Origin of the sequence: Streptomyces sp. NPDC102259 (assembly GCF_044766465.1) — a bacterium.
Classification (GTDB): domain Bacteria; phylum Actinomycetota; class Actinomycetes; order Streptomycetales; family Streptomycetaceae; genus Streptomyces.
The window spans coordinates 606,131-662,564 of record NZ_JBIWMA010000002.1 but is presented as its reverse complement, the minus strand read 5'-3'; the positions used below and the strand labels follow the sequence as shown (position 1 = coordinate 662,564).

Here is a 56,434-nt window from a genome sequence, read left to right as displayed (position 1 = left end):
GGCTGTCTGACAGGTTCACGGGAGTGATACTCCGGGTGTGCTGCCGCCGCTGTCAAGACGTGCCCTGAAACAAAAGATTCAGGGGGCGGGGAGCCTGAAAGGCATCTTCCGCCCCCTGAGGGGATCGCACGGGGCTTCCCCCACCGCCTGCCGACCGGCTGCCAGCCGGCTCCCCGACCGGCTGCCGACCGGCTCCCGGGCCGCGGTCAGCTGTCGAGGACTCCGGCGGCCAGCAGCCCGAACAGCGCCACGCCGACGACGAGCCGGTAGATGACGAACGCGTTGAAGGAGTGCTTGGCGACGAACTTCAGCAGCCAGGCGATCGAGGCGTAGGCGACCACGAAGGACACCGCCGTGCCGACGGCCAGGGGCGCCGCGCCGGCGCCCGTGCCCAGGGCGTCCTTCAGCTCGTAGATGCCGGCGCCGGTCAGGGCGGGGATGCCGAGGAAGAACGACAGCCGGGTGGCGGCCACCCGGTCCAGGTCGAGCATGAGCGCGGTGGACATGGTGGCGCCGGAGCGGGAGAAGCCGGGGAAGAGCAGCGCGAGGATCTGGGAGCTGCCGACCAGCATCGCGTCCTTGAACGAGGTGTCGTCCTCGCCGCGCTTGTGGCGGCCCATCTGGTCGGCCGCCCACATCACACCGCTGCCGGCGATCAGCGAGCCCGCGACCACCCACAGCGAGGCCAGCGGCCCCTCGATGAGCGGCTTGGCGGCGAGGCCCACGACGACGATCGGGATCGTCGCGTAGATCACCCACCAGGCGAACTTGTAGTCGTGGTGGTGACGCTCCTCACGGCTGCGCAGCCCGCGGAACCAGGCCGAGACGATCCGCACGATGTCCTTGCGGAAGTACACGAGCACGGCGGCGATCGCCCCGACCTGGATGACGGCCGAGAACCCGACGACGGCGTCGTCGTCGACCGGGATGTTCATCAGCCCCTCGGTGATCTTCAGATGGCCGGTGGAGGAGACGGGGAGGAACTCGGTCACTCCCTCGACGGCTCCGAGGACGACGGCTTGGCCGACGGAGATGGCGCTCATGGAATCCAGTTCTGAGGAGACGATTCGGTCGACAGCGTTGTAGACGCTCCGGTGTCGTACATAGTCCTACCAGGCGCGGAACCGGCCGGACCGCCTACGACCACGCCCACTGACCCATCGCGACACCGGCGAACGCGGCCCCGAGGCCCACCACCACGCTTCCGACGGCGTTGGCGGCGGCGTAGAGGCCCGCGCCGGTCTCGGTCAGCCGCAGTGTCTCGTACGAGAACGTCGAGTACGTCGTCAGCGCTCCGCAGAAACCCGTCCCCAGGAACAACCGCAGGTCGGGGCCGAGGGCGGCGGCGCCGGTCAGGGTGCCGAGGATCAGACAGCCGCTGATGTTGACGACGAAGGTGCCCCAGGGGAAGAGCGAGTCGTGCCGGGCCTGCACCGCGCGGTCGGTCAGGTAGCGGAGCGGGGCGCCGATCATGCCGCCGGCGACGACCACCAGCCAGTTCACAACGACTTCTTACCCTTCGTGCCCGAATCGCCCTGTTGGTCCGCCCGGTTCCCGCCCCGGCCGACATACCGGATGACCTCGCAGGGTTCGAGGGTCACCATGCCCTCCGTGACCAGCTCGTCGAGCTCGGGCAGGAAGGCCCGCACCCGCTCCTCGGTGTCCACGACGACGATCGCGACCGGCAGGTCCTCGCTGAGCGAGAGCAGCCGGGAGGTGTGGATCCGCGAGGAGGCGCCGAAGCCCTCGATGCCGTGGAAGACGCTGGCGCCCGCGAGACCGGCCGTGTGGGCGCGGTGCACGATCTCCGTGTAGAGGGGCTTGCGGTGCCAGGTGTCGTTCTCGCCGACGAACACGGTCAGTCGCAGGGCCCTGCCGGTCAGTCTCGTCATCGCCGCCTCCACCGGAGAACGTGGCGGGTCGCCGTGGCCGCGAGCCCGACCACGAGAAGCGCCGCGCACGGGGTCGCGGCGAGATAGACCAGGGCCGTGCCGGGACGGTCCTCGCCGAACAGCGTCCGGATGTCGACGGCGTACGTCGAGAAGGTGGTGAACCCGCCCAGCACACCGGTGCCGAAGAACGGCCGCACCAGCCGGTGGGTGGTCACCGCCTCGGTGACCACCACCAGGAAGACACCGATCACCGCGCAGCCGACGACGTTCACCCAGAAGGTGGTCCAGGGGAATCCGCCGGCTCGCGTGGGCCACCAGAGGGACGCCGTGTAGCGGGCGGCGGCACCGACACCGCCACCGACGGCCACCACGGCGACCACCGGGAGCCGGCCCGTCCCGGTGGTCCTCCGTGTTGCGCCGGTACGGAGGCTCTGGGCCTGCGGAGCTGTCATGTCGTACGTCTCCTGCCGTGGCCCGGACCACCCCGCCTCGTCGAGGTGATCACGACCGGGCATCAGCGTAACGCCGTCTCACTTGGTCAGGGGCGCCTCACAGACCGCGATGCCCCGCTCCCAGAGGCTGCCCAGGACCAGTCGGCCGCCGGTCTCGCAGACGCTGGTGACCATGCGGAACCCGGAGCGGCGGTGGGTGAGGTGGTGGACGATCCGGCCGTCGTCGTCCACCGCCAGCACCCCCGTCGTGCCCGACGGGCGGTACGGCGCGTTCACGGCGAGGCGGGCGGCACGTCGGCGTACGGCGGGACCGGCGCGGTGCAGGAGGTCGAGCGGGGGGACGCGCGGGCCGGCCAGCGCCACCCAGACGGGGCCGTCGGGCGCGCCGCGCCACAGGTTGTCCGGGAACCCCGGCAGGTGCTCGACGAGGGGCTCGGCCCGGCCGGCCCGGGGGCCGGTGAGCTGGTAGCGGGTGAGGCGGCGGGCGCCGGTCTCGGCGACGATCAGGAAGGAGTCGTCGGCGGCGCGCGCGAGGCCGTTGGCGAACTGGAGCCCCTCCAGGACCACTTCGGCTTCGCGGGCGCCGGGTTCCAGGCGCAACAGGCGGCCGGTGCCGGTGTGTTCGACGAGGTCGCCCATCCAGTCCTTCAAGGGGTGGACCCGGCTGGACACGGTGAAGTAGACGGTTCCGTCGGGCAGCGCGACGACGTTGCTGCAGAAGCGCAGCCGCTCCCCCGCCGCCGACTCGGTCAGGACGCGGACGTTTCCGGTGCCGCCCTCGGGGTCGACGCGCAGCAGCGCGCCGTCGGCGCAGCACACCAACAGGTCGCCGTCCGGGAGGAGTTCGAGGCCGAGCGGTCGGCCGCCGATCTCGGCGATGTGCTCGACCCGAGCCGCGGGCGGGTCGTCGAGACCGTCGACACGCAGGATCCGCCCGTCCGACACCCCGGTCAGTACCCGCCCTCTGGCGTCGGCGACGACGTCTTCGGGGCCGTGCCCGGGGAGAGTGATGTACCTGAGGGGGACGAGAGGCGTCCGACGGTCCATATGGGCCGCCTTCCTTGAGGAGGCGGCCATCCTCGCAGGCGGGCAGGGCGCGGACAGGTCGTGACCGTGGTCCTTTGCCGGGCCTTTTCGGAGGGTGGACCCTCCGTCCTCTACCGCCCCTTCCCGAAGTCCTCTACCACCCCTTCTCGAACATCCGCGCCACTTCGGCGATGCGCATCTCGTCGCGCCGGTAGTAGGTGCGACGCCTGATCCGCTTGGCGCGCAGCAGACCGATGCCGGCGAGCAGGCCGAGGTGGGTGCCGGCCACCTGCCGGCGCACACCCAGTTTCGCCGCGACGACGTCCGCCGTGACGCCGTCCTCGACGAGGTCGCCGTGCCGTTGCGGCGGGAAGTGCCGGGCCGGCTCCTTCAGCCACTCCAGGATTTCCAGTCGCCTCTCGCTCACAGGAGTCCTCAGCATCGTCGTCCCCTTCGTCCCTGCGGTCTGCGCTCCCTCGGTACCGCGTCTCCCCACTGTTCCGCAGCCGGGGCCGCCGTGTCCCGCACTCCGCAAGCCTTGGCCGGGATCGAACACCCTTGCCCCACAAGGGTGTTCGGGTGAACCGCCGGAGACGGGCAGGGGCCCGGCCGCGCGGCGCGGCCGGGCCCCTGCTTCCGGAGAGGGAGGGCGGATCAGCGGTGGCTGAACCACGACATGGAGGACAGGGCCTTGTCGTCGTAGCCGAACAGGGCCTGGTTCTCCCAGCCGTTGCCGGAGCCGGCGTCGGTCGGGTCCCAGCCGTTGCCGGTGACGGCGGTCCAGGTGGACTCCCAGTAGAAGACGCCGAGTCCACGGCCGTTCGGAACGGCCTCCACGATGCTCGCCACGTCGTTCATCCACCGGGTCTGGCCGGTGACGGTCGCCGGATAGCCGGACACCAGCTCGCCGGCGAGGTCGATGATGTTCTCGGTCGAGTCCTCGCTGTCCAGCCGGAAGGGGTACGCCGTCTCGGCGACGTAGACCGGCCGGGCGTAGCGGGAGGCGGCGTCGTCGAGGGTGGTCTGGAAGTCGGCGAGCGTGCCGTGCCAGTACCCGTAGTACGACAGGCCGATGACGTCGAACTTCACCCCGTTGGAGACGGCGCTGTCGAACCACCAGCGGGTGCCGGCCAGGTCACCGCCCTTGGCGAGGTGCAGCGCCACGGGCGTACCGGAGTTGACCGCCTTGACGGCGTCGTAGCCGGAGTTGAGCAGTCCGGCGAGCTGCGACCAGTTGTCGGTGGAGCCCGTGGACCACAGCATGCCGCCGTTGATCTCGTTGCCGACCTGCACCATGTCCGCGCTGGTGCCCTGTGCCTTGAGGGCGTTGAGGACGTCGTAGGTGTGGTTGTAGACGTCCGTCTTCAGCTGGCTGTAGGAGTGCCCGGCCCATGCGGCGGGCACGGTCTGCGCCCCCGGGTCGGCCCAGGTGTCCGAGTAGTGGAAGTCCACCAGGAGCTTCGTGCCCTGCGCCTTGACGCGCTTGGCCGCCGCCAGGACCCGCGCCTTGTTGTTGTAGCCGTCGGCGGGGTTCACCCAGACCTTCAGGCGCGCGTAGTTCTGTCCGGCGTTCTTCAGGACGGCGAGCGCGTCCTGGGTGGTGCCGGAGCTGTTCTTGTAGACGCCGCCGAGGGCTTCGCTCTTGATGAGCGACGACACGTCCGAGCCCTTGATGGACAGGCCGGTGGAGCCCGACGCGAAGGTCAGGTCGTCGACGTTGATCCAGTTTCCGGCGTTGGCGTCGGAGTTGACGCTGATGGTGCACTGGTTGTTCGTCACCGCGATGGAGGTGACGATGCGGATCCAGCCGCTGGAGGAGACCGGGATGGCGGTGCGCTGCTCGGCGCTGCCGCAGTTCTTCAGCGCGATGTACGCGGAGTTCTGGCCGCCGCCGGAGCGCACCCAGGCGGTGAGCTTGTAGGTGCCGTTGGTGAGCCCGGACAGGTACTGGTACGTCTCGACCTTGTAGGCGGAGGCCGAGTAGTGCGAGAGGCGGTAACTGCCCGCGTGGCCCCCGGACTCGGTGAAGGAGGCGGCGTTCTGCCCGGCCGCCGAGTACGTGGACCAGCCGGCCGGCGTCGCGGTGCCGGCGCCGTCGGTCTCGAAGCCGCCGTTGGTGAGGGTGGTGGCCGCCTGCGCGGTCTGCGCGGGCAGGACGGTGAGGGCGAGCCCCGCGGCGAGCGGCAGCAGCAGGGTTCTGAGCGTGCGTCTGGGATGGAACATCGTCGTCCGTCGTCCCTTCGACGTGATGGATGGAGGTTCCCTCGTGGGGTGAGGGACCCCCTCCGCCCGCGGCTCGCGGCTCCACGGGCGGAGGGGGAGTCGGCTCAGCCGTCGAGTCGTACGACCCGGACGGCTCCCGCCGGGACCGCGACGCGGCCGGCGGCGCGTTCGCCCGTCAGCAGTTCGGTGCCGGAGCTCTCCAGCGGCACCTTGGCGTCGGTGGCGGTGTGGTTGATCGCGAAGAGGTAGCTGCCCGTCTCGCCGGAGCGGCGCACGACCTCCACGTCGTGCGGCAGATCGGCGCGCGGGGCGATCGCCGCGTCCTCGGCGGCCCGGCCGAGCAGCGCGTCCAGGCCCACGCCGCCGAGGCGGGTGGAGACGTACCAGGCGGTGCCCTCGCCGAGCCGGTGCCGGGTGACGGCGGGGTGGCCCGCGGTGAGGCCGTCGGCGTAGGTCCAGACGGTCTCGGCGCCGCGCGGCACCACGAACTCCGTCCACACGTCGCCGGCGATCTCACTGCCGTCGGGACCGGTGACGCGCACGCTCTCGCCCCGAAGCAGCGGCGAGAACTCCTCGATCGTCAGACCCAGCACGTCCCGGAGCGCGCCGGGGTAGGCGCCCTCGTGGACGGCGTCGTGCTCGTCGACGATGCCGGAGAAGTACGACACGACCAGGGTGCCGCCGTTCGCGACGTACTCCCGGAGGTTGTTCCCGGCCGCTTCCGTCATCAGGTACAGGGCGGGCACCACGACCAGCGGGTACGCCGAGAGGTCGGCCTCGGGGTGGGCGAAGTCGACGGTGAGGTGGCGGTCGTAGAGGGCCTCGTAGAAGGCGTCGGCGCGCTCGCGCGGGTCGGCGTCCTCGCTGGGCCGCCAGTCGAGGTTCTGCGCCCACCAGGAGTGCCAGTCCCACAGGACCGCCACGTCGGCCTCGGTGCGGGTGCCGCGGATCGCGCCGAGCGAGTCGAGGGAGGCCCCGAGTTCGACGACCTCGCGCCACACGCGGGTGTCGGTGCCGCCGTGCGGGACCATCGCCGAGTGGAACTTCTCGGCGCCGCGCCGGGACTGCCGCCACTGGAAGAACATGGCGCCCTCGGAACCGCGGGCCACGTGGCCGAGGGAGTTGCGGGCCATCTGGCCGGGGGCCTTGGCCGGGTTGCGCGGCTGCCAGTTGACGCCCGAGGTGGAGTGCTCCAGGAGGATCCAGGGGGCGCCGCCGGCGACGGAGCGGGTCAGGTCCGCGGCCATCGCCAGGTTGACGTGGGTGCGGCGGCCGTCGGTGATCAGGTAGTGGTCGTTGGTGACGATGTCGACCTCACGGCCCCAGGCCCAGTAGTCGACCGAGTCGCACTGGCTGAGGGCGGTCATGAAGTTGGTCGTCACCGGGACGCCGGGCGCGAGGCGGTGCAGGATGTCCCGCTCCGCCACGAAGTTCTCGCGCATGGTGGCGTCGGCGAAGCGCTTGTAGTCCAGGGCCTGCCCCGGGTTGCCGACCGTGGGGGTGGCGCGCGGCGGGTTGACGTCCTCGAGGCCGGCGTAGCGCTGGCCCCAGAAGGCGGTGCCCCAGGCCTCGTTGACGGCGTCGACCGTGCCGTACGTGGTCTCCAGCCAGCGGCGGAAGTGGGCGGCGCAGGAGTCGCAGTAGCAGGCGGAGACGGGGACGCCGTACTCGTTGTGCACGTGCCACATCGCCAGCGCCGGGTGGTCGCCGTAGCGCTGGGCGAGGCGGGTGGTGATGTTCGCCGCGGCGGCGCGGTAGTCCGCGTTGCTGTGACAGATCGCGGCGCGGGAGCCGAACTCGTAGCGCGCGCCCTCGGGGGTCACGGGCAGCGCGTCGGGGTGGTCGCGGTAGAACCAGACCGGGGGCGCCACGGTGGGTGTGCCCAGGTCGACGCGGATGCCGTTGTCGTGCAGCAGGCCGATGACGCGGTCCAGCCAGCCGAAGTCGTACTCCCCCGGCGAGGGTTCCAGCAGGGCCCAGGAGAAGATTCCGACGCTCACCATGGTGACGCCGGCCTCGCGCATCAGCCGTACGTCGTCCTGCCAGACACTTTCCGGCCACTGCTCGGGGTTGTAGTCCCCACCGAAGGCGAGCCTGGTGAGGCCCTTGGGGCTGGTCTCCGGCATGGATCTTCTCCCGTTTAATCGATCATTTGGGAACGTGCACACACAGTGGCGGCGTTCGGAGCCCAACATAACCGCACAGCAACAACCATTGACAAGTGTCCGGGATGTTTCTCTACTGTGAACGCTCACAGACAGCAGAGCAGCTTCTCGCGACGGGCGGGGAGCCCGCTCATGCGATCGCATGGCAGGTTTTCGCACTGGGCGAGAACCCAGGTCAGGGGAGAGATCCATGCCCAACACGAAGCGCCGGCGGCTCTTTGTCAGAGGTGCGGCTTCGGCCGTCGCCGTCGTCCTCGGCGCCACCGCGCTCACCGCCTGCGGCTCGTCCGACGAGGACAGCGCCGAGTCCGGTCCGGCCTCGCTCACGTACTGGACGTGGACGCCCGGCATGGACAAGGTCGTGGACCTGTGGAACAAGGGCCAGGGCAAGAAGGACCAGATCACCGTCACGGTGAAGAAGCAGGCGTCCGGCGACACGCTGGTCACCAAGATCCTCACCGCGCACAAGGCAGGCAAGGCCCCCGACCTGGTCCAGGCCGAGTACCAGGCACTGCCCACGCTGGTCAGCAATGACGCGCTGGCGGACATAGCGAAGAACGTCGGCGACGCGAAAGCCAAGTTCGCCGACGGTGTCTGGCAGCAGACGACGCTGGGCACGGACGCCGTCTACGCGGTGCCGCAGGACATCGGCCCGATGATGTTCTACTACCGCGCCGACCTCTTCAAGGAGTACGGCCTGACGGTCCCGACGACCTGGGAGCAGTTCGCGGCGACCGCCCGGACGCTGAAGGAGAAGGCTCCGGAGACGGACCTCACGACCTTCTCCGCCAACGACTCCGGCCTCTTCGCGGGCCTCGCCCAGCAGGCCGGCGCCAAGTGGTGGACCACCTCGGGCGACAAGTGGAAGGTCGGCATCGACGACGCGGCCACCAAGAAGGTCGCCGACTTCTGGGGCGGCCTCGTCAAGGAGGGCGCCATCGACAACCAGCCGATGTACACCCCGGCCTGGAACAAGGCGCTCAACACCGGCAAGCAGATCGCCTGGGTCTCCGCCGTCTGGGCCCCGGGCACCCTGACCACCGCCGCGCCCGACACCAAGGGCAAGTGGGCCATGGCCCCGCTCCCCCAGTGGTCGAACAGCGAGAACGTCACCGGCAGCTGGGGCGGATCCTCCACGGCCGTGACCACGGACTCGAAGCACAAGGAGGCCGCCGCCAAGTTCGCCGCCTGGCTGAACACCGACGGCGACGCCCTCAACGCCCTGGCCAAGGAGAGCGGCATCTACCCGGCCTCCACCTCCGCCCAGCTCAGCGGCGCCTTCACCACCCCGCCGGACTACTTCTCGAACCAGGCGGACTTCTACACCACGGCCGCCAAGATCGCGAAGACCACGGCGCCGTCGGCCTGGGGCCCGAACGTGAACGTCGCCTACACGACCTTCAAGGACGCGTTCGGCGCCGCCGCGAAGGACAAGTCGGACTTCTCCGCCGCCCTGGCCAAGATGCAGGCGGACACGGTCGCCGACCTCGAGAAGCAGGGCTTCGAGGTCTCCGAGTGACCATCGCACGCCGGAGGTCGTACGGGGTCAAGGGGGCCCCGTACGCCTTCCTCCTCCCCGCGACGATCCTCTTCACCCTGTTCTTCGCGCTGCCCATCGGGTACGCGGTGTGGCTCAGCTTCCGCAAGGTGCACGTCTCCGGCCTCGGCCTGGGCTCGGGCGCGCGCAAGGAGATCTGGGCCGGCCTGGAGAACTACACCGCCGCCTTCACCGACAGCGAGCTGCTCGACGGCGCGCTGCGCGTCCTCGGCTACGGCTGCATCGTCGTCCCGGTGATGCTGGGCCTGGCGCTGCTGTTCGCGCTGATGCTCGACTCCGAGAAGGTGCGGCTCGCCCCGTTCACCCGGCTCGCGATCTTCCTGCCGTACGCCATCCCCGGCGTGGTGGCGGCGCTGCTGTGGGGCTTCCTCTACCTGCCGGACGTCAGCCCGTTCTACTTCGTGCTGGAGAAGCTGGGCATGCCGCAGCCGGACCTGCTGGACGGCGGTCCGCTGTACCTCGCCCTGTCGAACATCGCGGTCTGGGGCGGCACCGGCTTCAACATGATCGTCATCTACACCTCGTTGCAGGCCATCCCGGTCGAGGTGTACGAGGCGGCGAAGCTGGACGGCGCCACCCCGACGCAGATCGCGCTGCGGATCAAGATCCCGATGGTGGCGCCCTCGCTGGTGCTGACCTTCTTCTTCTCGATCATCGCCACGCTCCAGGTCTTCAACGAGCCGACCACCCTCAAGCCGCTCACCAACTCCGTGTCGACGACGTGGAGTCCGCTGATGAAGGTGTACCGGGACGCGTTCGGCACGGGTGACATCTACCAGGCGGCCGCAGAGGCCGTGATCATCGCTTTCGCCACGCTGGTGCTGTCCTTCGGCTTCCTGCGGGCCGCGAACCGCCGTAACAAGCAGGACGCCCGTCAAGGAGCCGCACGATGAGTTCTCTTGCCGTCCACAAGGCCCCCTCCGCGGCCGGCGCCACCGGCGCGTCGCAGAGCCGTCCGCCGCTGCGCGGCCGGATCGCGCTGGTGCCGACGCTCACGCTGCTCCTCGGCGCCGTCTACTGTCTGCTCCCGGTGGCCTGGGTGGTGATCGCGTCCACCAAGTCCGGCAGCGAGCTGTTCTCCACGTTCACGTTCCTGCCGGGCACCGGCTTCACCGACAACCTGCGCGACCTCAACGCCTACCGCGACGGCATCTACTGGCAGTGGATGGCCAACTCCGGCCTGTACGCCGTTCTCGGCGCGCTGCTGTCGACGTGTGTGTCGGCGTTCAGCGGCTACGCGCTCGCGACCTACCGTTTCCGGGGCCGCGAGACGCTGTTCAACGTCCTCCTTGCGGGCGTGCTGATGCCGCCGATCATCCTCGCCATCCCCCAGTACCTGCTGATGGCGAAGGCGGACCTCACGGACTCCTACTGGTCCGTGCTGCTGCCGCAGATCCTCTCCCCGTACGGCGTCTACCTCGCGCGCATCTACGCGGCCGCGGCCGTGCCGAGCGACGTGGTGGAGGCGGGCCGGATGGACGGCGCGAGCGAGTGGCGGATCTTCACCAGGGTCGCGCTGCCGATGATGGTGCCCGGCATGGTGACGGTGTTCCTGTTCCAGTTCGTGGCGATCTGGAACAACTTCCTGCTGCCGTACATCATGCTCAGCGACGACGAGAGGTTCCCGCTCACCCTCGGCCTGTTCACGCTCCTCGAACAGGGCGCCAACACCCCGGCGCTCTACACGCTGGTGATCACCGGCGCGTTCCTGGCGGTGATCCCGCTGGTGGCGCTGTTCCTGGTCATTCAGCGGTTCTGGAGCCTGGATCTGCTGTCCGGAGCCGTAAAGTCATGACCATGAACCATGGTGCGGGGGGCCGCCGCAGACCACCGACCATCCACGACGTGGCACGGGAGGCGGGCGTCTCACGGGGCACCGTCTCACGGGTGCTCAACGGTGGACACTACGTGAGCCCCACCGCGGCCGAGGCGGTCAACGACGCCATCCGCAGGACGGGTTACGTCGTGAACCGGCACGCCCGTTCCCTGATCACCGGCCGCTCCGACTCCGTGGGCTTCCTGCTGACCGAGCCCCAGGAGCGGTTCTTCGAGGACCCCAACTTCAATGTCCTGCTGCGCGGCTGCACACAGGCGCTGGCCGCGCACGACGTCCCCCTCCTGCTGATGCTGGCCGGGACCGAGGACGAGCGGCGGCGCATCACGCGGTACATCACCGCCGGGCATGTCGACGGGGTGCTGCTGGTCTCCAGCCACTCCGGGGACCCGATCGCCACGGAGCTGCGCGAGGCGGGCGTCCCGCTGGTCGCGTGCGGCAAGCCGATCGGGATCGGGTCCAAGGTCAGTTACGTGGCCGCCGACGACCGCGACGGCGCGCGGGACATGGTGCGCCATCTGCTGGCGCAGGGCCGCCGACGGGTCGGCGTGGTCACCGGCCCGCTGGACACCCCCGGCGGTGTGGAGCGGCTCGCGGGCTACCGGGAGGTGCTCGCCGAGGCGGGCGTCGACTACGACGAGCGGATCGTCGTCTCCGGCGACTACAGCCGGGCCAGCGGCGAGGCGGGCGCCGAGCGGCTGCTGGCGCAGGCACCGGACCTCGACGCGGTGTTCGTCGCGTCCGACCTGATGGCACAGGGCGTGCTGACAGCCCTGCACCGGGCGGGCCGGCGGGTGCCCGAGGACGTCGCGGTCGGCGGCTTCGACGACTCCCCGGCGGCGACCGCGGCCAGTCCCTCCCTCACCACCATCCGTCAGCCCTGGGACCGGATCAGCAATGAGATGGTCCGGGTGCTGCTCGCCCAGATAGGGGGCGAGGACCCGGCGGCGGTGATCCTGCCGACGGAGCTGGTGAAGCGGGAGTCGACGTAGCGGACCGGGCGGCGCGTGCCGAACCGGTCAGGATCGGAGAAGCCGTCCGCCGCTCCCCGGCCTAGCGTGAGTAGTGCGGGAACACGGAACCGTTCCCGCACACCGCACCTCACCGAGGAGAACGCCATGGCCGCCGGCCTGCAGACGATCATCTACCCCGTCAAGGACCTCGCCCGGGCGAAGGCCCTGTTCAGCGCGCTGCTGGAGGTCGAGCCGTACGCCGACGAGCCCTACTACGTCGGTTTCAAGGCCGCCGGGCAGGACGTCGGTCTCGACCCGAACGGACACGCCAAGGGCATGACCGGACCGGTTCCGTACTGGCATGTCACCGACCTGCGCGAGCGGCTCGCGGCGCTGGTGGCGGCGGGGGCAGAGCTGCTCCAGGACGCGCAGGAGGTCGGCGGCGGCAGGCTGATCGCCTTCGTGAAGGACGCGGACGGCAACCTGGTGGGGCTGCTCCAGGATCCGGCCGCCTGAGGCGCCCGAGACTGCCCCGCGCAACCGCTTGCACCCGCACTAGTTGCACACTCAATGAATCGCCGTATCGGTGTTACCGTGCACATATGGCAGCGAAGACGGCCGGGGCGGGCCTCGAAGATCGGTGGCGGGACATCCTGTCGGTGCACGCGCGCACGATGTGCGAGATCGATCGCGCGCTGCATCCGCACGGCCTCGGAGCGAGCGACTTCGAAGTGCTCGACATCCTCGCCGCCGAGGCGCCTCGGGAGGGCGACCAGTGCCGGGTGCAGAACCTGGTCGGACGGGTGCACCTCAGCCAGAGCGCGCTGTCCCGCCTCATCGGCCGCCTGGAGAAGGAAGGCCTGGTGGAGCGTTCCGTCTGCGTGGAGGACCGGCGCGGGGTGTGGGTCGCCCTCACCCGCAAGGGCCGCGACCTGCACACCGAGGTACTGCCGCTCCAGCGGGCGGTGCTGGGCCGGATGCTGGCCGAGTCCTAGGGCCTGCCGGCTCCCCCGATCCGTGGGGGAGCCCGATCCGGCGAGGTGTTCGTGGGTCAGCGCACCAGCAGGGTGCGGACTCCCTCCGACGTGAGCGTCAGCGGATGGTCGCCGGCCGCGTCGATGGAGAGGGACAGCTCGCCGGTCGGCCACTGCGCGGCGAGCGCGCCGAGGGGCACGAGCCGGTAGCGGGCGACCTCCGGCAGCAGGTCCGTCATCTCCGGTTCGGAAGTGAAGACGGGCACCACGGGCGCGCCACCGGGCTGTTCGAGGACGGGCAGCGCGACCGTGGCCGGGTTGGTGATGTCCTCGTCGATGGCGTCGTCGGGCACGGGCACGAGGACGTCGCAGTGCGCGAGCGTGTCCAGTGCGGCGGTGTCCTCGGTGTCCCGGGCCAGCGCGTCCAGCGCCAGCGCGGCGGGGTTGTTGATGCGGTCGTGCGCGGGTGTCTCCATGACGGTCTCCCTGGTAGCGGCGGTCCGGCACGCGTACCCGACCGCCAGACGCTCAATCCCCCGCCGCACTGAAGGGCTCGGTCTTCACGTTCCGGGAGGTGCCGGCCGGCGACCTGCCCATCGACGGGAGGGACACCCGACGCCGACTCGCCGCCGCCGCCCAGGAGCGGACCGGCACCTGAAACCCCTCCCCCGGGACGCCTCGCGAGGGGGTGCACAGCTGAGCGCGAGCCCGCTTGAATGATCGAATGACCGCAGGGTTAGCATATGAGCGCCACCTAGCTCGAAAGATAGGCCCGTGACGCTCAACGACGATTCGTTCACCAACTGGAAGAACCGCGAGGAGATCGCGGAGTCGATGATCCCGATGATCGGGAAGCTGCACCGTGAGCGGGACGTGACCGTCCTGCTGCACAGCCGCTCCCTGGTGAACAAGTCGGTGGTCAGCATCCTCAAGACCCACCGCTTCGCCCGCCAGATCGCGGGCGAGGAGCTCTCGGTCACCGAGACGCTGCCGTTCCTCGAGACCCTCACCGCGCTCGACCTCGGCCCTTCGCAGATCGACATCGGCATGCTCGCCGCGACCTACCGGGCCGACGACCGGGGCCTGTCGGTGGCGGAGTTCACCGCCGAGGCCGTGGCCGGCGCCACCGGCGCGAACAAGATCGACCGGCGCGAGCCGCGCGACGTCGTCCTCTACGGCTTCGGCCGCATCGGCCGGCTCGTCGCCCGTCTGCTCATCGAGAAGTCCGGCTCCGGCAACGGCCTGCGCCTGCGCGCCATCGTGGTGCGCGGCGGCGGCGAGCAGGATCTCGTCAAGCGCGCGTCCCTGCTGCGCCGCGACTCGGTGCACGGCCAGTTCCAGGGCACGATCACGGTCGACGAGGCGAACAACAAGATCATCGCCAATGGCAACGAGATCACGGTGATCTACGCCGACGACCCGAGCCAGGTCGACTACACCGAGTACGGCGTCCGCAACGCCATCCTCATCGACAACACCGGCAAGTGGCGCGACCGCGAGGGGCTCTCCGGGCACCTGCGGCCGGGCATCGACAAGGTCGTGCTGACCGCGCCCGGCAAGGGCGACGTGCCGAACATCGTGCACGGCGTCAACCACGACACGATCAAGCCGGACGAGCAGATCCTGTCCTGCGCGTCCTGCACCACCAACGCGATCGTCCCGCCGCTGAAGGCGATGGCCGACGAGTACGGCGTGCTGCGCGGCCACGTGGAGACCGTCCACTCGTTCACCAACGACCAGAACCTGCTGGACAACTACCACAGCGCCGACCGTCGCGGCCGCTCCGCGCCGCTCAACATGGTCATGACGGAGACCGGCGCCGCCTCGGCCGTCGCCAAGGCGCTGCCCGACCTCAAAGCCCCGATCAGCGGCAGCTCGATCCGCGTCCCGGTCCCGGACGTCTCGATCGCGATCCTCAGCCTGCGACTCGGCCGGGAGACCACCCGCGAGGAGGTCCTCGACCACCTCCGCGAGGTGTCGCTGACCTCGCCGCTCAAGCGCCAGATCGACTTCACCACGGCGCCCGACGCGGTCTCCAGCGACTTCATCGGCTCGCGCCACGCCTCGATCATCGACGCCGGCGCCACCAAGGTCGACGGCGACAACGCGATCCTCTACCTCTGGTACGACAACGAGTTCGGCTACTCCTGCCAGGTCGTCCGAGTCGTCCAGCACGTCTCCGGGGTGGAGTACCCGACGTACCCGGCGACGGGCGTCTGACGCCGGTAACCGGCAGGAGAAGCGGGGCGCCCCGGGCCGGGGGCGCCCCGCTTCCGTCCGTCAGGCCGACGTCTCCGGGCGGTCGGCCTCGGCCCAGTGGGTGTGGAAGGCGCCGGGACGGTCGGTGCGCTGGTAGGTGTGGGCGCCGAAGTAGTCGCGCTGGCCCTGGAGAAGGGCGGCCGGCAGCCGCTCCGCGCGCAGGGTGTCGTAGTGGGCGAGCGCGGCCGAGAAGGCGGGCACGGGGATGCCACGGCGGGCGGCCGAGGCCACGGTCTCCCGCCAGGGCACCTGCGCGTCCGTGATCTCCATGGCGAACTCCATCTCGCCGAGCAGGCTGACCAGCTCCGGGTCGGCGGCGTACGCGGCACGGATGCGGTCGAGGAACGTGGCGCGGATGATGCAGCCGCCGCGCCAGATCCGGGCGACCGCGCCGAGGTCGATCTTCCAGCCGAACTCGCCGGCCGCGTCCTGGATCATCTTCCAGCCCTGGTCGTAGGCGATGACCTTCGAGGCGTACAGGGCGTGCTCGACCTGTGAGGTGAAGCGGGTGGCCTCGGTGCGGCTGAGCGGGGGCGTGGTGCCGCCGGGGAGTCCGGCGTAGGCGGCGCGCAGTGCGCTCTGGCCGGAGGCGGCGCGCGCGAAGGTGGCCTGGGCGATGGCGGTGACCGGGGAGCCCAGGTCCAGGGCCGTCTGCACGGTCCAGCGGCCGGTGCCCTTCTGACCCGCGGCGTCGGCGACGATGTCGACGAACGCCAGGCCGGTGGTGGCGTCGGTGTGGGCGAGGACCTCGGCGGTGATCTCGATGAGGTAGGAGCCGAGCCGACCCTCGTTCCAGGTGCGGAAGATGTCGGCGATCTCCGCCGGGGTGTAGCCGGCGACCTGGCGCAGCAGGTCGTACGCCTCGGCGATGAGCTGCATGTCGGCGTACTCGATGCCGTTGTGCACCATCTTGACGAAGTGCCCGGCGCCGTCGGTGCCGATGTGCGTGGCGCAGGGCTCGCCGCCGACCTTCGCGCTGATGGACTCGAACATCGGGCCGAGGACGTCGTAGGACTCGGTGGAGCCGCCCACCATGACGGCCGGGCCGTTCAGCGCGCCCTCCTCGCCGCCGGAGACGCCGGCGCCGACGAAGTGGAGGCCGCGCTCGCGCAGGGCCTCCTCGCGGCGGCGGGTGTCGGCATAGTGGGCATTGCCACCGTCGATGATCATGTCGCCGGGCTCCAGGAGCGGGGCGAACTCGTCGATGACCGCGTCGGTGACCGCACCCGCCTGCACCATGATCATCAGTCGGCGGGGACGCTCGAGCGCGGCCACGAAGTCCGCGGCCGACTCGGCGGGGACGAACGCGCCCTCGTGGCCGAACTCCTCGACGAGCGCGCGGGTGCGGCCGGCGGAACGGTTGTGGACGGCGACGGTGTAACCGTTACGGGCGAAGTTGCGCGCGAGGTTGCGGCCCATCACGCCGAGGCCGGTGACGCCGATGGCGGCGGTTGCGTTCACGAGGTACGTCCCTAGGATCGTTGGCGTGGTCGGAGGGGCGGGCGGCCCCCCGGTACCCCCAGGTACGGACCGTCGGCCGGTTCTTCTCGATCCGTCACCGATTCCTTGGGCCGATGGGCGATTCCTTGGGCCGATCAGCGATTCCGTGAGCCGGTCAGGCCCCGTCGAGCCGCCCCGAACCGCCCGGACCGGGCGCACCGGGCTCACCAGGCGCACCTCCCGAACCGCCCGGTCCGGCGGAACCGCCCCGTCCGGCCGAAGTCGCCCCACCCGTTACCGGCGGCGCCAGGGCAGCGCCGCGGGGTCGGCCACGGTGCTCTCGGCCCGGACCAGGGCCTCGCTGATGGCCTCGCCGATGTCCCCGAACTGGCGCACCTGCTCGGGCGTGAGAACGTCGAACACCGCTCGCCGTACGGCCTCCACATGCCCCGGGGCGACCTCCTCCAGCAGGGACCTGCCCCGGTCGGTGAGGAAGGCGAGCTGGCCCCGGCCGTCGGCGGGGTCCTCCCTGCGGTCCACCAGACCGACCTCGCGCAGCCGGTTCACCGCGTGCGTGAGCCGACTGCGGGTGATCTTCAGGCGCTGCGCGAGCTCGGACATGCCGAGCGTGCCTTCCGGGGCCGCGGAGAGGTAGGCCAGCAAACTGTAGTCGGCGTGCGTCATACCCGCGTCGCGTCGCAGCTGCCGGTTGAGGTGGTCGGCGAGCAGGGTGGAGAAGTCGATGTAGGCCAGCCAGGCTCGTCGTTCGTCGGCGTTGAGCCAGCGGGGCGTCGTGGACATGGGCCCACCCTACGGGGTGGGCCCATGTCCGCCCGGAGAGCCGGAACGGCCCCCGAGCCTCTCGTCGCGCCGGTGCCCGACGCTCGGAAGCGGCCGGTCAGGTGGTGGCGCAGGCGCCGCCGTTGAGCGTGAACGCGGTCGGTGCGGTGTTGGTCGCCCCCTTGCCGCCGATGAAGCCGACGGTGACCGAACCGCCGGCCGGGACCGTGGACGTGTACGAGGCGGGGGCGACGCTCACCGAGCCGCCGCTCTGGGTGGCGGTCCCGCCCCACATGTTGGTGACGGTCTGGCCGTCGGCGAACGCGAAGGCGAGCTTCCAGCCGCTGATGGCGGTGGTACCGGTGTTGCGCAGGGTGATGTCGCCCTGGAAGCCGCCCGGCCACTCCCCCACGACGCGGTAGGCGACGGAGCAGGCCACGGCGGGCGCACTGCCGGTGGTGAGGTTCACCGAGGCGGACCGGGCGGAGCGGTTCCCTGCGGCGTCGCGGGCGTAGACGGCGAAGGTGTACGCGGTGTTCGCGGTGAGGCCGGTCACGGTGGCGGAGTTGGTGGTCGAGGCGGCGACACCGGTCTCCGTGGTGCCGCTGATCCGTACGACGTCATAGCCGACGACGCCGACGTTGTCCGTGGCGGCGGTCCAGTTGAGCGTCACGGAGGTGGCCGTCACCGTCGCGGCGGTCGGGGCGCCCGGCACGGTCGGGGCCTGGGTGTCGCCCGGAGTACCGCCGCCGAAGATCGTGGCCTCCTCGGCGGTCTGGGCGATGCCGTTGACGCCGTTGAAGATGCGCTGGCCCCACGAACTGAGCTGCGTGGGATCGAAGTTGAGCGTCAGGTCGAGGATCGGGTCGGTGTTCCCGCTCCAGGACCAGGCGAGGTAGCCCAGGTCGAGCTGCTGGGCGGTGGCCATCATGGTGTCCTCGTCGGGGTCGCCCCACTGGTCGGCGGGGCCGCCGAACTCGCCGATGAGAATGGGGAGTCGGGCGCTGACGAAGGCGTTCAGATAGTCGGTGATCTCCGCCGCGGTGTCGAAGACGCTGTACATGTGGATCGAGAAGATCAGGTTGCCGGTGGTGTCGGCGGCGTACACAGACTGGGCGTTGGCGCGCATGACGCCCTGCCAGTCCTGACCCCAGTTCGGAGCGTCCACCATGATCGTGTGCTGGAGACCGGCGGTGCGCAGCTTCTTGATCGCGGCGATCGTCGGATCGGTCCAGCCCGCCGGATCGGTGTTGCCCCAGGGCTCGTTGCCGATGTTGACGATGATGTAGTTCTCCTGGCCGGCCAGGACGTCCTTCAGGCCGATCCAGTAGTCGGCCGCCTGGTCGAGCGTGCCCGCGGCGGTGTCCTCGCCATACCCGGTGGTGTCGTGCACCTCCAGTACGCAGATGAGCCGGTTGGCCTTGCACTGCGCGACGACGGTCGCCACGTCCGAGGCGCTGTTCGCACTCCAGCGGTGGCCGTCGGCGAGGACGACCCGCACCGCGTTGGCGCCCATCGCCTTGATGTCGGCGAGGGACTGCTGCGTCCTGCCCGGATACCAGGTGTGGGCGTGGTTCACGCCGCGCATGACGAAGTCGTTCCCGTTGCTCTCGACCAGGCGGCCGTCGCTGATGTGCAGACCGGTGGCGAGAGCGTCGGGAGCCCGGGTCCCGGCCTGGGCGGCGGCCGGGCAGAGGGCACCCACGAGGACCAGTCCGAGGAGGGCCGCGATCCTGGTCAGAAGCGCGCCCAGGGGGTGCGCCGTGTCTCTTTTCGCGCTCCTCTTCGTGCTTCTCTTCGTGCTCCTTGTCGTGCTCCTTGTCGTGCTCGTTGTCGTGCTCCTTGTTGTTCTCACTGCGACTCCAGGAGTGAGGCCAAGAAACTCAGGCGGCAGAGGGTGGGGGTGCGGGGAACGACGTGGGGTGGCAGGGGGGACGGCGTGGGCAACGGCAGGGGGATGGCGTGTGGGAGCGCTCCCATGAAGCCACTACGTCAAGTACACGTCAAGACTTCGCGCAGGGTCCCGCCGGGCGCGGGCAGGCCGCCGGGCCCTTCAGGCCTTCGGGCGGCGGCCGCTGCGGCGGGGGGCCGGGGCGGCGCCGTCGAGCAGGGCCGTGCGGCGTTCCTCGCCCTTCTCCTCGACCTGGCGCACGACGCGGCGCAGCCCGTCGGCGACGCTCCGGCACTCGTCGTCGCTGAGCCGGCCCGCCACGAAGGCCTCCTCCTCGTTGAAGGCCGGGAACAGACGCTTCATCAGCGTCTCTCCCTCGTCGGTGAGGCTGAGCAGGACCAGCCTGCCGTCGGCGGGGTGTCCCGCCCGCCGCAGCAGCCCCCGCCCTTCCAGCGTCCGCGACACGCCGGTGAGCGTGCCCTTGGAGATCCCGGCCTCCTCGGCGACGCGCCGGGTCTCCGACTCGCCCCACACCCACACCACCCAGAGCACGACGAACGCCGTCCACGTCAGGTCCGAGCCGCGCAGTACGGAGTTCTCCAGGTGCTGGCGGACCGCCGAGGCCGCGCGGTAGATGTTGGCGACGACGGCCATCTGCTCCCGCCGCAACGGGATGCCGCCGAGCTTCGCCTCGGCGAGCTTCTCGGCTTCGGCGATGGATCGCTGGCCGGGCATCGGCAGACTCCTTCGGTCACATGATGCGTGGGTCGTCATGTTGTTCGGGCTCAAATTGTACGAAACCACAGGTCCCCGGGGAGGGCGCCTCTACTGGCGGTGACTGCCGCGACGCGGTACGGCCGCCGCAGAGGGCAGGGGCGGTCGGCAGCGCAGGACCCGCGGACCGGTCTTCGCATACGGCGGGTGCATGAAGCCGCTCTCCTGTCGACAGAACTGCTTCCTGTGCGCCACCGACCTCTCGACCAGCCCCTGATGTCGACACCGGTGAGGAGAGGTGCGCCGCGTCGCGGTCGCGTACGACTGCCGAGCCCGCCTCGCGACCGGGGTCCCTGCGACCGCCAGACCCTGCGGGAAAGGTGTTACGAGGCGGCGGAGCGGCCGCGTACGGGCTTGCGTCCGCGTGCCGCGTCGTCCTGTTCCAGTTGCTCCTCCACGGCCCGCTGCGCCCGCACGGTCGCCCCCGCGATCAGGGCGGAGGCCAGCTCCCCGTCCCGCTCCTCGCAGGCCTGGAGCAGCCGTTCCTGATCGTCGACGCTGTGCGCGAGGCGGCCGGCCCGGGCCAGGCTCAGGTGTCGCAGCATCAGCGTGCGCAGGGCCAGCGAGTCCAGGATCTGCTTCAGCGTGGGGTTGCCGACCATCTCGGTCATCCGCTCCTGGAGCAGCACGTGGTTCCAGAAGTACCCGTCCACGTCACCGTCGTCGGCCAGCTTCCGCATCCGTTCGACGCGGGTGCGCAGCTCGGCCAGTTCCTCGTCGTCGGCCCGAGCCACCAGCAGGCCCGCGAGCATCGACAGGAGGTTCTTGCGCACCTGGTAGATGTCCCGGATGTCCTGCGGGGACGGCGCGGCCACCCTGGGGCGGCGGCGCGCCTTCATCTCGACCAGGCCCTCCTGTTCGAGGAGCATCAGCGCCTCGCGGACCGGCGTACGGCTGGTCTCGAACCGGCGTGACAGGTCGACGCTGTTGAGGTCCTGACCCGGCTCCAGCCGGCCCTCGATGATGCCCGCGCCGACCCATTCGGCGATCGTCGCGACCAGCGGTTCACGCCGGTCCCGCAGCCGCAGGAGGCGCTCCAGCACGAGGCGCGTGTCCTGATCGGTCATGCGGCGCTTCTCCCTGCCTGTGCGGGCCCACAGCCGACGCAACGGTGTCGACACCGTCTCACCCCAGGGTGGTCTACACCGTGCGATCCCCCGGTTGCTGTCGACAGACAGGCCCAGTATCGCGGTTCGAGCCGGAAGCGAACAGAAACGTCGGCAAAAACGTCGGCAAAAGGGCCGACAGGAAAGGCGCCGGAAAAGCCTGCGTGAAAGTGGACGAATCGGTCGGCGGAGACCCTGGTCACCGATCCGGGTCACCAATCCGGGTCACCAATCCGGGTCACCAATCCGAGCCACCGGAGAAACGAGGAGACGGGAGGGCCGGCTCCTGGCGGGCGGTGAGCCGGCCGAGTCGGTCGTGCGGGAAGCACGCTGAGCAACCGGCTGCGACCGCTCGCCCCAGCCGAACTCGACGCCGTACAGCATGCGGTGACGCTGCTGAGCCCGGTGTGGGGCGCGCGTTCCAGGACCTGGAAGCCGCGCTCCACTATCGCCCTCCAGCTACGGATCTTCGACGTCCCGACCTGGCGGCGGTCTCCCCGGATTTCATCGAGCAGGCCCGACATACGGAACTGCCCCGCCGAAGTCCGTGGATTCACTTGACCAAGGAGTGACGAGCATGTGTGGGTATTGCATACGCCGGACATTCGGTGACGGCGTATCAGCCTTTCGGTACTGATTCGATCCACCGTCGCTTCCGAGGGAGGCTTGCGGTGATATCTGCGGTGCAGTAACTACGTGAACCATGAACCTGTTCACCCGTGGCGCATCCCCACGACGCCCGGCTCCCCCCACAGCTCGGCAACTGCCCCTCGACTCGCCCTCCCGTCCGACCGCCGGCCTGCCGAACCCCGCCCTCGCGGCGCTGACCGGCGACTGGATGATCGACCCGGCGCACAGCCGTATCGGCTTCTCCGTCCGGCACGCCCTGGTGACCACCGTGCGCGGGGCTTTCACCGAGTACCAGAGCCGGCTCTACTTCGACGGCCGCAATCCGGCACGTTCACGAGCCGAGATCCTGTTGTCCACCGCGAGCGTCGACACCGGCGTGGAGCAACGCGACGCGCATTTGACGGGCCGGGACTTCCTGGACGCCGCGACCTATCCGCGTATGCGTTTCATCAGCACCGCCGTACAACTCGCGGGCCCCGACGTCTATCGCATGACCGGCGACCTCACCATCAAGGAGACCACTCGTCCCGTAGCCCTTGAACTCACCTACATAGGACATGTCACCGACCCTTTCGGATACGAACGGGCCGGTTTCGACGGCACCACCACCATCGACCGTTCCGAATGGGGCCTGACGTACAACGCGCGACTGGCCGAGGGCGGCGCCATGGTGAGCGAGAAGGTGCGTCTCCAGTTCGACATCGCCGCCATTCGCACCGCCCCCGCGGGCTGACCGGCGCGCAGTGAGGTCAGCGCAGGGCCCGGGTGTGCGGCCCGGAGGATCTCGACGTGGTGGTGACCGACGCGTCCGGGGGCGAGAAGAGCCGCGATCGACTGTGCGCGTACCAGCGCATACCAGCGCGTACCGGCGGCTCTTCCCCGGGCCCGCGTGTCCGGGTGCCCCGACGTACCGCCGAGCGGGGCGACTCGAAATCGCCTCGAACACCAACTCCTCTTTTTCGCAAGGACGTTGCGATAGTCTCCGGCTGACCGACATCAGTCGCGCACATCGCACATGTCACGCGAGAGACCGGAAATCCCCATGTCTGACCCCCCTCACAGCCGGTCCCACGCGCTCGCCTACGCGGCGGCCGGCATGGAACCGCCGCCCCCGGCACCGCTGCGCAAGAGCGACCCCGTGCGGATCGGCCCGTATGTGCTCGTGTCGGTGCTCGGCAGCGGTGGGATGGGCCGGGTCTATCTGGGGCGGAACACCGAGGGCGGGCCGGGACCGGCCGCCGTCAAGGTGATCCGGCCCGCGTACGCGGAGGACCCACGGTTCCGGAAGCGCTTCGAGCGGGAGGTCGACGCGCTGGGCAGCGTCCAGGGGGCGCACACCGTGCGGCTGATGGGCAGCGGCAGCGACGAGGACCTCCTGTGGGTGGCCACCGAGTACATACCGGGGCCCACCCTCGAGGACGCCGTCGAGAAACGCGGGCCGCTGGACGCGGCGGCGGCCTGGCGGTTGATGGCCGACCTGGGCCGGGCGATCGAGGCCATGTGGCGGGCGGGGATCGTGCATCGAGATCTCAAGCCGTCCAACGTGATCCTGGCGGCCGACGGCGCCCGGGTCATCGACTTCGGCATCGTCCAGGCCGCCGACGGCACCTCCATCACCACGACCGGCCAGAACGTGGGCACGATCGCCTTCATGTCCCCGGAACAGGTGCGGGGCAAGGAGGTTACCGCCGCGTCGGACGTCTTCACGCTGGCCTCCACCCTGACGTACGCGGTCGCGGGCGAGGCTCCCTTCGGCGAGGGGACCGGCGTCGACGTGCTGCACCGGGTCGCCTTCGACCCGCCGCGCGAGGACGTCCTCGACAAGGTGGCTGCCGTCGACGCCGAGCTGGCCTCCTTCGTGCGCCTGTGTCTGGACAAGGACGCCGAGCGGAGACCGGCACCGGACGTGGTGTTCAGGACCGCCATCGGACACCAGCTGTCGGCGCCCGCCGCCGACCCGCGCCGGTCCACGTCGTTACCGGCCGGCACCGCGTTCCCCACCGGCACCGCGTTCTCCGCCGCCGACCGGCGGCCCGGTTCCGCCCCGGGCGGTGCGCCCGCCCCCGGGGATCCGCCCGCCGCACGGCACCTTGAGCCGCCCACCGTCCCGCGGGCGTCCGCCGCCGCCCCCGGCGCGGCCCCCGCGCGCCGACGCCACCGCAGGAACGTCGTGCTGGCGGCGGCCGTGGCCGCGCTGGTCACCGGCGGCCTCAGCGTGGCGCTGCTGTACCCGGACGACGCCCCCGCGACCGTGGCACCGGGGCCGGCGTCCACCCCGGCCGTGACCGGACCCTCGGCGTCCGCCCCCGATGCCTCGTCGAAGGCGACGCCCTCCGCCCCCACCGCGACGGCGTCCGAGGCGACCATGCCGTCCGGGACGACGGCCAGCCGGGACGCCTCGACACTGGACCTCCGGGCCGCCGAATGTCTCGCGGAGATCGTCTCGGGGTCCAGCGGGAACTGCGTCGCCGCCCTTCAGCGCCTCCTCGCGGGCTACGGCCTGGACGTCACGGCGGACGGTCGTTTCGAGGCGCGGACCCTCGCCGCGGTCAAGGTCTTCCAGACCGAGGCCGGCCTCACCGCCGACGGGAAGGTCGACACGAAGACGAAGGCACTTCTGTACAGCAGGCCCGGCGGCGCCGTCCGCACCGGCACTGTCACGGTGACCGAGTCCGTCGACACCGTCGACGTCGCGAGGTGCCTCGACGCCGACACCGGCACCGCGAACAGCGAGGACCAGACGGTCCAGGTGTGGGAGTGCACGGGCGCTTCCCAGCAGGAATGGGCGCTGTACCCGGTGCCGGGCCGGACCGCCCAGTACGTCGTCGTCAACCAGGGCAATCACCGCTGCCTGGACGCCGACGCCACCGGTGCCGGCCAGAACGGCCACGGGATCCACGGCGCCCGGTGCGACGGGCTGGCCGCGCAGCGGTGGCGGCTCGGCGCCTCCGCCGGGTCCGGTGGCCAGACCCTGGTCAGCGTTCCGGACGGCTTCTGTCTGGACGCGGAGGCCGCGGGCTCCGGTCAGGACGGTCAGCGGGTCCAGGCCTGGAGCTGCGCGGGCAGCACCAACCAGGCGTGGAAATGGCGCTGACGGCACGGAGCGGGCGGTCGTGCTCCGGGCCGCGCGTCGGGTCGGCCCGGCAGGTGACCGGGTAGGCGCGTGAGCGGCCCGCGTGTGGGCCGGCGCTGTGTTCACCGCCCCCGGCGGGCACCTGTCACCGCTGGCTCCGTGGCACGTCGACTCGGTCGCCCGGTGTCTCGACGCCGTCCGGGCGGCCGAGAGCCTGCGCGCAGTCCGGCGCCGGCAGCGTCCGCAGCCGTGTCTCCACGCCGTCGAGCAGACACCCGAGCCCGAAGGCGAACTCGTCCGTGCCGGTGCGCGAGGTCAGCGCGTCGGCCAGGTCCACCAGGTGCGGGAATTGCTCGGTCGGCAGTGAGCGGTAGAAGTCGCGCAATGCCGGGTTCTTCGCGGCGCCCAGGCCTGTGGCGCGGCAGTCGTTCGTCGACTGCTGAAGGGCCGAGGCGAACACCTGCTGGAGCAGGGCGGTGTAGACGTCGACCGCCAGCGTCCGGTCGAACCCGTGCTCGCGCAGGACTCTGAGGGCCAGTTCCCTGACGCGGAGGGAGTTCGGGCCGACGGGGATCACGGTGGCGAGCAGAGGGACGACGTTCGGGTGGGCGCTCAGCGCCGCGCGCAGGGCGTGGGCGAACTCCTCGACGGCCGCGCGCCACCCCGGGCCCGCCACGGGCCGGCGGAACCGCGCCTCCCCCATCACCGCGTCGGCGACCAGCACCAGGACCTCGTCCTTGCCCGCGACGTTCCGGTAGAGCGTCGTCGTGCCCGTCCGGAGTTCGGCGGCCAGGTTCCGCATGCTCAGCGCGGCCAGCCCTTCGCGGTCGATCAGTTCGAGGGCGCCGGCCACGATGCGGGCCGGGGTGACGGGAGGGGGCTTCACCGGTTCCTCGCCGCCCTGACGGGCCGCCCACCACGCCGGCGACCCGGGGGCGGCCGTCGTCGCGCACGGCACTTCGTCGATCGTCTCGTCCGCGCCTGTTCCTGTCACCGGAACACTGTATCCAGGCAAGGGAACGGGTGCCGACCACGGACTCGAGCGATCCTCGAGGACCGTCCCGCATGCCCTTGTGCGTGCGGGGTACATCCAAAGAACTTGACCTTGAAACAAGCACGACTTAGGGTCCCGGAAACGCTGTTCCCAATAGTGGGAACAGTGTAACCAGGAACGGGGAGTGCCTCATGGAGTTACGCGTTCGGGTCGCCAGACCATGGCTTCGGGTGTTGGCCGTCGCCGCACTGTTCTTACTGAGCACCGGCGTCGGGCCATCTCCAGTCGCCGCCGCCCAGCCGCCGGGCGCCGGTGCCGTCTGCCCCGACACGGCGCCGGCCGCACGGTCGTCCGACACCGCGCAGAGTCAGGGGCCGGGGGTGCGGATACCCCGGGACGAGGCTCCGCACCGCGACCGGGCCGAATGGTGGTACTACGTCGGGCATCTCCGGGGCGTGGACCCGCAGGGCCGGCTGCACTGCTACGGATTCGAGCAGGTGGTCTTCCAGTTCCTCGACAAGGGACCCGAGCCCCTCTACATCGGCCACTTCGCCCTCAGCGACCTCACCAGGGGCACCTTCCAGTACGCGGGCACACCGGACTCGCACCCGATTCCCGACACGACCGACGGGTTCGCACTCGACACCGGCGACTGGACGATGCGCGGCGGTTCCGGCAAGGCGACGCTGCATGCCGCCCTGCCGGAATACGAGTTGGACCTCCAGCTGCGGAGCGCGAAGCCGGCCGTGCTGCACGGTGACCGCGGCACCATCCCGTACGGCCCCCTGGGCACCTCGAAGTACTACTCGTGGACGTCCGCGCAAGCCGTCGGGACGATCGTCGACCACGGGGTTCCGGTGCAGGTGACCGGGCTGTCGTGGGGCGATCACCAGTGGGGTGACAACGATTTCACGATCGGCGCCGGGTGGGACTGGTTCAGCGTCCAGCTCACCGACGGCAAGCAGTACATGCTGTACTTCGTGCGCGACACGTCCGGGAAGATCGTCGAGACCATCGGAACCCTGATCCACCCGAGCGGCCGGACCACGAACCTGAGCCCCGCGAAGCTGAGCACGACCGACACCGGCTCCTGGACCAGTCCGAGAACGGGGATCACCTACGGCTCCGGGTGGCAGGTGACCGTGCCCGGCGGCCGCTTGACCGTCACGCCGAACCTGGTCGACCAGGAGCTGGACCTGCTGTCCACCGTGGGCGCCGTCTACTGGGAGGGCTCGGTCAGCGTGCGCGGCGAGATCGCCGGCTCACCCGTGACCGGCATCGGCTACACCGAGATCTACCCGCCACGGCCGACCTGACCGGAATCGCTTCCGGCCGGGAGAGCGGGCAGCTCCTCTCCCGGCCGTCCGGCCGATGACGCCCCGGGCCCGCCTCGAGCCGGGCGGTGTTGCCGGGCGGTGTCAGCCCGCTTCCGTCAGGGCCGCCCGCGCGGCGGCGAGGATCTCCTCGGAGAGGGGCGAGTCCTTGGTGGCCCGGGCCAGGACGAGTGCGCCGAGCATCGTGCACAGTCGGGCGATGCCGTCCTCGTCATCGGTGGCGAGCCACCCGGCGAAGTCCCGCACCCCCTCGGTATAGACGCGATGCGCCCCGTCGGCGCCGGGTTCGCGGGCCATGTCATGGGCGAGCGCGGCGGTGGGACAGCCGTCCGCCGCGTTGTCGCGGTGCTCGACGGACAGATAGGCGTCGATCAGCGCCCGCTGGGCGGCGGCGCCCTGTTCGACGCCCTGTTCGGCGGCCCGTTCGAGGGCGGCCTCGCGGCGCTGGGCGAGTTCGCCGAAGGCGTGGGCGGTGGCTTCGTCGATGAGCGCCTCTTTGGACGCGAACTGCTTGTAGAAGCCGCCGTGGGTCAGTCCGGACGCCTTCATCAGGTCGGCGACGCTGATGTGGGTGCCCTGCTCACGGAACAGCCGGGAGGCGGTCCGCACGACCCGCTCGCGGTTCTCCCGCGCCTGCGCCTGGGACACGCGGCCCATCGGCCCTCCTCGGTTGAATGTCGGTTGCAATCTATTCTATGCTCAAGTTTAGATTGCAGTCATAATCTAAAAGTGATCCCGCAGCCCGGGGTCCACAACGCTGGGAGCAGACATGGAACTCAAGGACGCCGTCGTAGTGGTCACCGGCGCCAACCGCGGACTGGGGCGCGAGCTCGCCAGCCAGCTCCTGGAGCGTGGCGCGAAGGTGTACGCGGCGGCGCGGCGCCCGGAGAGCGTCGACCTGGCCGGCGCCATCCCGCTCCGTCTGGACGTCACGGACGAGGAGTCCATCCTGTCGGCGGCCCGCGTGGCGTCCGACGCGACGCTGCTGGTGAACAACGCCGGCGTCTCCACCGGCACGCCCCTCATCGCCGGTGACCTGGACGGGGTGCGGCTGGAGATGGCGACGAACTTCTTCGGGCCGCTCGCCGTGACACGCGCCTTCGCCCCGGTCATCGAGGGCAACGGCGGCGGTGCCGTACTCAACGTCCTGTCCGTGCTCTCCTGGCTGCACCCGGCCGGTCTCGGCTCCTACGCGGCGGCCAAGGCGGCCGCTTGGGCGCTGACCAACGCGACCCGGGAGGAGCTGGCACCCCGGGGCATCACCGTGTCCGCGCTGCACGTCGGCTACATGGACACCGACATGGCCGCCGCCGTTCCCGCCGACCAGAAGGCCGACCCCGCCGACGTCGCCGCCCAGGCGCTCACCGGCCTCGAGAAGGGCCTGCCCGAGATCCTCGCCGACGAGACCACCCGGTACGTCAAGCAGGGACTGGCCGCGGCGCCGAGCGCGGCGTGAGGCAGTCCCGCCGGGGGGCCCGGCTCCGCACGAAGCCGGGTCATGCCTGAGGGCGCGGCACCGGGAAGATCAGGCAGCTGCTGGTGGCATGGGCGAGCAGACGGTCCTTGGCGTCGAACAGCTGCGCCTGGGCGAGGGCGGTCTGCCGGCCGCCGTTGACCACCGTGCCGATGGCCCGGACGGTGCCCGTGTCCGCGGTGATCCGGCGCAGGAACTTCACCGTGAGGTCGAGCGAGGTGTAGGCCATGCCCTGCGGGAGGGTGGACTGGACGGCGCACCCCGCCGCCGAGTCGAGCAGGGTGGCGAAGATGCCGCCGTGGACGCTGCCGATCGGGTTGTAGTGCTCCTCACCGGGCGTCAGGGAGAAGACGGCCCGGCCGGGCTCCACCTCGTCCAGGCTGAAGTCGAGGGCGTAGCTGACGGGCGGTCCCGGCAGCCGTCCCGCCTGAAGCTCGCGGAGGAAGTCGAGACCGGCCATGCGTCCGGCGGCGTCCGCCAGGATCGCCGGATCTTCCCATTGATACGTACGTGTTCGTCCCACAGCCGAGCGCCTCCATCTGACTTTTTCAAGCGAAGCTAGCCTCCCCTTCACCTGACTGTCAATGACGAAGCCAGGGCCCTACGATGGCGGGATGAAGTGGCTTGAGGCGAGCACGGAGAACTGCCCCGTCCAGCGCACGCTCGACGTGATCGGGGAGAAGTGGACCCTGTTGATCCTGCGCGACGCCGTCAACGGAGTCCGCCGCTTCGACGACTTCCACCGCCACATCGGCCTGTCGGAGGCCGTCCTCAGCGACCGCCTCCGCAAGCTGACCGCGGCCGGCATCCTGAGGACCGTCCCCTACCAGGAACCGGGCAGCCGACCCCGCAACGAGTACCGCCTGACCCGCAAGGGCTGGGACCTGTGGCCCGTCCTGATGGCGCTGAGCCAGTGGGGCGAGGCGTACACCCTCGACTCCGAGGGCCCCGTCCTGGACGTGCGCCACACCGACTGCGGCGCTCCGCTCCGCGTCGTCGTCGAGTGCTCCGCGGAGCACTCCGCCCTCGGCCCCAAGGAGGTCACCGCCCGGCTGGGACCGGGCGCCCGACCCCGGTCGTGAGCGTGACCTCGTACGCCTCCGGGTCGAACGCGGCGAGCCGGCGGCGCATCCGGCCCGTCGACCAGGGCCAGCTGAAGCTGTTGCGGCCGTTGCCGTCGAGGTAGTAGCTCGCGCATCCGCCCGCGTTGTAGACGGTGGACGGAAGTGCCTGCCGCACCTCGGCGTCGAAGGCGGCCTGGACTTCGGGACGGACGTCCATGGCGGCCCAGCCGGCCGAACGGAAGTGCCGCACCGCGCCCGCCAGATACTCCAGTTGGGCTTCGAGAACCATGAAGGCCGAGGAGTGCCCGGTTCCGAGATGCGGCCCGAGGAGGATGAACGCGTTGGGGAACCCGCTGACGGTGGTGCCCAGATAGGCGTCCGGGCTGCCCTTCCAGTGCTCGTCCAGGCTTACGCCGTCGGCGTCGAACACCCGCTGGGCGATGGGCATGTCCAGGATGTGGAACCCCGTGCCCAGGATGATCGTGTCGACGTCGGCGCCGGTGCCGTCCGCGCCGACGACCCGGTTGCCCCGGACGGCCTCGACCGCCGTGGCGTGGACGGTGACGTTGGGTCTGGTCAGTGCCGGGTAGTACGCGTTCGACAGCAACAGCCGTTTGCAGCCGAGCGTGTAGTCGGGCGTCAGCGCCCGGCGCAGCCGTGCATCCCTGACGGTGGCCCTGAGATGGAGGGTGCCCACCTTCTGCACCGCCCGCAGGAGGGCCGGATGCCGGAATCCGAGCCCCAGGGTTTCCATCGCCGCGTACTCGGCGCTCCGCAAGGCCCGTTGGGCGGCCGGGAAGCGTCGCATGAGCCGGCGTTCGGCCCCCGGCACGGGGTGGTCGGGCTTGGGAAGCACCCACTGCGCGGTCCGCTGGAACAGGTCCAGCCGGGCCACCCGCGGCTGGATGGCGGGCACGAACTGCACAGCCGACGCGCCACTGCCGACGACGGCCACCCGCGCGCCCGCCAGGTCGTGGTCGTGACGCCAGCGCGAGGAGTGGAAGACCTCACCGGAGAAGTCCGCCAGTCCCGGTATGTCGGGAACCAACGGCTCATGCCAGGGTCCCGCGGCCGAGATGAGGAAGCGGGCACGGTAGCGGTCGCGGCTGGTCTCGACGTGCCAGCGCGCCTCGGCCGCGTGCCACTGGGCGCGGATGACCTCGGTGCCGAAGCGGATGAGCGGGGTGATCCCGTACGTGGCCGCCGTGCGGTGCAGATAGGCGCGGATCTCGGGCTGGGCGGCGAAGGCCCGCGTCCATCCGGGGTTGGGCGCGAAGGAGTAGGAGTACAGGGCGGAGGGGACGTCGCAGGCGCAGCCCGGGTAGGTGTTGTCCCGCCAGGTGCCGCCCGGCTCGTCCGCCTTCTCGAGGATGACGAGGTCCCGCAGGCCGGCCTCACGCAGTTTGACCGCCGCTCCGATGCCGGACAGGCCGCTGCCGATGATCAGCGCCGCCACCTCGTGGGTCTCGCGCGTGACGGTCGCGGTGGTGCCGTTGGTTCGGGACATGTCAGGCTCCTGTACGCGGGCGGGGACACGGCACGGGCTCTTCCAGGCGATCACGGACCATCGCCCGCGTCGTACGGAGCGAGGTCTCCAGCACCGCCGGGCGGCGGCGCGGATCCATGAGGTTGCCGCCCATCGCGGCCAGGTCGGCGGCGGTTGGCTCGATGCGGATCACGCGGGTGCCCGCGGCGCTCAGCGCGGCGCACTCGGCGCTCAGGATGCGGGTCATGACACGGCGCAGCAACGCTTCGACCCGGCCGAGTCCGCTGCGGCGCCCGGGAGCGAGCGAACTCATCGGCGCCACGACGTACACCTCGTCCAGCCCGCACGGCGCCAGCAGGTCGGCCGAGGTCGGCGAGCCGATGCCGCCGTCCGCATAGCGTCGGCCGCCGATCCGCACCGGTGGAAACCAACCCGGGACCGCCCAGGAGGCGCGCAGCGCGTCCCGCAGGGCGACCGGCGGGGTGTCGGGGTGCCCGAAGGGCGTGCGTCGGCCCGTGTCGAAGTCGGTCGCCACCAGCCAGGTCGCGGAATGCGCCACCCACTTCCCGTCCGGTGCCAGGAAGTCGGCCACGGCCGCCAGCCGGCCGGCGTCGCCCCGGCCGCGCGGCAACAGGCCGGACAGACCGGTCAGCGCGGGCACGGTTGCGCCCAGTGCCCGGCGGGCCAGTCGTGGTGATCCGAGGAGGGCCGCGGGTCGTGGCGGTACGCCTCGGGGCGGTGTCGCGAAGTGGCGGGCCAGTTCGGGACGGGAGTCCTCAGCCGCGAGTTGTGCGGCCAGCAGCTCCCGCACACCGATGCCGCTCCCCAGCATGGCGGCCACCTCGGCCCCGGCCGAGGTGCCCACCAGAACGTCCGCTTCGCGCGGATCCCAGCGCAGGGCCTCCTGGAGCGAGTGCAGGGCGCCGATCGTCCAGACCGCGCCGAGCGTTCCGCCGCAGCCCAGCACCAGCCCTCGGGAAGGCGTGGCTCGCGTACCGGTCGTGGTCAATGCAGTCTCCGCCCCTTTGCGATACCGACGAGATCCGGATACTAGCGGTATCTGAAATCGAGGAACAGGCCCCGCGGGGATAGGATCCGAGGGCCTCAGCACTTCGCGGGACAGCCGCACAGGACGGACAAGGGAACCAAGAACATGGCCCGCCTCAGCCGCGTCGAGAGCCAGGAACGCACGCGTGAAAGGCTCGTCACCACCGCGCGGGACCTGTTCCTGCGCAACGGCTACGCCGCCACTTCCCTCACCGATGTCGCGGAAGCAGCCGGTTTCTCCAAGGGAGCCGTGTACTCGAACTTCCGCAACAAGGACCACCTTTGCCTCGCCGCCATCGACGACATCCGCGCCGAACAGCTGAGGCTGCTGACGGAGGCCGTCATCGGCGACGACCGGTTCGACGTCCGCCTCGCGGCCTTCTCCGCCTGGGGCGAGGCGCACATCGGCGACGAGGCGTGGACCACGCTCGAGGTCGAGTTCCTCACGCGCGCCCGCCATGACGACGAGCTCCGGCGTGAGATCACGGCCCGCGCCACAGCCGTCCGCGAAGTGCTGGCCCAACTCCTCGAAGCGCTGGCCGAGGAACTGGGGGCCGGCCTGGCCATGCCCGCCGACCAGGCCGCGACGACCCTGCTCAGCCTGGGCATCGGCCTGGGCATCCAGCGGGTGGCCGACCCGTCGCTCCCCACCGCGGTGCTCACGGACACGCTGCGTCTCGTGCTGAACCTGCCGTCTTGACGCCCTGACGCCGGCACGGGGCGCCACCGATCTCCCCGCCCCCGGAGCGGCATGTGGTGGAGCGGGCTACACCACGGGTTCGGGAGGCCGGTCCCTCGTGGCGGCGAGCGAACGACGGGATCGTGGTCATCAGAGATCGCAAGAGACCCACGCGCCCCCGGCCTGAAGGAAACTCCCGTGAAGTCGCTGCTCGTCACCGTGAAGTCGTTCGTCGCCAACCTGCTGCTCTGGTCGTTCTTCGTCGGTGGCCTCGTCGCGAGCACCGCCTCCGGCGCGGTTCTCGACGGCACGCAGAAGAGCGTGGCCACCTACGCCGGTATCGCCGTCTCGCTGCTGGCGGGCTCGCGCATCGCGAAGAAGCCGAGGATCAAGGCGTTCCTGTCGAAGTCGTCCACCCTCTGGTTCCTGTTCCTGTTCAACGGCGGCGTGGCCGCTTTCTGCTACCTGACCATGGACGGCGTGAAGGGCGTGGCGACCGCCGCCGGTATGGGTCTGGTGTCGCTGGGCGCGGCCGGCGGCCTCGTCGGGAACCTCCGCAGGCCGACCGCCAACCACTACGAGCCGACCGCGGACCGGCCCGGGGCCTGACCACCGGCGTCGCACCCTTCCGGCTCGTCCGGCTCTCCCGGCTCTCCCGGCTCCCCCGGCTCCCCCGGCGCGACGCGCCCAGGGGCGCGCCTGCTCGTCACGGGGCCCTGTGGCCGGTTTCAATACAGCCGGCGTCACCACCGGCTCCCGGAGAGGATGTCGTCTGCCGGGCGGCGGCCTTCGCCGCCCACCCACACCGACCTGACGGAGTGATGCCAGCATGACCGGATCCCCCCGACCGACCCTGGTGGTCACCGGAGCCACGGGCCGACTCGGCGGTCGCGTCGCCCGCCGCCTGGCCGCGCGGGGAGTGCCCCAGCGGATGCTGGTCCGCAGCCCCGAGCGGGCACCGGAACTGCCCGACGCCACACCGGTCAAGGGCGGTTACGGCGACCGTGAAGCCGTCGTGCGCGGCCTGGCGGGCGCGACGACCGTGTTCATGGTGTCCGCCTCGGAGAGCCCCGACCGGCTCGTCCAGCACAAGGCCTTCGTGGACGCCGTGGCGGAGGCGGGCGTCGAACACCTCGTGTACCTCTCCTTCTTCGGCGCGGCGCCCGACGCCACCTTCACCCTCGCCCGCGACCACTTCCACACCGAGGAACACATCCGTGCGCGTGGCCTGTCGTACACGTTCCTGCGCGACAACCTGTACGCGGAGTTCGTCCCCGACCTGGCCGGTGAGGACGGTGTCATCCGCGGTCCGGCCGGGCAGGGTCGTGCCGCGTTCGTCTCGCAGGACGACATCGCCGACGCCGCCACCGCCGTGCTGACCCGCCCGGCCGAGCACGTCGACCGCGTGTACGACCTGACCGGGCCCGACTCCCTGACCTTCGCGGAGGCGGCGGTCATCCTGTCCGGGGCACAGGGCCGCACCGTCACCTATCAGCCCGAGACGGTCGAGGAGGCGTACGCCTCCCGCGCCACCTACGGGGCCCCGCGCTGGCAGCTCGACGCCTGGGTGTCGACCTACACGGCCGTCGCCGCCGGTGAGCTCGACGGGGTCAGCGAGGACGTGCCCCGCCTCACCGGCCGCCCCGCCACCTCGCTCGCCGACGTCGTCCGCGGGAACGGGGCCTGACCGGCACGATCCCGGTCGAGGCGCTCGGCGGAATGATCGTCATACCGCTGCTCGTCCCCGTCGATGGCGAACCGCGTGTGGGCTCCCGGTGCCTCAGGGGCGGGGGCGGGCGGCGGTGTCGAGGTAGAAGGCGTCGATGCTCTGGACGGCCCGCTCGAACTCGTCCAGGTTGACGGGCTTGGTCACGTAGGCGTTGGCGTGGCTGCTGTAGGCGTCGGTCACGTCGCCGGGGGCGGTGGACGTGGTGAGGACGACCACGGGGATGGTCTGAAGGTCTTCATCGGTCTTCAGGACCTTCAGCAGCTCACGGCCGTTCATGCGCGGCATGTTCAGGTCGAGGACGATGAGGTCGGGCCGCGGGTTGCCCGGGGTGCGCAGGTGTTCCAGAGCGGCGACTCCGTCGGTGACCTGGACCAGGTTGCGGGCTCCACGCTCGGAGAGGGCTTCCTCGATGAGCATCGCGTCGGCTACGTCGTCCTCGACGAGCAGGACGTCGAAGGGTCGGGCGGGGGTGGTCATCATCGGATGCTCCGTGGGTGTCTCGTCAGAGTGGTGATAGAGCCCCGGCCAACGGCGCCGGGCGCCTTGACGGGTCATGCCGCAGGCGGCGCCGAGCTGCGGGTAGCCCGCTCCCGCGCGGGCGGCGGCCACGGCCGCTTCCCGCTGGAGTCGTTCAGCGGCGTGCTGGAGCTGGGCCAGCACGTGGAGCAGGGCCAGAGCCTGTGCCGGGTCGCCCGGTGCCGGGTGCGGGGGGCCTGCCAGCAGCCGGTGGGCGAGGCGCTGGGCAAGGTCGCCGACCGCGGCGTCCGCGATGACGGCAGTCTCCTGCGGAGTGGTCCGCAGATCGAAGTTCTCGCCTGGCATGCCTGGCACTCTATGGTCCGGGAGCAGTTCGCGACAACAAGCGTTGTCGCCGTCTAGAGTGTGCTGACCGTTGTCTTCGGGCAAATGTTCGCAGCGAGGAGTCCACAGAATGACCGGCAGTGAGAGACCACCGCGTACGCGGTGGCTTTCCACGTGGACGACCCGGCGATGGCTCCGCGTGGGGGCGGCCGCGTCCTTGGCGGTTCTCGCTCTCCTCGGCGTCACGGGAGCGTGGGTCCTGGCGCGGACCGAGTCGATCACCAGGGACCTCGTGGACGTGCGGTCTCCCGCGCTGACGACGGCGATCCGGCTGGAATCGGCCCTGCTCGACCAAGAGACCGGAATTCGCGGCTACGGCCTCACCGGCACGGCGGACTTCATCACCCCCTATCAGGAGGGCCTCGCCGAGCAGAAGTCGAACGTCGCGCAACTCACCGAGCTGCTCGCCGGCGACCGGGCCCGCCTGGACGACCTGAAGGCCGTGCAGGATGCCGTGGACACGTGGCAGGAGAGGATCGCGCGGCCCATCTCCGCCGAGCCGGCCGGCGCACCCTCACCGCTGGCCGCCGAACGGGCGGCGGAGGGCAAGAAGGCCTTCGACGCGATTCGTACCGCCCTGAGCACCCAGCAGGAACGGCTGCTCGCGGACCGCGTCCGGGCGAGGGACGACCTGATGGCCACGATGACCCTGCGCAACGTGGTGTTCGGCGCCGCCGCGATCCTCGTCGTCGTCCTCACCGCCTTCGTCTTCGAAGGACTGCGCCGGGGCATCACCCGGCCGCTGGACCAACTCGGCGCGGACGCCCGCACCATCGCCGACGGCGACTTCGACCACCCCATCACCGCGACCGGCCCCGCCGACCTGCGGCGTCTCAGCGGCGAGATCGAGTTCATGCGCCGGCGTCTCGTACGGGAACTGGCCTTCAGCGAGGAGGCGCGTCAGCGTCTCGACGCGCAGGCCGCGGACCTTCAGCGCTCCAACGCGGAGCTGGAGCAGTTCGCGTACGTGGCCTCCCACGACCTCCAGGAGCCGCTGCGCAAGGTCTCCAGCTTCACCCAGCTCCTCCAGCGGCGCTACGGAGGACAACTGGACACCCGGGCCGACCAGTACATCGACTTCGCGGTCGACGGGGCGAACCGCATGCAGGTCCTCATCAACGACCTGCTCGACTTCTCCCGGGTCGGACGGATGCACAACACCCACCAGAGCGTCGACCTGGACACGGTGCTGGAGCGGACCCTGTCCGCGCTGAGCGTCGGCATCGAGGAAGCCGGCGCGACGGTCACCCACGAGCCGCTGCCGACCCTGATCGCCGACCCCACCCAGATGGGCATGCTCTGGCAGAACCTGATCGGCAACGCCGTCAAGTTCCGCCGGCCCGGCGAAGCGCCGCGGATCCACATCACGTCGGCACGGGAAGGCGAGCTGTGGCGGTTCACCGTCACCGACAACGGCATAGGCATCGCACCGGAATACGCCGACAAGGTCTTCGTGATCTTCCAACGGCTGCACACCAAGGACGTCTACTCCGGCAGCGGCATCGGCCTCGCGATGTGCAAGAAGATCGTCGAATTCCACGGCGGCACCATCGGCGTCGACACCGCCTACCAGGACGGCACACGCATCGACTTCACCCTCGCACCGGAGCCGCCGGTGAGCCCCGGGCCGTCCACCCTGCCCGAAGCCGACCGCTCCGGCACCGAGCAGACACGATGACCACAGCCATGACGGCCGGCCCCGGCGCGGCGTCCGACGAGCCGACGTACCGCATCCTCCTGATCGAGGACGACGAGGGCGACGCCCTGCTCGTCGAGGAGCTGCTGTACGACACCGGGCTGCGCTTCGAGCTGACGATCCGCACCACCCTGGCCGAGGCCCGCACCCAACTGGCCGGCGCGCCGATCGACTGCGTCCTCCTCGACCTGCATCTGCCCGACGTGTCGGGCATCGACGCGGTCGCCGCCGTGCGGGCCCTGGCCCCGCACACCGCGGTCATCGTCCTGACCGGGCTGTCCGAGGCCCAGGCGGGCACCGACGCCATGGCCGCCGGAGCCCAGGACTACCTCGTCAAGGGCAAGGTCGAAGCGGACTTGCTGCTCCGGACGGTGCGCTACGCCGTCTACCGCAGCAAGACCGAGCGCGCGAGCGCCGAAGCCCAGGCCACCCGGCTGCGGGCGGAGGAGAACGCCCGCCTGGAACGCGGCCTGCTGCCCCAGCCGATGCTCGACACGTCCACCGTGCGCGTGACCTCCCGCTATCTGCCCGGCGCCGCGATGGCCCTGCTGGGCGGGGACTTCCTCGACGTGGTGGAGGGAGACGACGGACTGCTGCACGCCGTCGTCGGCGACGTCAGCGGACACGGCCCCGACGCCGCCGCACTCGGGGTCTGCCTGCGCATCGCCTGGCGTTCCCTCGTGCTCGGCGGACACCGTGGCGAGGACCTGCTGCATCTGATGGAACGCATCCTGATCGCCGAACGCGGCGGTCAGCAACTGTTCGCCACCTGCACCCTCCTCACCCTCGACCAGGACGCCGCGACCGCCACCCTCCACCTCGCCGGCCATCACGAGCCCCTCCTCACGACGGCCGAGGGAACCCGGGAAGTGGCCGCGGCACACGGCATCGCGCTGGGCATCGTCCCCGGGCTGCGCAGCTGGCCCTCCACCGTCATACCGCTCCCGGCCACGGGGGCCCTGACCCTCTACACCGACGGTCTCACCGAGGGGCACAACGGGGCGACGAGCGAACGGCTCGGCGTCGAGGGGCTGCTCGCGCTGATCGGGAACCTGCCGTCGGCGGACCCGGCCACCCACGTCGACCTCCTCATCAAGGAGACCCACGAGCTGAACGCCGGACGGCACTCCGACGACCTCGCCGTGCTCCGCCTCGACTGGGGCAACCGCCCGACCGACCCCTGAAAGCCTCCCGGCGCCGAAGGAACCCGGCGGACTCGGTCGTGGACGACGGCCGAAGCGCCGCGCCCGCCCGCGGCCTGGCCGACGAGCGTCCACCGCCCCGCGGGCAGATCGTCGTCGAAGAGATGGGATCAGTCCGCGCAGCGCCGCGGGCCGCCGCCGGCAGCGCACCGCCGAACGGGGGCGCTCAGCTCGGGGAGGATGGGGTGAGCACCACGAAGTCGGCGTCGGACTGATCGAGACAGACGGCGAGCCGCCCGACGCCCTCCGCGTCCATCGGTCCCATCTGCACCTTGCCACCGCTACCGGTGACCGCGGCGACGGCGGCGTCGCAGTCGGCGACGGCGAACACCGGGTGCCAGTACGCCCGCCCGCCCGCCAGGGCGAGGTCCTCCTCGCGGACCTCCATCAGGCCGCCCTGCATACGTTCCTCGGGAAGCCCGGCGGGGGTGATGAGGGTGTACGCGCCCCCGCCGCCCGGCATGTCCATCTCGCTGTACCGCCAGCCGAAGACCGTGCCGTAGAACTCCTTCGCGGCCGCGGCGTCGGGCGTGTACAGCTCGGTCCAGGACAGCGAACCCGGCACGTCGGCCAGCTCGAAGCCCGCGTTCTTCCCTGGCTGCCAGACCGCGAACTGGCCGCCCGACGGGTCGGTGTACTGCGCCATCCGCCCCCACTCACCGAGGTCTCTCGGGGGCACCCGGACCGCGCCGCCCGCGCCCTCCACCGCCTGGGTGGCGGCATCCGCGTCGGTGACGGTGTAGTAGATCATCCAGGCCGAGCGGGCGCCCTCCTCGGACAGCTTGCCCAGCCCGGCGACGGTCTTGCCGTCCTTCTGGAACATCCCGCCCTCCATGTCCTCGCCCTCGCCCTCGCCCCCTCCCATGGGCTCGAAGGTCCAGCCGAGCACCGAACCGTAGAAGGCCGCGGCGGCCCGGACGTCGGGCGCACCGAGGTCGAGCCAGCAGGGGGAGCCGGGCGTGAGGTCGGTCGTGATCACGGCTGTTCCCTTCGGAGGTCCTGTTGTCGTTTCAGCGTGACACCGGCCATCTGGAATCGCGCGTCATCGCATCCGGTGGTCACTCCGCGTAGCGCACCGGGCCTGCGGTCGATCGACCGCAGGCCTCTTCGGCCACTCACCCACGTACGGGTGGGCCCTCCGCCGTACCGGGAGGTCCGTGGCCTGATCGACGCGGAATCCACTGGTGTGGGCGAAGCGACCCCCGGTGTTATTCAATGAGGTGTGCGGTCAGGGATCTCGGGGCCCCGTCGCACGGGTCCGAGTAACGACCCCGGCGCAGCGCCGGGGATTGCTGAGAGTTGCCGCATGGACTCCACGCCCTCCCCTTCGTCCTCATCGCCGTTCGACCTGGTCAGCCGGGCCCTGGGGCGCTACATCCCGCGCGGCGGATCGGCAGCGGCCACCGGTCCTGGCAACGCGCGGGGCGACGACGACCGCGCCACCGCCCCCCGACGCGTACCCGACGACCCGGCAGTCGACCGTCACGATCAGATTCTCGGCGTGGTCAACCTGGACCGGGATCTGAGCATCACCCGCTGCAATCTGGACGCCGCCGTCTTCGCGGGTCTGGGCGCGGTGGAGGGGAGACCTTTCGCCGATCTTCTGCCCCCCGGGGACATACCGACGGTCACACGGCGGTTGCGGCAGGTCCTGGAGATCGGTGAGGCGCACGTCGCCCGGATCCAGCGCCTGCGGCGCGGCGACGGCTCGGATCTGGTGGTCTCGATGAGCATCCTGCCCGCAGCGGCGCCCCAGGAGGGCTTGACCGTCTCCCTGATCGCCATGGCGAGGAGGCTGCACCTGTACGCGGCCGAGACGGCGATCGGCACCTCGCTGGACATCGGCGAGACCGCGCAGTCGCTGGCGGAGTCCCTGCTGGCCTGGGGAGACGTGGCCGCTGTCGACCTCGACTTCGCCGTGTGGACGGGCGAGGGAGTGACCGAGCAGGCGCAGGGGCGCATCCGGTTGCGGCGGGCAGCCCTGGTACCGGACCGGGTGTGGCCCGAGGGTTACGTGACTCCGGGCGACGATCTTCCGAGCGACGCGAGTCGCCTGCTGGCCCAGGCGGTACGGCGCGACGACGCCCCGCAGGCCATCGTCGTACCGGACCGGGAGGCGGTCGAGCGGCTCCTCGGCAGTCCGCGAGTGATCCGTGCCCTGGTGCCCGGGGACCGGTCGGCGAGTGTGGCGTGCATACCGCTGGTCCTGGACGGCACACCGCCCGTCGTGCTGGGCGTGGCGGAGGTCTGGCGGCGGGCGGACCGCCCCTTCCGCGACAGCGAGTTGTTCGACCTGCAGGAACTGGTGGCCAGGACCGCCCATCACGTCGACCTGGCCCGTCAGCACCACAGGGAACACACCCAGGTGCTGGCGTTGCAGCGTCGGCTGCTGCCCCGGGCGGGCGGCCACACCCTCGAGATCGCCAGCGTCTACCAGCCCGCCACTCCCGACAGCGCGGGCGTCGGCGGCGACTGGGTGAACAGCTTTCCGTTGCCGGACGGTCGTACCGCTCTGGTGGTCGGTGACGTCGTCGGGCACGGCCTGGGAGCCGCGGCGACCATGGGCCAGTTGAGCATGGAGGCTCGCGCGCTGCTGTCCGCGGGGCTGGCGCCCGACGAGGTGCTGGAGCACCTGGACGAGACCGTGACGCTGCTGGACGACGCGGAGTCCGGGCTGGCGGCCGGCTACAGCGCCCTCGGCTCCACCTGCTGCATCGCCCTCTACGACCCGGTCAGCCACCTCGTGGCGCTCTCCAGCGCCGGCCATCTCCCTCCGGTCCTGGTCCTTCCGGACGGCCACGCGGGACCGCTCGCGGTCAGCCCTCACCCCGGCCTGGGCGCCGAGTTCGCACTGCGGGAGCCGTTCGACGTGTTCACGTTCGGGGCGCCCCCGGGCTCCCTGCTCGCCCTCTACACCGACGGCCTGGTGGAGGATCCGGCCCTGTCGATCGACGAGGGGATCGGCAAACTGGCGGACGTCGTGTCCACGGTGCACCCCTGGGACACCCTGCAGCAGGCCGCACGACACGTCGTCTCCGCTCTCGCACCCGTACGCCAGCGCGACGACGTGACCCTGCTGCTCGTGCGCATGATCGGCTACCGCAAGGAGGACACCGCGACCTGGCGGCTGCCCGCCCGCGACGACGCGCCCGCCCGTGCCCGCGCCCATGTCTCCACGCTGCTGCGGCAGTGGCAGACCAGGGGCGCCGCCCAGGACGACGTATCGCTGCTGGTCAGCGAGCTGGTCACGAACGCGGTGCGCTTTGCCTCCGGCCCGATCACGATACGACTGATCAGGGCCGGTCACAGCCTGCTGTGCGAGGTGGGCGACACCGGCAACGGCAGGCCGCGTCTGAGCCGGGGCGGCCTCCTCGACGACGGCGGGCGCGGCCTGCACGTCGTGCACCGGCTCACCACCCGGTGGGGGGTGCGGTGGACGGACACGGGCAAGGTGGTCTGGGCGGAAGTCGCCAGGTGAAGCGGCTGCCGGTCGGGCGCGGACCACGCCCAGCGGTACCGCTGGCCTGACCGGTGATGCGTGACCCGTGACCCGTGATGCGGGCGCGGCCCGCCCGTTTCTCGTACGGGTGGCGCGGGCTGCTCCTACAGCCACTCCCCTTCGAGTGCGGTGGCGGTGAGGCCCGGTGCCGCCGCGTACAGGACGGCGCGATCGCCGGACTTCTGCCCGGCGTCGTGCGCCCGCCGCAGGATGTCGAACACGGCGGCGCCTCCGCGGTTGCCGCTGGTGTAGCTGTCCCGGCTGTAGTCCAGCAGCCCCGACGGCCACGCGTCGGGCATCGTCTGCTCCATGTATTCGAGCACCCGGGTCCCGCCGGGGTGCGCGAGCAGCACGTCGGGGTGCCAGGCGTCGGGGTCGTCCTGGTAACGGAGGCGCAGCCACTCCCACATCGCGGTGACCGTCTCCTGTACGGCGCGCGGACCGCGCCGGTCCATCACGAAGTGGGTGCCGTCCGCCCGCGTCTCCAGGCGGTGCAGGTCCTGGGTGCCGGGCAGAGTGTGGTGCCAGGCGGCGTCCAGCCGCAGCACCGACTCGGGCCTCGGGCGGCCCGTGACCACCGCGGCGACCGCGGTGTCCGCGAACAGCAACCGGACGATCAGGGACTCGAGGGTGTCGTCCGCGGGCTGGTAGGTGGTGCTCAGCGCCTCCGCGATCACGACCAGGACCACCCGGTCGGGGTCCGCGGCCACGAGATCCGCCGCCAGGGCCAGGGAGCGGGTCCCCGCGACACAGGCCCACTGCGTGGCCGGCAGCAGCATCACGTCGCTGCGGAGCGCAAGTCTGTTGGTCAGGGCGACGTCGAGACCGGGCAGCGCCGGGGTGGTGGAGTGACTGGTGATCAGGCAGTCGACGTCCGCGGCGTCCAGCCCGGCGATCTGCAGGGCTCCGCGCGCCGCGCGCTCCCCGTAGGACTGCACGGCCTCCCAGGCCGGGGCGGTGCGCTCCTGGACGGTCTGCGGCGCGGGTATCGCCTCGAGGGCGGCGATCACGCGGTCCACGTCCTGTTGGGTGAACCCATCGTGTGCCAGCGCCTTTTGGGCGGCCTCGACGCCGACACCGCGCAGGCCGCCGCCGTCGCCGGGCGCGACTGCGGTCTCCAGCGGCAGCATCCACCCGCGGGTCTCGATGCCCGTACTGGCCGCGATGCCGTCGATCCGCGGGGCCCACGCCGCGTGCGGGTGCCGGTCGCGCACCTCCGCCGCGATCTGGCTGGTCTCCACGGCGTGCTCACCGTGTATCACGGCGGGAGGACAGAGGTATGCGGCCATGATGGGCACCTTTCCGGGGGAACGAGGGGAAACGTCACGAGGGCTGCGTCATGGGCCACTTAGGAACTTCGCGCCCATGCCGATGCGCTCCGCTTCGGGAGTCGCCATCGCTGTCGAGCATGGACGCCAAATGGACATTTCCGCTGTGACTCAGACAACTTGGGCGGCCCCCAAAGGGCGTGATAAGCCACACACCGCCGAAACCGTTCCCCAGGAAAGATCCCGATCCCTGCCGGAGGGCCAGCAGGCCGAAGACGACGCGACACGGCATCGAACGACGGCCGGCGGCCGGTAGCCGGTGGCCGGTGGCCGACGACCGACCACAGGCTGAACTGGCGTGCCTGGGCGAGGCGTTGCGAGCGATCAGTACGTACCGGGTCGGGACGTGCCTTGCCGTGCCGACCCCGGTACGGACCGATCTCCCTCGCGGCACACGCCAGGTCCGTCACGCACCGGGTCGGTCGCGCAGCCTCACCTCAGCCCAGCCATGAGCCATCACCCGCTCAACGGCCCTGCCCGGACGGGGGGACTGGCGTCCTCGTAGCCGCCACGCGACCGAGCAGGGCCACCCTTGTGATCAAGGCCCGCCGGAGCGGAACCCTCGTGAACATGCCCCCGGTGGGCGGTCGGATCAGCGCAGTCCGGCGAAGAGGTCGTTCTCGGGCACGGCCGCGCCGGTGGTGTCCTGGACCCGTACGAACGTCTCGACCCCCATCAACTCGGTGAACCTCTCCTGGCCCATCTTGAGGAAGAAGATGTTCTCGCCCTGGCTGGCGTGCGCGGCCAGCGCGTCGAACTTCTGGCCGCCGAACGCGGTGGTGTCCACCCAGGTGGTGATCTCCTCGTCGGGGAGTCCGATCTCGGCCATCGCGGCGGCCTCGGCGGGATCCGGCTCCTGCCCGTCCGCACCGAACTCGCGCATGACCTCCCCGAACCGCTGCATCATGGAGCGGGGCGCCGTCGTCCAGTACACCTTCGGGGTCAGGGTGGTCATCGCCAGCGCCGCCATCGTGATGCGGTTGGCCTGGATGTGGTCGGGGTGGCCATAGAAGCCGTTCTCGTCATAGGTGACGACCACATCGGGCTCGTAATGCCGCAAGAGTTCCGCGAGTCGGCCGGCGCCCTCCTCCACGGGTGTCCGCCAGAAGGATCCGGGAGCGTCATTGGTCGGCCAGCCCATCATTCCGGAGTCGGCGTAATCCAGCATCTCCAGATGACCGATCCTCAGGACTTCGCAGCTCGCCTCGAGTTCCTGACGCCGCATCAAGGCGACGGCCGCCGGATCGTGCCCGGGATCGCCCGGCTTGACCCCCTCGGGTCCGTCACCGCAACCGCCGTCGGTACATGTCACGAGGACCGTGCGCATGCCCTCCGCCGCGTACCGCGCGAGGACACCTCCTGTTCCGGTGGCCTCATCGTCGGGGTGGGCGTGTACCGCCATGAGCGTCAAGGGCCGGTTGTTCATGAAACAGTCCTCCTGTGTAAAAAAGCATTGTCCGAGTCCGCGGCGGGCGTACGGGCGGTCGCCCCTCGATATCGGATGCCGAATGTCGGATGTCCGGGCGTACCGCGTACCCGGGAACACTGGATCACATCGGGACGGCCCGTCGGTCTCCGTGTTCCCCGCCCGCGCGACGTCGGTCTCTTGGCCGGTGCAACAGCGTCGGCCGGTCCGGCTGTTCCCTCCGTACGCCTCGGAACGGTGCGGCACATCGACGGATTCGTTCGCGCCCCGGTTGGGCAGGGGACTCCGTGAATGTCATGAGCACGACTGCCCTTCCCCCGCAAGGAGGTCGATCATGCACGTCCGTACACTGACCGGCGGCCTGGCCGCTGCCTGTCTGATGTCTCTGGCCCTGGCAGGCGGTCAGGCCGCGGCCGCCCCCCAGGCGACGAACGCCCCGGCGGCCGCCCGTGTCCTGATCTATGACGCCGGCGGCTCCGCGGAGTTCCGCAGTGCCGTCGACCGGGGCGCGGCGATCTGGAACGAGAGCGTCGACGCCGTCGAGCTGCGACCCGCCGCCGCCGGACAACGGGCGACCATACGGGTCCTCGCGGACAACGGCTGGCCACGCGCCCTGCCCACCGCACTGGGCAGCGGCACCGTGTACATCGGGCGCCAGGCCGTCGACCAGGGCTACGACACGGTCCGCATCTCCGCGCACGAACTCGGGCACATCCTGGGCCTGCCGGACCGCAAGCCCGGCCCGTGCTCGAGCCTGATGTCCGGTTCCAGCGCGGGCACCGCGTGCACGAATCCGTACCCGAACTCCGCGGAGAAGGCGGAGGTCGAGGGGAACTTCGGCGGAGCCCTCGTCGGCCGGACCCCGGCGGCGCGCCCCGAGGTGATCGTGGACTGACGCCTGCCGCGCCGCGGACGCCGAGTGGTGGTGCGAGGCAGAACGTCCGCCGGCGAACCGCAGGACACCCGTCCTCCGGCGTCACAGGCAATGGACCGCACCACTCGGGCGTCTGCGGCCCGGGCTCGAACGAACCGCGAGCCTCACGCCCGTCTGACGAGAGATCAGACGGCGAATGCACCCCGCTCACCGAAATCGCATCCTCTCGGATGATCACCCGAGCCCGGTCATCCGAGAGGACCTTCATGTCGCCCCACCCGTTCCGAGGCGCACACCGCACCGCCTCCAGTCTCGCCACCGCACTGCTGGCCCTGGCCGGCTCCCTGGCGGCCTCTGCCGGATCCGCGACGGCCGCTACCGGAACCGGGCAGGTCAGCACGGTCGTCTACACGGCGGCGGAGCAGGCCGCCGCCCTCTCCTACTGGACGCCCGCGCGCATGAAGCAGGTCAGCCGCGCCGTCGACCTGGGGCCGACGGGACCGCTCAGCAAGCCCTGGACCGGCAAGGGCATCCCGAGCATCGGCCGGCTCTTCTTCGTCAACTCGAAGGGGCAGGACACCTGGTGCACGGGCAGCGCCGTCACCAGCGACAACCACTCGGTCATCATGACGGCCGCCCACTGCGCGCGCCTCGGGTCCTCCCCCGCCAACACCTACAGCGACATCGTCTTCGTCCCGGGCTACACCAAGGGCAGCACCCCGTACGGCCGTTATGCCGTCAAGGCGACCAGGACACCGCGTTCATGGGTCGAGGAGACCGTCAACGACATAGCGGCGATGGTCGTCGCCACCCCGGCCTACGGCACGCGCCTCACCGACGCGGTGGGCGCGCAGGCCATCGCCTTCGGCCGTCCGGCCGGCGAGCGGGTCACCGCCTTCGGCTATCCGGCGACCACTCCCCAGCGGGGCGAGCAACTGCTGTACTGCGCCGGCGCCTCCCAACGCGCCCCCGAGGGCGAACAGCGCGTCCCGTGCGACCTCGGCGGCGGTGCGAGCGGCGGCCCCTGGCTCGCCGGCTTCGACTCCGCGACGGGCAAGGGCACCGTGGTCTCGGTCAACAGTCACGGCGAGCGCGACGGCAGCAGCCCGATGTACGGGCCGACGCTCGACAAGACCGCGCAGGCCGTCTACGACGCCGCCCGGCGCGGCTGAGCGCCGCAGTTCCTCGCGGTACCCGGGCCGCACCCCGAAGCCGGCCCGGGCGGAGATCCCTCGGCAGTGCGGGCCACGACGAGGAAGACGTCGGGGCCCGCACGGACGCAACGAGCGCCTACGGTCCCGGCGCCTTCTCAGAATGCGGAGTTGGCGAACCAGTGGGCCAGCAGGTGCTCGTCCCCCTCCTGGGCCAGGGCCTGCGCCTCGTAGGGCAGGCGACCGTAGACGAGCAGGAGCAAGTCGGCCGCGGTTCCGTGGAGGGTCGCGTCGACGGTGGTCGCGGTCGGGGGTGCGGTGTCGAGCCCGAAGCCGTCGGGCCGCAGGCGGACGTCCCAGACTTCGTCCCCGTCGGTCGCACGGAAGCGGATGGTCTTGTCGGGGCCCCGCAGATGGGCCACCTTGGGGGCGAAGAAGGTGGCGAAGGGCAGATTGACGAGGAACTCGTCGATCCCGTCGACCGCGACCGGACGGTCGATCGCGGACGAGAGGCCGAGTGCGAGCTCGGCGTCGGTCCGGTGCACCACGGTCTCGAAGAGCATCCGACGTGCCCAGAAGCGGGCGTGCTGGTCAGCGCCCCATGCCCACATCGGCACGTCCGGGCCGGTGGCCGCGAAGGCGTCCGCGGCCACCGTCGCGCTCTCGGCCAGCCAGTCGGCGTATCCGTCCTCCCGGTCCGGGAGCCGAAGGTCCACTTCACGCTTGCGCGGGGGTTCCTGGATGCGCGCACGCAACAGGACCGAGAACCAACGCTGGACGCTGCCCGTGTGCTTGACCAGGTCGGCCAGCGTCCAGCCCGGACAACTGGGCACCGGTGTGGCCGGGTCGGCGTCCTTGACCGCTGCGACGAACCGGGCGGTCTCCGTGGCGACAGCCGTGCGGTGATCGACCGAGCCGGAGACGGGCGCGTGGTGGGTCCGGTCAGACGACTTCATCGTGACCTGCCTTTCGAGAGAGGCTGCGGGTTCGACCGGACGGCTGGTGGGGGCCGGGAGGAGCGGCCTCGCTCTCGACGGCGGTCATGCCAGCTCCAGGACGAGTTTCCCGACGTTCTCCCCGCGAAAGAGCATCCGCAACGTCTCGGGGAAGTCGTCCACGCTCCCCCTCACCACATGTTCCTTGACCTTGATGCGGCCGGCGCCGATCCAGGCGGAGATGTCCTGCGCGGCCTGCGCGTAGCGCTCGGCGTAGTCGAAGACGACGAAGCCCTCCATACGGGCGCGGCGCACCAGCAGCGAGAGGTAGTTGGAGGGGCCCTTGACCGGTGTGTCGTTGTTGTACTGACTGATCGCGCCGCAGACCACGACGCGCGCATGCATCGCCAGCCGCGTCAGGGCGGCGTCGAGGATGTCTCCTCCGACGTTGTCGAAGTAGACGTCGATGCCGTCGGGGGCCTCTCGGCGCAGCGCCTTCCTGACGTCCTCGGCGCGGTAGTCGATCGCCGCGTCGAATCCCAGTTCGTCGATGAGCATGGCGCACTTCTCCGACCCTCCGGCGATGCCCACGACCCGGCAGCCCTTGGCCTTCGCGATCTGACCGGCGATGGTGCCGACCGCCCCGGCCGCCCCCGACACCACGACGGTCTCGCCGTCCTTCAGCGCCCCGACGTCCAACAGGCCGAAGTAGGCGGTCATCCCGGGCATGCCCAGCGCGCCGAGATACGTCGAGGGCGGGGCGAGGGAGGTGTCGATCTTCATGGCGCCCCTGCCGTCGGAGACCACGTACTCCTGGACGCCGAACGTGCCGACCACGTGATCACCCGGCTGGAAGTCGGGGTGGTGGGACGCGGTGACCTCGATGACCGATCCGGCGCGCATCACCTCGCCGATGCCCACCGGCGGCAGATAGGAGGGTCGGTCGTCCAGCCAGCCCCGCATGGCGGGGTCCAGGGAGATGACGCGCGTCCGGCCCGCGAACCGGCCCGGACCCGGGTCGTCGACGGTCCCTGAACAGTGTTGCCAGTCACCGGGTTTGATGTCACCCACGGGGCGGGCTGCCAAACGGATCTGGCGGTTGGTCGCAGACATCGCGTCTCCTGTCGTTCGCGGCTTCGCCGCAGGGTACCGACCAGTAGGTATGCCAGGCTGCATGACGTTCGCCACACACCATGCGCGACCCCGCCCTCCACGCTCCGCGCCGGACGGGTCAGCCGGTCGAGGTCTACCGCTCGGGCCGGCCCTTACGGTCTCGCTCGTGCAGCAGTCGTGCGGTCTGCTCGGACACCGGCGCGGCCAGCAGGGCGGTGACCAGGTCGACCAGTCGGCTGGTGAACAGCCGGTCGTCCTCGCGAGGGCGGGCAGCGGCCCGGGCCGCGAGTTCGGCGTGACAGAAGCGCATGGCGGTGAAGCGGGTATGGAACACCGTGGTCGACTCGGGAGTCAGCAACGGCTCCAGCAGGCGCCGCCAGGGATAGATGCTCGACCCCTGCGTCACGACGACCTCGACCAGGGGTTCGGGGCGATTGAGCAGTTCGGCCACGATCTGCAGGAACTCGCGGCCGCCGTCGGGGTCGGCGAGTTTCGCGGCGGCGGGCAGCACCAGTGCGGCGGCCAGGGACCGAAGAGCGACGTCGCCGCTGTCGCCGCCGCCGCCGCCGCCGTCCTCGTACTGCTGCAGCAGTGCCTCCCGGCGGGCGTCCACCGCGGGAAGGTGTTTGTCGAGTACGGCCCGCAGCAGACCCGTCCGGTCGCCGAAGTGGTACTGCAGGGCCATCGCGTTGCGCTGACCGGCGGCCCGCTTGATCTCGTTGAGCGACGCACCGTCGACGCCCTTCGCCGCGAACAACCGCTCGGCGGCCCGGATGAGCGTGGCGCGAGTGTCACCGGCCTTCCGGCTCCCGGGCGACGTGGCCTGCGTCTCATGTGCTGTCACGAAGGCCCATGCTAGCGTCGCCCCGCCGAAGTAAGACGCACGCATTAATCCTTGATTAAAGCGCCTTGACGCGCTGCGGAAGTCACGTGACCGCTCCGGAATCCCTGTTCTGCCCGGCGCCGCCCTGCGCCGGGATGGAGGCATCCCTTGAAGACCCTGACCTACCACGGCCCCCACGACATCCGGTACGAAGACGTACCCGACCCGGCCGTCACCAGCCCCACCGACGCGGTCGTCCAGGTCACCACGGCCGGTATCTGCGGCAGTGACCTGCACATCTACGGCGGCAAGGGGTTCAGCCCGGAGACCGGCTACACACCGGGACACGAGTGCGTCGGCGTGGTCGTCGACATCGGCGACCGGGTCACCCGCTTCAAGCCCGGCGACCGGGTCATGGTTCCCGCCTCGGTCGGCTGCACGCTGTGCGCAACCTGCGCGAGGGGACTCACCGCGAGGTGCGAGCGAGCCCATGCCCCGACGGACCTCTGCTACGGAGTGAGCCCGCACCTTCCGGGCAGTCAGGCCCAGGCGCTGGCCGTGCCCCATGCCGACATCAACCTGGTGCACCTGCCCGAGGGCATCTCCGACGAGGCCGCCGTCGTCCTGACGGACAACGCTCCCACGGCCTGGTACGGATGCCGCCGCGCCCGCATCCAGCCGGGCGAAACGGTGCTGGTCATCGGCTTGGGCCCGGTCGGCCTCATGGCCGCGCAATCCGCCTTCGCGATGGGCGCCGCCCGTGTGCTGGGCGCGGACCTGGTCGCGGAGCGCCGTGCCTTCGCCGCCACCCTGGGTGTGGAACCGGTCGAGGGCGAGGACGCACGGACCGCCATACGGGAGATGACCGCGGGACGCGGACCGGACGCCGTGGTGGAGGCCGTGGGCTCGGACGCCACCATCGAGCTCGCCCTCAAGGCCGTCCGACAGGCGGGACGCGTCAGTGTCGTCGGCGTCAGCCAGAACAGGGCCTTCCCCTTCCACATGGGACTGGCCCAGGTCAAGGAGCTGGAGTTCGCCATCGGACTGTGCTCGATCCACTACGAACTCCCCGCACTGATCCCGCTCGCCCAGGCCGGCCGGATCACCCCGGAGGTCGTGGTCTCCCACCGCTTCCCCCTCTCCGAGGGCCCCGCCGCGTACGAACTGTTCAACAGCCGCGCCGCCGGTGTCCGCAAGGTCCTTCTCGACCCCACCTGCTGATCCGCCCAGCGAGGGCATCCGCTCAGCCTTCTCCGCCCGGGGACCACATCGACCCCGAAACGTGATCCCCCGGGGGGATCCCAGGCATCCCAACCGGTCGGTATGGTGCGCCGCCAGAACCATTCCTCCCCGTTCACCTCCACGGATCCGAGCCGCAGCGGAAGGCCAGGCGATGACGTACGCCGACGAGAACCGATATCCGCCATCAGCACCCACGGGACGGCCGCTGCCCCACACCGAGCCCCGGACGTACGACCACGACGTCCCTCGGTACGACTCGCACGGGACTACGTACGGAAACTCGCACGGGACCTCGCACGGGACCTCGTACGGGAACGCCTACGGGAACTCGTACGGGCAAGCCCCCTGGGACGAGCCGCACCGGCACGAGTTCCCTCGACACAGTGGCGACCTCGCCGCACTCCGCTCGGCCTACCGCCGACTGCGTCGGACCGCCACGCTCGCCGCGCTCGGCTCCTTCGTGGTGTACGTCGTGCTGTCCTGTTACGCGCCTGGACTGATGGGGGCCACGATCGTCGGAGAGCTGAGCCTGGGAATGGCCCTGGGCGTCTTCCAGCTCGTCGTCACCTTCGCGGCGGTCTTCTGGTACGGACGCGGCGCGCAACGCTCGGTGGATCCGCTGGCCCGCGCGGTCAGAGAGCGTGCGGTCCCCACCGGCCGGAACGCGGGGGTGGCGAGATGAACGACTCCGGGACGCAGGCCACCGTCCTGGTTCTGTTCACCACGCTGGTCACCGTCACGCTGATGATGTGCGTCATGACGGGACCGGACCGCGAGGACCTGACGAACTTCTACACCGGCTACCTCTCGCTCACCCCGCTCAAGAACGGCCTGGCGATCGCGGGCGACTACATCTCGGCCGCCACGGTACTGAGCACCACCGGCATCATCGCGCTCGCCGGATACGACGGCTACGTTCTCGCGGTCAGCACCGCCCTGTCGCTGGTACTGCTGATGTTCCTGCTGGCCGAACCCCTGCGCAACGCGGGCAGGTTCACCATGGGCGACGTCCTGGCCCGCAACATGCCGGGACGGTCCGTGCGTATCGCAGCCTGCGTGGTGACGCTTTCGGCGACCCTGCCCTTCCTGGTCGTCCAGCTCTCCGGGGCCGGGTCGCTGCTCACCTTCATCCTTGACATCCCGCACGTGGCGGGCGCCAGGACGGCGTGCATCGTCATCGTCGGCAGCCTGATGATCATTTACGCGGCGATCGGCGGCATGAGAGGCACCGCCCTGATACAGATGATCAAGATCGTCCTCCTGCTCGGCACCAGCGTCGTCGTCGCCGCGTTCGTACTGAACCGCTTCGACTGGAACCCCAGCGACGTCCTCAGAGCCGCCCAGCACGGCAGCGGCGCGGGCCCCGCCTACCTCCAGCAGGGCCTGCAGCTGGGCACCTCGACCGTCGACCGGCTCGACTTCGTCGGCCTCCAGGTCACCGTGGTCCTCGGCGTGGCCTGCCTGCCCCACATCACGATGCGTCTGTACTCCGCGCAGGACGTGCCGGCTGTGCGTCGCTCCATGTCGTGGGCGGTCGGCACGGTCACCACGTTCTGCCTGCTCGTGATCGTCATGGGGACGGGCGCGGCGGCGCTGGTGGGGTCGCGGGCCATCACCGCGGCCGACCCGCACGGCAGAACGTCGCTGCTCATGCTGTCGCAGGCGCTCGGCGGAGTCCCCGGTTCCGCGGGCGCGACGATCCTCTACTCGGCCGTGGCGGGCATGGTCTTCATCACCCTGTTGTCGTCGGTCGCGGGGATGACCCTGGCCGCGGCCTCGTCGCTCGCCCACGACCTGTTCGCCCATGCGACGCGGCGCGGGCAGGCGTCGTCGCCGCGCAGGGAGATGACGGTGGCGGCGTGGACGAGCGTGGCCGTGGGAACCGTGGCGATCGTGCTCTCCACCCTCGTCCAGCACTGGGACGTCGGCGTGCTGACCACGCTGGCCATCTGCATAGGCGCCTCCGCCGTGGCGCCCGCGCTCACCTACTCCCTGTTCTGGCGAGGATTCACCCGCACCGGCCTGCTCGCCACCCTCTACGGCGGCGCGGCCTGCGCCCTGCTGTCGATGATCTTCTCCAAGGCCGTCTCGGGCACACCGTCCGCCGTCTTCCCCGACGCCGACTTCCACCTGTTCCCCCTGCAGTCCACCGGGCTGGTCTCCATCCCGTTCGGCTATCTGGCGGGCTGGCTGGGCAGCCGACTGGACCACCGGCGCCGCCCGGCCGACAGCCACGAGAACCGGCGGCTGTACGAGGAGAACGAGGCACGGCTGCTCGCCGCAGCGCAATGACGTCGAGGGGATCGAACCGCTCATCCTGGCGGGGCTGATCCTCGCGAGGGCGACAGCGGCGTACGTGCGGCGGCGCTCGACGCGGCCGGGATACTGCTTCCCGCTCCAGGGGGCGCGGTTCTCCCGGTCGCCGGAGCCGTCACCCACCCCGGTGCGCGGGGTCCGATCCGTCGCCTCCCGCCGTCACGGCCGCCCGTACCCGCCGCTCCTCGCGAGCGGAGCCCACGTCCCGTTCCAGGGGGGTGCGGCTCATGGCCGTCGCGAGGTCCTCCAAGGCCCGCTTCTGCAGTTCCGCCTCGCGCCGCACCACCGGGCTCCGGTCCCCGGCGCCGGCGTCCTCCCACGCGTGGAGCGCCTCCTCCACGCGCCCCCAGTCCGGATTCCGGTGCTCGCGCACGTCCACTGCGGCCTGCGCGGTGTCCGTCTCCAGGGCCTCGGCGAACCGCTCCGCCTCGGGGCCGAAACGGCTGTCGGCCCCCGGGAGGTGGCTCTCCATGAGCATCGCCGCCCGGCCGAACCCCTTGAGCGCCTCCTGCGCCTCCTGCGCCTCACGCGACGTCAGACCCCTGGGGCGGACCGGTTCCTGCCGTGCCCGGTCGTATGCCTCCTGCCAGGCGGCACGTGCCTCCCTGCTCGCCAGCAGTGCCCTGCGCAGGTCGGCGTGATGCTCCCGGGTCGGTTCGATGTGGTTGCGGAGCACCGCGCCCGCGTAGCGGCCGTTGGCGGCGAGCCAGTCCGCGAGCCGGGCCGGCAGCCGGGGCGTCTCCCATGCCGGGAACACCACGTACGCCAGCATGGCCAGGACCCCGCCGAGCAGGGTGAGCACCACCCGCTCCGGGACCGTCTGCTCCAGTGCCTGGCCGCCCATGCCGAGCAGGAAGACGACGTACGCGGCGGTGAAGCACTGGGAGTAGGCGTAGCCGGTACGGATCAGCGTGTACGACAGGCCCGCCGAGACCACCGCCAGCGCGCCGAACACATGGGTGTCCGGTCCCAGGGCCCGCACCATCCCGGTGGCGAGCGCGACCCCCGCCAGGGTCCCGGCGAGACGGGCCACCGCACGCGCGTACGTCTGGTGGAAGTCCGGCCGCATCACCATCACCGAGGCGATGGGAGCCCAGTAGCCGTGGCCCAGGGGCAGTCGGGCGGCGATCAGATAGCCGAGCGTGGCCACCGCCGCCAGGCGTACGGCGTGCCGGAACACGGGCGAGTCCCGGCGAAGCTCTCGGCGGACCGCCCGGACGACGACCGGGAGCAGCCGGAACATCGTCGGGCGCACCAGGAGGTGTGCGCCGGCGGGGCCGGGCAACGTGGGCGTCCTCCCGCGCGCGTCGCCGCTCCCGGCGATCTCCAACGCCTCTCCGAGCAGTTCCACGAGCCGCTCGGCGGTCTCCCGGGCGGGCCCCTCCAGCACCTCGTGCTCCTCGTCGACGCGCAGGACGTCCGCACTTGCGGCCGGCACCTCGGCGGGCGTGCCGCGGCGGATCGAACGGGCGGCCGCGTCCAGGACGTCGGCGGCCGCGTCGAGCAACTCCCGCGCGCGGTCCCGCCCCGGTCCCTCCGCCGGGGCGCCGACGTCCGGGTCGGCGAGCGCCGCGACGACCGGCCGAATGCGCTCGGCGAGTCCCCGGGGACCGTGGAGGACGGGGGGACGGGTACGGGCCTGTGACGGCGTCACGGCAGCCGCGTCCCGGGCCGTCATCAGCGGCTCAGGGTCGAACGGGGCGGTCGGGTCGTGCCGCAGTCGTCGGGCGTAGTCCGCCACGGCGGCCAGGGCGTCGGCGAGCGCGTCACGATGCGCCCCCCAACGACGGATCGGGAACAACAGGATCAGCACGGCCTGCGCCACCCCTCCGAGCGCGATGACCCCGGCGTGCTCCAGGGCTCGCCCGAGGCTCGTGGGCAGGGTGATGGTCACCAGCATGCTGCCGACGGTCGTCGCCGCGACGATCCCGGCGGTCGATCCGACGGCCCACGCCATCCCCGCGGCGAAGGCCCATACGGCCAGCAGTGGAAGGAACGTCACGAGTCGCCCCGCCGCCAGGTAGCCCACGAAGGTGCTGAGCGCCAGACCCGCGCCCGCGCCGAGCGCGATCACCTTGCGTGGACGCCAGGTGCGCTGGAAGGTGGCCCCACCCGCGGAGTAGGCGCCGAGGGCGGCGGACGCGGCATACGCGGGGGAGACCAGCCACAGCGTCGGACCGATGACGATCGCCACCCCAGCTGCCGTGCGCAGCGCGAGCAGCGGCTCCAGCCGCGTCTCCTCGATCGTGAGCCCGGATCGCACGACCTCCACGAGGGCCCGCAGCCACGTCACGGTGTGGGCCTGCCCGAAACGCCGTGCCGGGTCGCGTCGACCGGGCCTCAGCAGCCGGGACATGGTGCTGCCACTGCGGACACTGCTGGTCCAACGGCCCGCGGAAGCCGACGAGCCGACCGGCTACTGGAGGACCGACCTGCCCTCCACCACGCCGATCGCCCACTTGGTGCGGTCGGCCAAGACGCGCCGGCGGATCGACTCGCGATCACGATCGTTCTGCGAATCTTCATCGCACACCACTCGGCCCCAGAACGGGTGGGGGTGAGAAACGGGTGGGGGTGAGAACCATGCGCACGCCACGGACGCCACTACCGACCGTGGCGGAACTCCGGGGAGTCGCCCGCCGCCCGTCCGACCCCGGCCGGAGCCGGGGCGATCACCACCCGCGGGCCGGACCGGTCCGGGGGGAGCAGGCGGGACCGCGGTCCTCGGGTCCCTCACCGCTTGGCGCCGTTCCCGTGTCCGTTCGGATGCAGGACCACCTTGGTCCAGCCCTCGTCACGGGCGTCGAAGTGCTCGTAGGCGGTGGGAGCCTCGTCCAGGCTGAGCTCGTGGGAGACGATGAAGCTCGGCTTCGCCTTCTCGCCGGCGATCAGATCCCGCAGCGCCCGGTTGTACCTCTTCACCGGCGCCTGCCCGGTGCCCATGTGCTGGCCCTTGAACCACATCATGCCGAAGTCGATCGGGACCTTGCCCTGCGCCTCCAACTCCCCCTGGGCCTCGGCACCGCCGGGATCCTCGGGCAGGAACACGCCCACCACACCGATGTCGCCCGTGAACCTGACCGAGTCGATCAGTCCGTTGAGCGTGAGGCTGGCGTCCTCGTGTCCCTCGG

51 protein-coding genes (1 of these 51 only partly in view) are annotated in these 56,434 nt (G+C 71.0%); 23 read left to right on the top strand and 28 right to left on the bottom strand.

Annotated features, from left to right (window positions below):
• Window positions 1–206 precede the first annotated feature (206 nt).
• The 8 genes from ACIRPU_RS07490 to ACIRPU_RS07455 form a co-directional block, all read right to left on the bottom strand.
• Complete coding sequence (locus ACIRPU_RS07490) at window positions 207–1,043, bottom strand: undecaprenyl-diphosphate phosphatase (protein WP_355701795.1); 837 nt, start codon at window positions 1,041–1,043, stop codon at window positions 207–209.
• Between the two features lie 94 nt (window positions 1,044–1,137).
• Window positions 1,138–1,503, bottom strand: coding sequence for a fluoride efflux transporter CrcB (gene crcB / locus ACIRPU_RS07485; protein ID WP_403862937.1), 366 nt, complete (start codon window positions 1,501–1,503; stop codon window positions 1,138–1,140).
• Entirely contained in the window at window positions 1,500–1,892 is a 393-nt protein-coding gene (locus ACIRPU_RS07480; RefSeq protein WP_403862934.1) for a DUF190 domain-containing protein, read from the bottom strand. The genes crcB and ACIRPU_RS07480 overlap by 4 nt, the downstream gene beginning before the upstream one ends.
• Window positions 1,889–2,344 (bottom strand): fluoride efflux transporter FluC, encoded by a 456-nt coding sequence (locus tag ACIRPU_RS07475; protein WP_403862931.1) that lies wholly within the window; start codon window positions 2,342–2,344, stop codon window positions 1,889–1,891. Before ACIRPU_RS07475 ends, ACIRPU_RS07480 begins: the two co-directional genes overlap by 4 nt.
• Before the next feature lie 78 nt (window positions 2,345–2,422).
• A complete protein-coding gene (locus ACIRPU_RS07470; protein WP_403862928.1) occupies window positions 2,423–3,391 on the bottom strand; it encodes an SMP-30/gluconolactonase/LRE family protein in 969 nt (322 codons plus the stop codon).
• 133 nt (window positions 3,392–3,524) lie between these two features.
• Window positions 3,525–3,812, bottom strand: a complete 288-nt coding sequence (locus tag ACIRPU_RS07465) for an ArsR family transcriptional regulator (protein WP_355701800.1) — start codon at window positions 3,810–3,812, stop codon at window positions 3,525–3,527.
• A 212-nt stretch (window positions 3,813–4,024) separates the two neighbouring features.
• On the bottom strand, window positions 4,025–5,593 hold the full coding sequence (locus ACIRPU_RS07460; RefSeq protein ID WP_355701801.1) for an arabinogalactan endo-1,4-beta-galactosidase: 1,569 nt from the start codon (window positions 5,591–5,593) through the stop codon (window positions 4,025–4,027).
• Between the two features lie 104 nt (window positions 5,594–5,697).
• Window positions 5,698–7,719: a beta-galactosidase gene (locus ACIRPU_RS07455; protein WP_403862924.1), complete on the bottom strand. Its 2,022-nt coding sequence runs from the start codon at window positions 7,717–7,719 to the stop codon at window positions 5,698–5,700.
• 229 nt (window positions 7,720–7,948) lie between these two features.
• Here ACIRPU_RS07455 and ACIRPU_RS07450 point away from each other — a divergent pair, with 229 nt between their 5' ends.
• From ACIRPU_RS07450 to ACIRPU_RS07425, 6 genes are all read left to right on the top strand, one after another.
• The gene (locus ACIRPU_RS07450; protein ID WP_355701803.1) at window positions 7,949–9,277 is read left to right on the top strand and encodes an extracellular solute-binding protein; all 1,329 of its coding nucleotides are present in this window, start codon (window positions 7,949–7,951) and stop codon (window positions 9,275–9,277) included.
• On the top strand, window positions 9,274–10,209 hold the full coding sequence (locus ACIRPU_RS07445) for a carbohydrate ABC transporter permease (RefSeq protein WP_384120570.1): 936 nt from the start codon (window positions 9,274–9,276) through the stop codon (window positions 10,207–10,209). Before ACIRPU_RS07450 ends, ACIRPU_RS07445 begins: the two co-directional genes overlap by 4 nt.
• Window positions 10,206–11,111, top strand: coding sequence for a carbohydrate ABC transporter permease (locus ACIRPU_RS07440; RefSeq protein ID WP_403862920.1), 906 nt, complete (start codon window positions 10,206–10,208; stop codon window positions 11,109–11,111). The genes ACIRPU_RS07445 and ACIRPU_RS07440 overlap by 4 nt, the downstream gene beginning before the upstream one ends.
• Complete coding sequence (locus ACIRPU_RS07435; protein ID WP_389500423.1) at window positions 11,108–12,142, top strand: LacI family DNA-binding transcriptional regulator; 1,035 nt, start codon at window positions 11,108–11,110, stop codon at window positions 12,140–12,142. Before ACIRPU_RS07440 ends, ACIRPU_RS07435 begins: the two co-directional genes overlap by 4 nt.
• A 126-nt stretch (window positions 12,143–12,268) precedes the next feature.
• Complete coding sequence (locus tag ACIRPU_RS07430) at window positions 12,269–12,619, top strand: VOC family protein (RefSeq protein WP_403862917.1); 351 nt, start codon at window positions 12,269–12,271, stop codon at window positions 12,617–12,619.
• A gap of 86 nt (window positions 12,620–12,705) precedes the next feature.
• Entirely contained in the window at window positions 12,706–13,098 is a 393-nt protein-coding gene (locus tag ACIRPU_RS07425) for a MarR family transcriptional regulator (RefSeq protein ID WP_355701808.1), read from the top strand.
• Window positions 13,099–13,154: 56 nt separating this feature from the next.
• Here the strand turns inward: ACIRPU_RS07425 and ACIRPU_RS07420 are convergent, their stop codons facing one another.
• Window positions 13,155–13,553: an SseB family protein gene (locus tag ACIRPU_RS07420; protein ID WP_385564114.1), complete on the bottom strand. Its 399-nt coding sequence runs from the start codon at window positions 13,551–13,553 to the stop codon at window positions 13,155–13,157.
• Between the two features lie 298 nt (window positions 13,554–13,851).
• On the opposite strand from ACIRPU_RS07420, the gene ACIRPU_RS07415 reads away from it, so the two are divergent.
• Window positions 13,852–15,297 (top strand): glyceraldehyde-3-phosphate dehydrogenase, encoded by a 1,446-nt coding sequence (locus ACIRPU_RS07415; protein ID WP_403862914.1) that lies wholly within the window; start codon window positions 13,852–13,854, stop codon window positions 15,295–15,297.
• A 60-nt stretch (window positions 15,298–15,357) separates the two neighbouring features.
• Here ACIRPU_RS07415 and gndA read toward each other — a convergent pair whose 3' ends face one another.
• From gndA to ACIRPU_RS07390, 5 genes are all read right to left on the bottom strand, one after another.
• Window positions 15,358–16,797, bottom strand: a complete 1,440-nt coding sequence (gndA, locus tag ACIRPU_RS07410) for an NADP-dependent phosphogluconate dehydrogenase (protein WP_403862911.1) — start codon at window positions 16,795–16,797, stop codon at window positions 15,358–15,360.
• A gap of 273 nt (window positions 16,798–17,070) precedes the next feature.
• Window positions 17,071–17,577 (bottom strand): MarR family winged helix-turn-helix transcriptional regulator, encoded by a 507-nt coding sequence (locus ACIRPU_RS07405; protein ID WP_384120580.1) that lies wholly within the window; start codon window positions 17,575–17,577, stop codon window positions 17,071–17,073.
• A 97-nt stretch (window positions 17,578–17,674) separates the two neighbouring features.
• Window positions 17,675–19,297, bottom strand: a complete 1,623-nt coding sequence (locus ACIRPU_RS07400) for a cellulase family glycosylhydrolase (RefSeq protein WP_403863578.1) — start codon at window positions 19,295–19,297, stop codon at window positions 17,675–17,677.
• Window positions 19,298–19,609: 312 nt separating this feature from the next.
• Complete coding sequence (locus ACIRPU_RS07395) at window positions 19,610–20,182, bottom strand: MarR family winged helix-turn-helix transcriptional regulator (RefSeq protein ID WP_403862908.1); 573 nt, start codon at window positions 20,180–20,182, stop codon at window positions 19,610–19,612.
• 362 nt (window positions 20,183–20,544) lie between these two features.
• On the bottom strand, window positions 20,545–21,288 hold the full coding sequence (locus tag ACIRPU_RS07390; protein ID WP_403862906.1) for a GntR family transcriptional regulator: 744 nt from the start codon (window positions 21,286–21,288) through the stop codon (window positions 20,545–20,547).
• A gap of 742 nt (window positions 21,289–22,030) precedes the next feature.
• Here ACIRPU_RS07390 and ACIRPU_RS07385 point away from each other — a divergent pair.
• Together ACIRPU_RS07385 and ACIRPU_RS07380 are read left to right on the top strand one after the other, a co-directional pair.
• Window positions 22,031–22,690: a YceI family protein gene (locus ACIRPU_RS07385; RefSeq protein ID WP_403862903.1), complete on the top strand. Its 660-nt coding sequence runs from the start codon at window positions 22,031–22,033 to the stop codon at window positions 22,688–22,690.
• 309 nt (window positions 22,691–22,999) lie between these two features.
• Window positions 23,000–25,051: a protein kinase gene (locus tag ACIRPU_RS07380; protein ID WP_403862900.1), complete on the top strand. Its 2,052-nt coding sequence runs from the start codon at window positions 23,000–23,002 to the stop codon at window positions 25,049–25,051.
• 124 nt (window positions 25,052–25,175) lie between these two features.
• Here ACIRPU_RS07380 and ACIRPU_RS07375 read toward each other — a convergent pair whose 3' ends face one another.
• Window positions 25,176–26,024, bottom strand: coding sequence for a TetR/AcrR family transcriptional regulator (locus ACIRPU_RS07375; protein ID WP_403862897.1), 849 nt, complete (start codon window positions 26,022–26,024; stop codon window positions 25,176–25,178).
• Window positions 26,025–26,404: 380 nt separating this feature from the next.
• Between ACIRPU_RS07375 and ACIRPU_RS07370 the strand changes: the two genes are divergently transcribed.
• Window positions 26,405–27,340 (top strand): lipocalin family protein, encoded by a 936-nt coding sequence (locus tag ACIRPU_RS07370; RefSeq protein ID WP_403862894.1) that lies wholly within the window; start codon window positions 26,405–26,407, stop codon window positions 27,338–27,340.
• A 102-nt stretch (window positions 27,341–27,442) separates the two neighbouring features.
• Here ACIRPU_RS07370 and ACIRPU_RS07365 read toward each other — a convergent pair whose 3' ends face one another.
• The gene (locus tag ACIRPU_RS07365) at window positions 27,443–28,015 is read right to left on the bottom strand and encodes a TetR/AcrR family transcriptional regulator (RefSeq protein ID WP_403862892.1); all 573 of its coding nucleotides are present in this window, start codon (window positions 28,013–28,015) and stop codon (window positions 27,443–27,445) included.
• A gap of 112 nt (window positions 28,016–28,127) precedes the next feature.
• Between ACIRPU_RS07365 and ACIRPU_RS07360 the strand changes: the two genes are divergently transcribed.
• On the top strand, window positions 28,128–28,814 hold the full coding sequence (locus ACIRPU_RS07360; protein ID WP_403862889.1) for an SDR family oxidoreductase: 687 nt from the start codon (window positions 28,128–28,130) through the stop codon (window positions 28,812–28,814).
• Between the two features lie 40 nt (window positions 28,815–28,854).
• Here the strand turns inward: ACIRPU_RS07360 and ACIRPU_RS07355 are convergent, their stop codons facing one another.
• Window positions 28,855–29,355 (bottom strand): PaaI family thioesterase, encoded by a 501-nt coding sequence (locus tag ACIRPU_RS07355; protein WP_403862886.1) that lies wholly within the window; start codon window positions 29,353–29,355, stop codon window positions 28,855–28,857.
• Window positions 29,356–29,446: 91 nt separating this feature from the next.
• On the opposite strand from ACIRPU_RS07355, the gene ACIRPU_RS07350 reads away from it, so the two are divergent.
• Entirely contained in the window at window positions 29,447–29,914 is a 468-nt protein-coding gene (locus ACIRPU_RS07350; protein WP_355701822.1) for a helix-turn-helix domain-containing protein, read from the top strand.
• Here ACIRPU_RS07350 and ACIRPU_RS07345 read toward each other — a convergent pair.
• The gene (locus tag ACIRPU_RS07345) at window positions 29,874–31,403 is read right to left on the bottom strand and encodes a flavin-containing monooxygenase (protein WP_403862883.1); all 1,530 of its coding nucleotides are present in this window, start codon (window positions 31,401–31,403) and stop codon (window positions 29,874–29,876) included. The two genes, ACIRPU_RS07350 and ACIRPU_RS07345, sit on opposite strands and share 41 nt — an antisense overlap.
• 1 nt (window position 31,404) lies before the next feature.
• Window positions 31,405–32,391 carry a patatin-like phospholipase family protein gene (locus ACIRPU_RS07340; RefSeq protein WP_403862879.1) on the bottom strand — a complete coding sequence of 329 codons (987 nt, stop codon included), beginning with the start codon at window positions 32,389–32,391 and terminating at the stop codon, window positions 31,405–31,407.
• Window positions 32,392–32,535: 144 nt separating this feature from the next.
• Between ACIRPU_RS07340 and ACIRPU_RS07335 the strand changes: the two genes are divergently transcribed.
• The 3 genes from ACIRPU_RS07335 to ACIRPU_RS07325 all read left to right on the top strand — a co-directional run bounded on the left by ACIRPU_RS07335 (window position 32,536) and on the right by ACIRPU_RS07325 (window position 34,795).
• Window positions 32,536–33,129 carry a TetR/AcrR family transcriptional regulator gene (locus tag ACIRPU_RS07335; RefSeq protein WP_403862876.1) on the top strand — a complete coding sequence of 198 codons (594 nt, stop codon included), beginning with the start codon at window positions 32,536–32,538 and terminating at the stop codon, window positions 33,127–33,129.
• A gap of 177 nt (window positions 33,130–33,306) precedes the next feature.
• Window positions 33,307–33,717 carry a hypothetical protein gene (locus ACIRPU_RS07330; protein ID WP_403862873.1) on the top strand — a complete coding sequence of 137 codons (411 nt, stop codon included), beginning with the start codon at window positions 33,307–33,309 and terminating at the stop codon, window positions 33,715–33,717.
• Window positions 33,718–33,937: 220 nt separating this feature from the next.
• Window positions 33,938–34,795, top strand: coding sequence for an SDR family oxidoreductase (locus ACIRPU_RS07325; protein WP_403862870.1), 858 nt, complete (start codon window positions 33,938–33,940; stop codon window positions 34,793–34,795).
• A 93-nt stretch (window positions 34,796–34,888) separates the two neighbouring features.
• Here ACIRPU_RS07325 and ACIRPU_RS07320 read toward each other — a convergent pair whose 3' ends face one another.
• Window positions 34,889–35,659: a response regulator gene (locus ACIRPU_RS07320; RefSeq protein WP_403862867.1), complete on the bottom strand. Its 771-nt coding sequence runs from the start codon at window positions 35,657–35,659 to the stop codon at window positions 34,889–34,891.
• Between the two features lie 109 nt (window positions 35,660–35,768).
• Between ACIRPU_RS07320 and ACIRPU_RS07315 the strand changes: the two genes are divergently transcribed.
• Both ACIRPU_RS07315 and ACIRPU_RS07310 read left to right on the top strand, forming a co-directional pair.
• Window positions 35,769–37,376: a CHASE3 domain-containing protein gene (locus ACIRPU_RS07315; RefSeq protein WP_403862864.1), complete on the top strand. Its 1,608-nt coding sequence runs from the start codon at window positions 35,769–35,771 to the stop codon at window positions 37,374–37,376.
• Complete coding sequence (locus ACIRPU_RS07310; protein WP_403862861.1) at window positions 37,373–38,578, top strand: PP2C family protein-serine/threonine phosphatase; 1,206 nt, start codon at window positions 37,373–37,375, stop codon at window positions 38,576–38,578. The genes ACIRPU_RS07315 and ACIRPU_RS07310 overlap by 4 nt, the downstream gene beginning before the upstream one ends.
• A gap of 184 nt (window positions 38,579–38,762) precedes the next feature.
• Here the strand turns inward: ACIRPU_RS07310 and ACIRPU_RS07305 are convergent, their stop codons facing one another.
• Window positions 38,763–39,575: a VOC family protein gene (locus ACIRPU_RS07305; protein WP_403862858.1), complete on the bottom strand. Its 813-nt coding sequence runs from the start codon at window positions 39,573–39,575 to the stop codon at window positions 38,763–38,765.
• A 327-nt stretch (window positions 39,576–39,902) separates the two neighbouring features.
• On the opposite strand from ACIRPU_RS07305, the gene ACIRPU_RS07300 reads away from it, so the two are divergent.
• Complete coding sequence (locus ACIRPU_RS07300; RefSeq protein ID WP_403862855.1) at window positions 39,903–42,074, top strand: SpoIIE family protein phosphatase; 2,172 nt, start codon at window positions 39,903–39,905, stop codon at window positions 42,072–42,074.
• Between the two features lie 125 nt (window positions 42,075–42,199).
• On the opposite strand, the gene ACIRPU_RS07295 is transcribed toward ACIRPU_RS07300, so the two are convergent.
• Both ACIRPU_RS07295 and ACIRPU_RS07290 read right to left on the bottom strand, forming a co-directional pair.
• Window positions 42,200–43,384: a type III polyketide synthase gene (locus ACIRPU_RS07295; protein ID WP_403862852.1), complete on the bottom strand. Its 1,185-nt coding sequence runs from the start codon at window positions 43,382–43,384 to the stop codon at window positions 42,200–42,202.
• Between the two features lie 631 nt (window positions 43,385–44,015).
• Window positions 44,016–44,849, bottom strand: a complete 834-nt coding sequence (locus ACIRPU_RS07290; RefSeq protein ID WP_403862849.1) for a PIG-L family deacetylase — start codon at window positions 44,847–44,849, stop codon at window positions 44,016–44,018.
• Between the two features lie 334 nt (window positions 44,850–45,183).
• Between ACIRPU_RS07290 and ACIRPU_RS07285 the strand changes: the two genes are divergently transcribed.
• On the top strand, window positions 45,184–45,744 hold the full coding sequence (locus tag ACIRPU_RS07285; RefSeq protein WP_403862846.1) for a snapalysin family zinc-dependent metalloprotease: 561 nt from the start codon (window positions 45,184–45,186) through the stop codon (window positions 45,742–45,744).
• 245 nt (window positions 45,745–45,989) lie between these two features.
• The gene (locus ACIRPU_RS07280; protein ID WP_403862843.1) at window positions 45,990–46,895 is read left to right on the top strand and encodes a trypsin-like serine peptidase; all 906 of its coding nucleotides are present in this window, start codon (window positions 45,990–45,992) and stop codon (window positions 46,893–46,895) included.
• 137 nt (window positions 46,896–47,032) lie between these two features.
• Here the strand turns inward: ACIRPU_RS07280 and ACIRPU_RS07275 are convergent, their stop codons facing one another.
• From ACIRPU_RS07275 to ACIRPU_RS07265, 3 genes are all read right to left on the bottom strand, one after another.
• Window positions 47,033–47,830, bottom strand: a complete 798-nt coding sequence (locus ACIRPU_RS07275; protein WP_403862840.1) for a maleylpyruvate isomerase family mycothiol-dependent enzyme — start codon at window positions 47,828–47,830, stop codon at window positions 47,033–47,035.
• Between the two features lie 84 nt (window positions 47,831–47,914).
• Window positions 47,915–48,922, bottom strand: a complete 1,008-nt coding sequence (locus ACIRPU_RS07270) for an NADP-dependent oxidoreductase (RefSeq protein ID WP_403862837.1) — start codon at window positions 48,920–48,922, stop codon at window positions 47,915–47,917.
• A gap of 133 nt (window positions 48,923–49,055) precedes the next feature.
• On the bottom strand, window positions 49,056–49,766 hold the full coding sequence (locus ACIRPU_RS07265; RefSeq protein ID WP_403862834.1) for a TetR/AcrR family transcriptional regulator: 711 nt from the start codon (window positions 49,764–49,766) through the stop codon (window positions 49,056–49,058).
• A gap of 147 nt (window positions 49,767–49,913) precedes the next feature.
• Between ACIRPU_RS07265 and ACIRPU_RS07260 the strand changes: the two genes are divergently transcribed.
• The 3 genes from ACIRPU_RS07260 to ACIRPU_RS07250 all read left to right on the top strand — a co-directional run bounded on the left by ACIRPU_RS07260 (window position 49,914) and on the right by ACIRPU_RS07250 (window position 53,279).
• A complete protein-coding gene (locus ACIRPU_RS07260; protein WP_403862831.1) occupies window positions 49,914–50,966 on the top strand; it encodes an alcohol dehydrogenase catalytic domain-containing protein in 1,053 nt (350 codons plus the stop codon).
• A gap of 172 nt (window positions 50,967–51,138) precedes the next feature.
• Complete coding sequence (locus tag ACIRPU_RS07255) at window positions 51,139–51,669, top strand: DUF485 domain-containing protein (protein WP_403862828.1); 531 nt, start codon at window positions 51,139–51,141, stop codon at window positions 51,667–51,669.
• A complete protein-coding gene (locus ACIRPU_RS07250) occupies window positions 51,666–53,279 on the top strand; it encodes a cation acetate symporter (protein WP_403862825.1) in 1,614 nt (537 codons plus the stop codon). The genes ACIRPU_RS07255 and ACIRPU_RS07250 overlap by 4 nt, the downstream gene beginning before the upstream one ends.
• 139 nt (window positions 53,280–53,418) lie before the next feature.
• On the opposite strand, the gene ACIRPU_RS07245 is transcribed toward ACIRPU_RS07250, so the two are convergent.
• Both ACIRPU_RS07245 and ACIRPU_RS07240 read right to left on the bottom strand, forming a co-directional pair.
• Window positions 53,419–55,596, bottom strand: coding sequence for an FUSC family protein (locus ACIRPU_RS07245; protein WP_403862823.1), 2,178 nt, complete (start codon window positions 55,594–55,596; stop codon window positions 53,419–53,421).
• 440 nt (window positions 55,597–56,036) lie between these two features.
• Window positions 56,037–56,434, bottom strand: the 3' end of a protein-coding gene (locus ACIRPU_RS07240; protein ID WP_403862821.1) for a glutathione-independent formaldehyde dehydrogenase. It continues 778 nt past the right edge of the window; the window shows 398 of its 1,176 coding nt (coding positions 779–1,176); its start codon lies off the right edge, out of view — the gene reads right to left on this strand; its stop codon occupies window positions 56,037–56,039.

Coding starts and splice junctions, on each gene's coding strand:
- ACIRPU_RS07460 (WP_355701801.1), bottom strand. CDS start 5,593: ATGTTCCATCCCAGACGCACGCTCAGAACCCTGCTGCTGCCGCTCGCC.
- ACIRPU_RS07465 (WP_355701800.1), bottom strand. CDS start 3,812: ATGCTGAGGACTCCTGTGAGCGAGAGGCGACTGGAAATCCTGGAGTGG.
- ACIRPU_RS07255 (WP_403862828.1), top strand. CDS start 51,139: ATGACGTACGCCGACGAGAACCGATATCCGCCATCAGCACCCACGGGA.
- ACIRPU_RS07320 (WP_403862867.1), bottom strand. CDS start 35,659: ATGCCAGGCGAGAACTTCGATCTGCGGACCACTCCGCAGGAGACTGCC.
- ACIRPU_RS07315 (WP_403862864.1), top strand. CDS start 35,769: ATGACCGGCAGTGAGAGACCACCGCGTACGCGGTGGCTTTCCACGTGG.
- ACIRPU_RS07425 (WP_355701808.1), top strand. CDS start 12,706: ATGGCAGCGAAGACGGCCGGGGCGGGCCTCGAAGATCGGTGGCGGGAC.
- ACIRPU_RS07325 (WP_403862870.1), top strand. CDS start 33,938: ATGACCGGATCCCCCCGACCGACCCTGGTGGTCACCGGAGCCACGGGC.
- ACIRPU_RS07300 (WP_403862855.1), top strand. CDS start 39,903: ATGGACTCCACGCCCTCCCCTTCGTCCTCATCGCCGTTCGACCTGGTC.
- ACIRPU_RS07345 (WP_403862883.1), bottom strand. CDS start 31,403: ATGTCCCGAACCAACGGCACCACCGCGACCGTCACGCGCGAGACCCAC.
- ACIRPU_RS07350 (WP_355701822.1), top strand. CDS start 29,447: ATGAAGTGGCTTGAGGCGAGCACGGAGAACTGCCCCGTCCAGCGCACG.
- ACIRPU_RS07475 (WP_403862931.1), bottom strand. CDS start 2,344: ATGACAGCTCCGCAGGCCCAGAGCCTCCGTACCGGCGCAACACGGAGG.
- ACIRPU_RS07480 (WP_403862934.1), bottom strand. CDS start 1,892: ATGACGAGACTGACCGGCAGGGCCCTGCGACTGACCGTGTTCGTCGGC.
- ACIRPU_RS07395 (WP_403862908.1), bottom strand. CDS start 20,182: ATGCCCGGCCAGCGATCCATCGCCGAAGCCGAGAAGCTCGCCGAGGCG.
- ACIRPU_RS07335 (WP_403862876.1), top strand. CDS start 32,536: ATGGCCCGCCTCAGCCGCGTCGAGAGCCAGGAACGCACGCGTGAAAGG.
- ACIRPU_RS07440 (WP_403862920.1), top strand. CDS start 10,206: ATGAGTTCTCTTGCCGTCCACAAGGCCCCCTCCGCGGCCGGCGCCACC.
- ACIRPU_RS07290 (WP_403862849.1), bottom strand. CDS start 44,849: ATGAACAACCGGCCCTTGACGCTCATGGCGGTACACGCCCACCCCGAC.
- ACIRPU_RS07435 (WP_389500423.1), top strand. CDS start 11,108: ATGACCATGAACCATGGTGCGGGGGGCCGCCGCAGACCACCGACCATC.
- ACIRPU_RS07420 (WP_385564114.1), bottom strand. CDS start 13,553: ATGGAGACACCCGCGCACGACCGCATCAACAACCCCGCCGCGCTGGCG.
- ACIRPU_RS07270 (WP_403862837.1), bottom strand. CDS start 48,922: ATGTCTGCGACCAACCGCCAGATCCGTTTGGCAGCCCGCCCCGTGGGT.
- ACIRPU_RS07280 (WP_403862843.1), top strand. CDS start 45,990: ATGTCGCCCCACCCGTTCCGAGGCGCACACCGCACCGCCTCCAGTCTC.
- ACIRPU_RS07295 (WP_403862852.1), bottom strand. CDS start 43,384: ATGGCCGCATACCTCTGTCCTCCCGCCGTGATACACGGTGAGCACGCC.
- ACIRPU_RS07490 (WP_355701795.1), bottom strand. CDS start 1,043: ATGAGCGCCATCTCCGTCGGCCAAGCCGTCGTCCTCGGAGCCGTCGAG.
- ACIRPU_RS07380 (WP_403862900.1), top strand. CDS start 23,000: ATGTCTGACCCCCCTCACAGCCGGTCCCACGCGCTCGCCTACGCGGCG.
- ACIRPU_RS07310 (WP_403862861.1), top strand. CDS start 37,373: ATGACCACAGCCATGACGGCCGGCCCCGGCGCGGCGTCCGACGAGCCG.
- ACIRPU_RS07405 (WP_384120580.1), bottom strand. CDS start 17,577: ATGTCCACGACGCCCCGCTGGCTCAACGCCGACGAACGACGAGCCTGG.
- ACIRPU_RS07470 (WP_403862928.1), bottom strand. CDS start 3,391: ATGGACCGTCGGACGCCTCTCGTCCCCCTCAGGTACATCACTCTCCCC.
- ACIRPU_RS07390 (WP_403862906.1), bottom strand. CDS start 21,288: ATGACCGATCAGGACACGCGCCTCGTGCTGGAGCGCCTCCTGCGGCTG.
- ACIRPU_RS07275 (WP_403862840.1), bottom strand. CDS start 47,830: ATGAAGTCGTCTGACCGGACCCACCACGCGCCCGTCTCCGGCTCGGTC.
- ACIRPU_RS07360 (WP_403862889.1), top strand. CDS start 28,128: ATGGAACTCAAGGACGCCGTCGTAGTGGTCACCGGCGCCAACCGCGGA.
- ACIRPU_RS07455 (WP_403862924.1), bottom strand. CDS start 7,719: ATGCCGGAGACCAGCCCCAAGGGCCTCACCAGGCTCGCCTTCGGTGGG.
- ACIRPU_RS07250 (WP_403862825.1), top strand. CDS start 51,666: ATGAACGACTCCGGGACGCAGGCCACCGTCCTGGTTCTGTTCACCACG.
- ACIRPU_RS07285 (WP_403862846.1), top strand. CDS start 45,184: ATGCACGTCCGTACACTGACCGGCGGCCTGGCCGCTGCCTGTCTGATG.
- ACIRPU_RS07385 (WP_403862903.1), top strand. CDS start 22,031: ATGAACCTGTTCACCCGTGGCGCATCCCCACGACGCCCGGCTCCCCCC.
- ACIRPU_RS07450 (WP_355701803.1), top strand. CDS start 7,949: ATGCCCAACACGAAGCGCCGGCGGCTCTTTGTCAGAGGTGCGGCTTCG.
- ACIRPU_RS07430 (WP_403862917.1), top strand. CDS start 12,269: ATGGCCGCCGGCCTGCAGACGATCATCTACCCCGTCAAGGACCTCGCC.
- ACIRPU_RS07365 (WP_403862892.1), bottom strand. CDS start 28,015: ATGGGCCGCGTGTCCCAGGCGCAGGCGCGGGAGAACCGCGAGCGGGTC.